At 67.3% G+C, this 56,696-nt stretch carries 52 protein-coding genes and 1 tRNA gene (1 of these 53 only partly in view); 25 read left to right on the top strand and 28 right to left on the bottom strand.

Annotation, left to right across the window (positions count from 1 at the left end; all coding sequences use genetic code 11):
• Window positions 1-10 precede the first annotated feature (10 nt).
• Window positions 11-1,552: a four-carbon acid sugar kinase family protein gene (locus tag ACZYZE_RS01360; protein ID WP_459317909.1), complete on the bottom strand. Its 1,542-nt coding sequence runs from the start codon at window positions 1,550-1,552 to the stop codon at window positions 11-13.
• A 185-nt stretch (window positions 1,553-1,737) separates the two neighbouring features.
• On the opposite strand from ACZYZE_RS01360, the gene ACZYZE_RS01355 reads away from it, so the two are divergent.
• Window positions 1,738-2,451, top strand: coding sequence for a FadR/GntR family transcriptional regulator (locus ACZYZE_RS01355; RefSeq protein WP_463905813.1), 714 nt, complete (start codon window positions 1,738-1,740; stop codon window positions 2,449-2,451).
• Window positions 2,452-2,479: 28 nt separating this feature from the next.
• Here the strand turns inward: ACZYZE_RS01355 and ACZYZE_RS01350 are convergent, their stop codons facing one another.
• On the bottom strand, window positions 2,480-2,737 hold the full coding sequence (locus tag ACZYZE_RS01350) for a metal-sensitive transcriptional regulator (protein WP_459317911.1): 258 nt from the start codon (window positions 2,735-2,737) through the stop codon (window positions 2,480-2,482).
• 308 nt (window positions 2,738-3,045) lie between these two features.
• Here ACZYZE_RS01350 and ACZYZE_RS01345 point away from each other — a divergent pair, with 308 nt between their 5' ends.
• Both ACZYZE_RS01345 and ACZYZE_RS01340 read left to right on the top strand, forming a co-directional pair.
• Window positions 3,046-3,795, top strand: coding sequence for an SGNH/GDSL hydrolase family protein (locus ACZYZE_RS01345; RefSeq protein ID WP_459317912.1), 750 nt, complete (start codon window positions 3,046-3,048; stop codon window positions 3,793-3,795).
• Between the two features lie 96 nt (window positions 3,796-3,891).
• Window positions 3,892-4,101 carry a dodecin gene (locus tag ACZYZE_RS01340; RefSeq protein ID WP_326968276.1) on the top strand — a complete coding sequence of 70 codons (210 nt, stop codon included), beginning with the start codon at window positions 3,892-3,894 and terminating at the stop codon, window positions 4,099-4,101.
• Here the strand turns inward: ACZYZE_RS01340 and ACZYZE_RS01335 are convergent.
• Complete coding sequence (locus tag ACZYZE_RS01335) at window positions 4,073-5,059, bottom strand: helix-turn-helix transcriptional regulator (protein WP_463905809.1); 987 nt, start codon at window positions 5,057-5,059, stop codon at window positions 4,073-4,075. The genes ACZYZE_RS01340 and ACZYZE_RS01335 overlap by 29 nt on opposite strands.
• A gap of 200 nt (window positions 5,060-5,259) precedes the next feature.
• Between ACZYZE_RS01335 and ACZYZE_RS01330 the strand changes: the two genes are divergently transcribed.
• The 4 genes from ACZYZE_RS01330 to ACZYZE_RS01315 all read left to right on the top strand — a co-directional run bounded on the left by ACZYZE_RS01330 (window position 5,260) and on the right by ACZYZE_RS01315 (window position 8,168).
• Window positions 5,260-6,135, top strand: coding sequence for an aldo/keto reductase (locus ACZYZE_RS01330; protein WP_463905807.1), 876 nt, complete (start codon window positions 5,260-5,262; stop codon window positions 6,133-6,135).
• A 58-nt stretch (window positions 6,136-6,193) separates the two neighbouring features.
• Complete coding sequence (locus ACZYZE_RS01325) at window positions 6,194-7,165, top strand: aldo/keto reductase (RefSeq protein ID WP_463905806.1); 972 nt, start codon at window positions 6,194-6,196, stop codon at window positions 7,163-7,165.
• 184 nt (window positions 7,166-7,349) lie between these two features.
• Complete coding sequence (locus ACZYZE_RS01320) at window positions 7,350-7,613, top strand: GlsB/YeaQ/YmgE family stress response membrane protein (protein WP_463905804.1); 264 nt, start codon at window positions 7,350-7,352, stop codon at window positions 7,611-7,613.
• Window positions 7,614-7,739: 126 nt separating this feature from the next.
• Window positions 7,740-8,168, top strand: coding sequence for a YtxH domain-containing protein (locus tag ACZYZE_RS01315; RefSeq protein ID WP_463905802.1), 429 nt, complete (start codon window positions 7,740-7,742; stop codon window positions 8,166-8,168).
• On the opposite strand, the gene ACZYZE_RS01310 is transcribed toward ACZYZE_RS01315, so the two are convergent.
• On the bottom strand, window positions 8,169-8,993 hold the full coding sequence (locus ACZYZE_RS01310) for a putative protein N(5)-glutamine methyltransferase (RefSeq protein WP_463905799.1): 825 nt from the start codon (window positions 8,991-8,993) through the stop codon (window positions 8,169-8,171).
• Between the two features lie 350 nt (window positions 8,994-9,343).
• Between ACZYZE_RS01310 and ACZYZE_RS01305 the strand changes: the two genes are divergently transcribed.
• Complete coding sequence (locus ACZYZE_RS01305) at window positions 9,344-9,610, top strand: hypothetical protein (protein ID WP_459317919.1); 267 nt, start codon at window positions 9,344-9,346, stop codon at window positions 9,608-9,610.
• Window positions 9,607-12,015, top strand: a complete 2,409-nt coding sequence (locus ACZYZE_RS01300) for an ATP-binding cassette domain-containing protein (RefSeq protein ID WP_463905796.1) — start codon at window positions 9,607-9,609, stop codon at window positions 12,013-12,015. The genes ACZYZE_RS01305 and ACZYZE_RS01300 overlap by 4 nt, the downstream gene beginning before the upstream one ends.
• 474 nt (window positions 12,016-12,489) lie before the next feature.
• Here ACZYZE_RS01300 and ACZYZE_RS01295 read toward each other — a convergent pair.
• A tRNA-Lys gene (locus tag ACZYZE_RS01295) sits at window positions 12,490-12,562 on the bottom strand.
• A 207-nt stretch (window positions 12,563-12,769) separates the two neighbouring features.
• On the opposite strand from ACZYZE_RS01295, the gene ACZYZE_RS01290 reads away from it, so the two are divergent.
• From ACZYZE_RS01290 to ACZYZE_RS01280, 3 genes are all read left to right on the top strand, one after another.
• Window positions 12,770-13,426, top strand: coding sequence for a hypothetical protein (locus ACZYZE_RS01290; RefSeq protein ID WP_459320046.1), 657 nt, complete (start codon window positions 12,770-12,772; stop codon window positions 13,424-13,426).
• A 338-nt stretch (window positions 13,427-13,764) separates the two neighbouring features.
• Window positions 13,765-14,382, top strand: a complete 618-nt coding sequence (locus ACZYZE_RS01285; RefSeq protein ID WP_463905793.1) for a DUF47 domain-containing protein — start codon at window positions 13,765-13,767, stop codon at window positions 14,380-14,382.
• A 1-nt stretch (window position 14,383) separates the two neighbouring features.
• Window positions 14,384-15,400, top strand: a complete 1,017-nt coding sequence (locus ACZYZE_RS01280) for an inorganic phosphate transporter (RefSeq protein ID WP_459320044.1) — start codon at window positions 14,384-14,386, stop codon at window positions 15,398-15,400.
• A gap of 73 nt (window positions 15,401-15,473) precedes the next feature.
• On the opposite strand, the gene pstB is transcribed toward ACZYZE_RS01280, so the two are convergent.
• The 4 genes from pstB to pstS form a co-directional block, all read right to left on the bottom strand.
• Window positions 15,474-16,253 carry a phosphate ABC transporter ATP-binding protein PstB gene (pstB, locus tag ACZYZE_RS01275; RefSeq protein WP_459320043.1) on the bottom strand — a complete coding sequence of 260 codons (780 nt, stop codon included), beginning with the start codon at window positions 16,251-16,253 and terminating at the stop codon, window positions 15,474-15,476.
• 44 nt (window positions 16,254-16,297) lie between these two features.
• Window positions 16,298-17,407 carry a phosphate ABC transporter permease PstA gene (pstA, locus tag ACZYZE_RS01270; RefSeq protein ID WP_459320042.1) on the bottom strand — a complete coding sequence of 370 codons (1,110 nt, stop codon included), beginning with the start codon at window positions 17,405-17,407 and terminating at the stop codon, window positions 16,298-16,300.
• Window positions 17,408-18,340, bottom strand: a complete 933-nt coding sequence (gene pstC, locus ACZYZE_RS01265) for a phosphate ABC transporter permease subunit PstC (protein WP_459320041.1) — start codon at window positions 18,338-18,340, stop codon at window positions 17,408-17,410.
• Between the two features lie 159 nt (window positions 18,341-18,499).
• Window positions 18,500-19,618, bottom strand: a complete 1,119-nt coding sequence (gene pstS / locus ACZYZE_RS01260; RefSeq protein ID WP_463905789.1) for a phosphate ABC transporter substrate-binding protein PstS — start codon at window positions 19,616-19,618, stop codon at window positions 18,500-18,502.
• A gap of 254 nt (window positions 19,619-19,872) precedes the next feature.
• Between pstS and ACZYZE_RS01255 the strand changes: the two genes are divergently transcribed.
• From ACZYZE_RS01255 to ACZYZE_RS01230, 6 genes are all read left to right on the top strand, one after another.
• The gene (locus tag ACZYZE_RS01255) at window positions 19,873-21,000 is read left to right on the top strand and encodes an FUSC family protein (RefSeq protein WP_459320039.1); all 1,128 of its coding nucleotides are present in this window, start codon (window positions 19,873-19,875) and stop codon (window positions 20,998-21,000) included.
• A gap of 129 nt (window positions 21,001-21,129) precedes the next feature.
• Window positions 21,130-22,503, top strand: coding sequence for a DNA repair protein RadA (radA, locus tag ACZYZE_RS01250; protein ID WP_459320038.1), 1,374 nt, complete (start codon window positions 21,130-21,132; stop codon window positions 22,501-22,503).
• 234 nt (window positions 22,504-22,737) lie between these two features.
• Entirely contained in the window at window positions 22,738-23,067 is a 330-nt protein-coding gene (locus tag ACZYZE_RS01245; protein WP_459320037.1) for an SHOCT domain-containing protein, read from the top strand.
• Window positions 23,067-24,548, top strand: coding sequence for a multicopper oxidase family protein (locus ACZYZE_RS01240; RefSeq protein WP_463905785.1), 1,482 nt, complete (start codon window positions 23,067-23,069; stop codon window positions 24,546-24,548). Before ACZYZE_RS01245 ends, ACZYZE_RS01240 begins: the two co-directional genes overlap by 1 nt.
• A gap of 96 nt (window positions 24,549-24,644) precedes the next feature.
• Window positions 24,645-26,480 (top strand): HAD-IC family P-type ATPase, encoded by a 1,836-nt coding sequence (locus ACZYZE_RS01235; RefSeq protein ID WP_463905782.1) that lies wholly within the window; start codon window positions 24,645-24,647, stop codon window positions 26,478-26,480.
• A gap of 12 nt (window positions 26,481-26,492) precedes the next feature.
• Window positions 26,493-27,146, top strand: coding sequence for a class I SAM-dependent methyltransferase (locus ACZYZE_RS01230; protein ID WP_459320034.1), 654 nt, complete (start codon window positions 26,493-26,495; stop codon window positions 27,144-27,146).
• Between the two features lie 204 nt (window positions 27,147-27,350).
• On the opposite strand, the gene ACZYZE_RS01225 is transcribed toward ACZYZE_RS01230, so the two are convergent.
• A complete protein-coding gene (locus ACZYZE_RS01225) occupies window positions 27,351-28,553 on the bottom strand; it encodes a fatty acid desaturase family protein (protein WP_459320033.1) in 1,203 nt (400 codons plus the stop codon).
• Between the two features lie 11 nt (window positions 28,554-28,564).
• Window positions 28,565-29,644 carry a ferredoxin reductase gene (locus tag ACZYZE_RS01220; protein WP_463905780.1) on the bottom strand — a complete coding sequence of 360 codons (1,080 nt, stop codon included), beginning with the start codon at window positions 29,642-29,644 and terminating at the stop codon, window positions 28,565-28,567.
• Between the two features lie 100 nt (window positions 29,645-29,744).
• On the opposite strand from ACZYZE_RS01220, the gene ACZYZE_RS01215 reads away from it, so the two are divergent.
• Window positions 29,745-30,947: a PucR family transcriptional regulator gene (locus tag ACZYZE_RS01215; RefSeq protein WP_459320031.1), complete on the top strand. Its 1,203-nt coding sequence runs from the start codon at window positions 29,745-29,747 to the stop codon at window positions 30,945-30,947.
• A 22-nt stretch (window positions 30,948-30,969) separates the two neighbouring features.
• Here ACZYZE_RS01215 and ACZYZE_RS01210 read toward each other — a convergent pair whose 3' ends face one another.
• Both ACZYZE_RS01210 and ACZYZE_RS01205 read right to left on the bottom strand, forming a co-directional pair.
• Window positions 30,970-32,325 (bottom strand): GAF domain-containing serine/threonine-protein kinase, encoded by a 1,356-nt coding sequence (locus ACZYZE_RS01210; protein ID WP_463905777.1) that lies wholly within the window; start codon window positions 32,323-32,325, stop codon window positions 30,970-30,972.
• A gap of 222 nt (window positions 32,326-32,547) precedes the next feature.
• Window positions 32,548-34,161: a peptide chain release factor 3 gene (locus ACZYZE_RS01205; protein WP_463905774.1), complete on the bottom strand. Its 1,614-nt coding sequence runs from the start codon at window positions 34,159-34,161 to the stop codon at window positions 32,548-32,550.
• 425 nt (window positions 34,162-34,586) lie between these two features.
• Between ACZYZE_RS01205 and disA the strand changes: the two genes are divergently transcribed.
• Window positions 34,587-35,663: a DNA integrity scanning diadenylate cyclase DisA gene (disA, locus tag ACZYZE_RS01200; RefSeq protein WP_463905773.1), complete on the top strand. Its 1,077-nt coding sequence runs from the start codon at window positions 34,587-34,589 to the stop codon at window positions 35,661-35,663.
• A gap of 19 nt (window positions 35,664-35,682) precedes the next feature.
• On the opposite strand, the gene ACZYZE_RS01195 is transcribed toward disA, so the two are convergent.
• A complete protein-coding gene (locus ACZYZE_RS01195; RefSeq protein ID WP_463905771.1) occupies window positions 35,683-36,063 on the bottom strand; it encodes a hypothetical protein in 381 nt (126 codons plus the stop codon).
• Between the two features lie 376 nt (window positions 36,064-36,439).
• On the opposite strand from ACZYZE_RS01195, the gene ACZYZE_RS01190 reads away from it, so the two are divergent.
• The 3 genes from ACZYZE_RS01190 to ACZYZE_RS01180 all read left to right on the top strand — a co-directional run bounded on the left by ACZYZE_RS01190 (window position 36,440) and on the right by ACZYZE_RS01180 (window position 38,836).
• Window positions 36,440-37,528, top strand: coding sequence for an iron-sulfur binding domain-containing protein (locus tag ACZYZE_RS01190; protein WP_498049628.1), 1,089 nt, complete (start codon window positions 36,440-36,442; stop codon window positions 37,526-37,528).
• 63 nt (window positions 37,529-37,591) lie between these two features.
• Window positions 37,592-38,089, top strand: coding sequence for a hypothetical protein (locus tag ACZYZE_RS01185; RefSeq protein WP_463905769.1), 498 nt, complete (start codon window positions 37,592-37,594; stop codon window positions 38,087-38,089).
• A gap of 54 nt (window positions 38,090-38,143) precedes the next feature.
• Window positions 38,144-38,836: a hypothetical protein gene (locus ACZYZE_RS01180; protein ID WP_459320025.1), complete on the top strand. Its 693-nt coding sequence runs from the start codon at window positions 38,144-38,146 to the stop codon at window positions 38,834-38,836.
• 10 nt (window positions 38,837-38,846) lie between these two features.
• Here the strand turns inward: ACZYZE_RS01180 and dhaM are convergent, their stop codons facing one another.
• From dhaM to lysS, 9 genes are all read right to left on the bottom strand, one after another.
• Entirely contained in the window at window positions 38,847-39,521 is a 675-nt protein-coding gene (gene dhaM / locus ACZYZE_RS01175) for a dihydroxyacetone kinase phosphoryl donor subunit DhaM (RefSeq protein ID WP_459320024.1), read from the bottom strand.
• Window positions 39,518-40,144 carry a dihydroxyacetone kinase subunit DhaL gene (dhaL, locus tag ACZYZE_RS01170; protein WP_463905766.1) on the bottom strand — a complete coding sequence of 209 codons (627 nt, stop codon included), beginning with the start codon at window positions 40,142-40,144 and terminating at the stop codon, window positions 39,518-39,520. Before dhaL ends, dhaM begins: the two co-directional genes overlap by 4 nt.
• Before the next feature lie 2 nt (window positions 40,145-40,146).
• Complete coding sequence (gene dhaK / locus ACZYZE_RS01165; RefSeq protein WP_463905763.1) at window positions 40,147-41,148, bottom strand: dihydroxyacetone kinase subunit DhaK; 1,002 nt, start codon at window positions 41,146-41,148, stop codon at window positions 40,147-40,149.
• Window positions 41,149-41,321: 173 nt separating this feature from the next.
• Window positions 41,322-41,831 carry an amino-acid N-acetyltransferase gene (locus ACZYZE_RS01160; RefSeq protein ID WP_459320021.1) on the bottom strand — a complete coding sequence of 170 codons (510 nt, stop codon included), beginning with the start codon at window positions 41,829-41,831 and terminating at the stop codon, window positions 41,322-41,324.
• Between the two features lie 121 nt (window positions 41,832-41,952).
• Entirely contained in the window at window positions 41,953-44,073 is a 2,121-nt protein-coding gene (locus ACZYZE_RS01155) for a prolyl oligopeptidase family serine peptidase (RefSeq protein ID WP_463905761.1), read from the bottom strand.
• 195 nt (window positions 44,074-44,268) lie between these two features.
• Window positions 44,269-46,761: an ATP-dependent Clp protease ATP-binding subunit gene (locus ACZYZE_RS01150; RefSeq protein ID WP_463905759.1), complete on the bottom strand. Its 2,493-nt coding sequence runs from the start codon at window positions 46,759-46,761 to the stop codon at window positions 44,269-44,271.
• A gap of 338 nt (window positions 46,762-47,099) precedes the next feature.
• Window positions 47,100-47,426: a histone-like nucleoid-structuring protein Lsr2 gene (locus ACZYZE_RS01145; RefSeq protein WP_463905758.1), complete on the bottom strand. Its 327-nt coding sequence runs from the start codon at window positions 47,424-47,426 to the stop codon at window positions 47,100-47,102.
• A 135-nt stretch (window positions 47,427-47,561) separates the two neighbouring features.
• Window positions 47,562-47,753 carry a hypothetical protein gene (locus ACZYZE_RS01140; RefSeq protein ID WP_463905755.1) on the bottom strand — a complete coding sequence of 64 codons (192 nt, stop codon included), beginning with the start codon at window positions 47,751-47,753 and terminating at the stop codon, window positions 47,562-47,564.
• 2 nt (window positions 47,754-47,755) lie between these two features.
• Window positions 47,756-49,288 (bottom strand): lysine--tRNA ligase, encoded by a 1,533-nt coding sequence (gene lysS, locus ACZYZE_RS01135; RefSeq protein WP_463905753.1) that lies wholly within the window; start codon window positions 49,286-49,288, stop codon window positions 47,756-47,758.
• 200 nt (window positions 49,289-49,488) lie between these two features.
• Between lysS and ACZYZE_RS01130 the strand changes: the two genes are divergently transcribed.
• Together ACZYZE_RS01130 and ACZYZE_RS01125 are read left to right on the top strand one after the other, a co-directional pair.
• Window positions 49,489-50,115 carry a thymidine kinase gene (locus ACZYZE_RS01130; protein WP_463905751.1) on the top strand — a complete coding sequence of 209 codons (627 nt, stop codon included), beginning with the start codon at window positions 49,489-49,491 and terminating at the stop codon, window positions 50,113-50,115.
• Between the two features lie 62 nt (window positions 50,116-50,177).
• The gene (locus ACZYZE_RS01125; protein ID WP_459319854.1) at window positions 50,178-51,011 is read left to right on the top strand and encodes an alpha/beta fold hydrolase; all 834 of its coding nucleotides are present in this window, start codon (window positions 50,178-50,180) and stop codon (window positions 51,009-51,011) included.
• Window positions 51,012-51,088: 77 nt separating this feature from the next.
• Here the strand turns inward: ACZYZE_RS01125 and ACZYZE_RS01120 are convergent, their stop codons facing one another.
• From ACZYZE_RS01120 to ACZYZE_RS01100, 5 genes are all read right to left on the bottom strand, one after another.
• Entirely contained in the window at window positions 51,089-52,570 is a 1,482-nt protein-coding gene (locus ACZYZE_RS01120; protein ID WP_463905748.1) for a DHA2 family efflux MFS transporter permease subunit, read from the bottom strand.
• Between the two features lie 187 nt (window positions 52,571-52,757).
• Complete coding sequence (gene panC / locus ACZYZE_RS01115) at window positions 52,758-53,657, bottom strand: pantoate--beta-alanine ligase (RefSeq protein ID WP_463905746.1); 900 nt, start codon at window positions 53,655-53,657, stop codon at window positions 52,758-52,760.
• A 15-nt stretch (window positions 53,658-53,672) separates the two neighbouring features.
• The gene (locus tag ACZYZE_RS01110; RefSeq protein WP_459319851.1) at window positions 53,673-54,581 is read right to left on the bottom strand and encodes a Rossmann-like and DUF2520 domain-containing protein; all 909 of its coding nucleotides are present in this window, start codon (window positions 54,579-54,581) and stop codon (window positions 53,673-53,675) included.
• Complete coding sequence (locus ACZYZE_RS01105; RefSeq protein ID WP_463905744.1) at window positions 54,574-56,211, bottom strand: PH domain-containing protein; 1,638 nt, start codon at window positions 56,209-56,211, stop codon at window positions 54,574-54,576. The genes ACZYZE_RS01110 and ACZYZE_RS01105 overlap by 8 nt, the downstream gene beginning before the upstream one ends.
• A gap of 39 nt (window positions 56,212-56,250) precedes the next feature.
• Window positions 56,251-56,696, bottom strand: the 3' portion of a protein-coding gene (locus ACZYZE_RS01100; protein WP_463905741.1) for a PH domain-containing protein. 67 nt of this gene lie beyond the right edge of the window; only the last 446 of its 513 coding nucleotides appear in the window; the start codon falls outside the window, past its right edge — the gene reads right to left on this strand; its stop codon occupies window positions 56,251-56,253.

The raw sequence follows: 56,696 nt of genomic DNA, 5'->3' as shown, positions 1-56,696 counted from the left end.
AACGGCGGAATCAGGGTCCCGGCACGCTCGGCCACCGGTTGCTGAGCTTGCGCGTGACCTGGGCCAGGGACTGATCGTCGCCCACATTCCCGGCGAAGACGATGTACGGAATGCCTTTCGCGGGCCCGTCCACCGGCTCCCACAGGCTCACGATGCCCGGGAGCATCGGGCCGCGGACAATGGCGTGGCGGATTTCCAGCCCGTAGGCGGCGACGTCCGAGGACGTGATGCCGCCCTTGGCGATCACAAACCGCGGCGGGAAGGTCTTCAGGGTCCGGTTCACCACCGCAACGACGGCGGCGGACACCGTGCGGGCAATCTCGAGGCTCGCGTCGGCGCCGTCGGCCTTGATCAGCAGCCTGCTCGTATGGAGGATGACGTCGGCGCTGCGCAGCGACGCCGCCACGGTCCGGACGATCCCGGCCAGGTAGGCTTCCGCGCTGCCGCCCAGCAGCTTTTCGACGTCGATCTCCACGATGCGCGCGGCGCCGTGCTGCTCGACGAGGGCCTTGAGCTGGCGGGTGGTGACGCCGACGTGCGAGCCGACCACGATCAGGCCGCCGGCGTCGGAGGGCGTGGTGCCGGCGTAGGCCTCCCCGCTGCTGAGCTCGGCACGGATTTCCTGGCCGATCCGGCCCCGGACGAACGGCGGGCCCACCCGGTAGAGCAGCTTCTTGCCTCGGCGTTCGGCCTCCTCGAGACCCAGCGCGAGCGCGCGAAGATCGTTTTCGGTCACTATGTCGGCCACGATCGGGGTGGAGTCGACTGCTGACTCAATCGCGTCGGCGATGGCCCTGGCCGAAAACCTGGGATCGCCGTCCGGGCCCGCGGCGCGGATGATGTTCAGGTCCAGCACGATCACGGAACCGGCCGTGTAGCGCCCCCGCGACTTCTCCTCCACGTACTCGGCCAGGTCGGAGCTGGCGAAACCAAAGCTGGCGTCCCGGGCGAATTCGGTCTCGGCCACCGGGGTGAGCTTGCCGGCGGCTTCGCCGGTGCCGCGCATGTAGTGGACCCCGCCGATGGTGACGCGTCCGGCGTCGGGGAACGCGGGGACAATTACCACGCCGTCCGTCACCTCGCCGGTGACGGCGGCGACTGTCGCCGCAATGACGTCCGTCTCCAGCGGGTAGTGGCCGCGGAGGGTGGAATCGCTCCGGCTGACAAACCCCAGGCGCAGCCTGGAACCGGCACCGCCGGGGCCGGCACCGGCCGGTTCCCTGGCCGCCGCGGCGAGGGCGTTCCGGACGACTTCCTCGTTGCGGGCGGCGGCCTCAACCGGGTCCAGGCTCCGGGTATTCGTCAGCACGTAGACGGCGGCCGGGCGCTTGCCGTTGATCCTGTGGGTGAACGCCCAGTTGAAGTCCGTCTCGTCCCATCGGGTGAGCACGGGCAGGTCTGCAACGGACTGCGTACCCGTTGGGTCGTCGTCGAGCACCACCAGGACCCGGGGGGAAGCGTCGGTGGAGGCGCCGACGGCACTGGCCACGAGCTTGGCGGGGATCAGGGTCTCCGCCGGGAAGGCGGCCAGAATATCTGCTTCAAACGGCACTTTGCACTCCATTGTGGTGAAACTCCGCGGTGCGTGAACAATGAACCGCCACGAGAGGCGATAATTTGTAAGATGTCTGACATCTTACATGTGGATGTTAGTGTGGCATGCGGCGAAAGGAACGCGCAAGTGGGGCGCAAGTAGACTGGTCGGACAGGCAGCACTGTGGCGTTGAACGGGGAAAATTGGCTAGGAAATCGTTGGTCGGCGTCGTGGCAGACGATCTGCTGGACCGGATCATTGCCGGTGAGTTCCCACCCGGCGCGTCCGTCCCCGGAGAGCTTGAGCTGAGCGCCCGGCACGAGGTCAGCCGGATGACGGTCCGTGAAGCCATGAAGACCCTCGAAGCCCAGCGCATCCTGAGCGTGGAGCGTGGCCGCGGCACCTTCGTGAACCCGCTGAGCCGCTGGAACTCCCTGGACGCCGTGCTCCGCGCGGCATCAGAGGGGAAGGGCGACGCCGCTGCCGCGGTCCAGCTGATCGAGCTGCGCCGGATGCTGGAATCGGGGGCCTGCGAACTGGCAGCCGCCCGGATCAGCGACGCCGGCCTCACCGCCCTTCACGGGCAGCTGGAGATCATGCGCGTGGCGCACAAAGCCCACGACGTGGCCGGTTTCGTCGAGGCGGACCTCGCCTTCCATGACCTCATCCTGCAGGCCTCGGGGAACGTTTTTGTTGCCGTGCTGTTCGCGCCGCTGCACCGGGTACTGGAGCAGCGCCGGACCCAGACCTCCGAGGTGCGCGAAATCCAGGAGCACGCACTCGGCCACCACCAGGCCATCGTGGAGGCACTCTCAACGCGCGATCCGCACCGGGCCCGGGACGCGATGGACGCGCACATGCAGCAGACACTGGATGACCTCAAGGCCTACGTCCTGGCCGGCCGCCCGGCCTCTTAGCGAGCGGCTCTTAGGCGGGCGGCTCAGCTTAGGCGAGCGAGAGGAAGAGCTTCTCCAGTTCCGCACGGTCCAGGCTGGGGTCCTCCTGCTTCATGCACTGCTGCAGGCCCGTGGCGATGATCGAGAATCCAGCCTTGTCCAGGGCGCTCGAAACAGCAGCCAGCTGGGTGACCACACTCTTACAGTCTCGGCCTTCTTCGATCATCCTGGTGACCGCGGCAAGCTGCCCCTGGGCACGGCGAAGACGGTTAATGACGGACTTCATGTCTGCGGGATCGAGTTCCATTGGTACCTCCGGGGATCAACAAGATTCCCTTCCATGGTATACCCCCCTGAGTATGCGGCATACCCCATGGGGTACTGGCATCCCCGAACCCGGAAGCTTGGGGAAACCTTGGGCTTTGGCCCTCTAGGGACCTAAGCACCTAGTGCCGCCCGGATTTTCGGCGTATTGCTGGGGATGTGAACGCCGCCAGTTTCCTCGATCCTGGCGCCGGCCGGACCGGCGCAACGGGCCCCGCTCGGGGGCCGGCCTCCGGACGGTCCGCGGGACGGTCCCCGGGAGCCTGGACAACGGGTCCTTGGAGCCGGTACGTGGCCATGGGGGACTCGTTCACCGCAGGCATCGGAGACCCGGAACCACGGAGCCCCGGCGGAATCAGGGGCTGGGCGGACCGGTTCGCCGAGGAGCTTAGTGAGGGACGGCAGGACTTTGCCTACGCCAATCTTGCGATCAGCGGACTTGTGCTGCGCGAGATCCTGGACCGGCAGCTCGGGCCGGCCATCGGGCTCAAGCCCGATCTGGTGACGCTCTCGGCGGGCGGGAATGATCTTGTCTTCCACCGGAGTGATCCGGATAGGCTGGCCGCCACTCTCGACGCCGCCGTCGCTGTGCTCAGCGCCACGGGCGCCACGGTTGTGCTGTTCACCGGCCCGGACTGGGGCGATACTCCTGTGTTTGGCCACATCCGCGGCAAGGTGGCGGTCTTCAACGAGAACATCCGCACCATCGCCGCCCGGCATCATGGCGTCATTGCCGATTTGTGGACCCTGCGGCAACTGACGGACCCGCAGATGTGGGATCCGGACCGCCTGCATTTCTCACCAATGGGTCACCACACCATCGCGGCGATGGTCCTGGAAACCCTGAACGTTCCGCACGGCCTGCGTCCGCTGGACCCCAAGCCCCTGCCGGCCGGCAGTTGGCGCGAAAGCAAGGCAGGCGACCTTGCCTGGTTCACTACCTACCTGCTGCCGTGGATGGTGAACAAGATCAGGCCACGCGACGACGGCGCACCGCTGACGGCCAAACGTCCCGATCCAGGACCAGTCTTCGGGTCCTGACTGACCCTCCGCCGGCCCTAGTCCAGCCACGATCTGTCGGCTAATCTGCAGTGACGGCCCACAGCCGGGCATCAGTGGCGATCACGAGGAGCGAAGTTGTCTAATCACACTTACAGCATTTCTGAAATTGTCGGAACTTCGAAGGACGGCATCGACGCTGCCGTCCGCAACGGTATTGCCGAGGCGGCCAAGACCCTGCGGAACCTCGACTGGTTCGAGGTCAAGGAAGTCCGCGGCCACCTCGAAAACGGCGAGGTGGCCGACTGGCAGGTGACGATCAAGCTGGGGTTCCGTCTGGAGCGCTGACCTCGGGCGCCGCGGCGCCGGCCACGGTACCGGTGCTTGTGCGGGGCACGGTCTCGGCGCCGGTGCCGCTGCCGGGCACGGCATCGGTGTTTTTGCCCGCCACAGTCTCGGTACCGGTACCGGTCCCGGCACCGAAGCTGGCCAGCAGCATCAGCGAATCGGCCGCCGGCGTCCCGGGCCTCGCAGAGAAGACCCGGAGCACCTGGTCGGAGTCATCCGGCAGCACGAGGTTTTCGAAGTTCAGTTCCAGGTCCCCGACAATCGTGTGGTGGAGCCGCAAGACCCCCGAAGAGCGCGCCGCCACCCGGTGCCCTGCCCACCACTGCCGGAAGTCTTCGCTTTGCACGGCGAGTTCGCCGACCAACTGGTTGGCCTGGGGGTCACTCGGGTGCCGGCCGACATCCACCCGCAGGGCGGCGACGGCCTCCGCGGCCACCGTCTTCCAGTCCCGGAAGAGCTCCCGCGCCGGCGGGTCCAGCATGAGCCAGCGGGTCAGGTTCCGCTGGCCTGCCGGCATCGAGGGGAAGTCGGCGAACAGCAGAAAGGCCATACGGTTGCCCGCGAGGACGTCCGTTCGGCGGCCCAGGACCAGCGCAGGCACATCCCCCACTGCTTCCAGCAACTGACGCAGCGCCGGCCGCACGCCCTGCGCCGGAACCACGGCCCGCGGGGACGCCGCACAGTTCTCCAACAGATCAATCATGTGGGCGTGCTCGCTCGAGTCAAGCCGCAAGGCACGCGCCACCGAATCCAGCACCGAGCGGGACGGATGGATGTTCCGGCCCTGTTCGAGGCGCGTGTAGTAATCCGTGCTCACGTCCGCCAGCCTGGCGATCTCCTCGCGGCGAAGACCCGGAACGCGCCGCGCACCGCCGCTGCCGGGCAGCCCGGCATCCTCCGGCTTCAAACGGGCCCGCATGGCCTTGAGGAATTTTCCAAACTCGGCGCTCTGACCCATGCCTCCCATTGTGCACGGGCCGCCGCAGGCATTCCACACAGGGGCTGGCAGGAGGGTAGGACTGCCAGTCCTAGGAAAATCAGGCACAGGCCGGACTGCTGACACTTCCCGCGGCACTGCATAGGCTCAGCTCAGGAAACCACTGAACCATTCCCAAACCGCAAAGCCCAGACCAACTGGCCAGCGAAAGAGAGCATGAGATGTCTGAGAGCCCCGCAGGCGGCGCCGTAATAGCCGCCGCACAGCACGCCGCCATCCCCGAGCTGACCCTCAACAACGGCACCCGGATCCCCCAACTGGGTTTCGGCGTTTTCCAGGTGCCGCCGGAGGAAACCCAGCGGATCGTCGAGGACGCCCTCGCGGCCGGCTACCGCCACATCGACACCGCCGCCGCCTACCGCAACGAGGCCGGCGTGGGAGCTGCCATCGCCGCGTCCGGGATCCCCCGGAAGGAACTTTTCATCACCACCAAGCTGCGCAACGGCGATCAGGGCAACGTCCACGAGGCCTTCCAGAACAGCCGGAAGGCGCTTGGCCTCGAGGTGATCGACCTCTACCTCATCCACTGGCCGGTGCCTTCGCAGGGACTTTTCACCGACGCGTGGCAGACAATGGAGAAGCTCTACGCGAACAACCAAATCCGCGCCATCGGTGTTTCCAACTTCCTCGGCGGCCATCTGGACACGCTGCTGGCTGCCGCAGACGTGGTGCCGGCGGTCAACCAGATTGAAATCCACCCGACGTTCCAGCAGCGGGAGCTCGCGGCCAGGAGCCGCTCGCTGGGGGTCGCCGTCGAGGCCTACAGCCCGCTGGGCCAGGGTGGCGACCTGGATGCCGATGCCGTGACCTCACTGGCATTAACGTACGGCGCGACGCCGGCGCAGATCGTCCTGGCGTGGCACCTGGCCCAGGGCACCATCGTGATCCCCAAGACCGTCAGCCCGGCCCGCATGCGGGAGAACCTTGCGGCCACCGCGGTTCCGCTCACCCCGGAGGACGTCGACTCCGTCACGGCACTGGAGACGGGCACCCGCCTCGGCGCCGACCCCGCCGTCGCCGCCTTCAGCCAGCTGTAAACGCCGCCGGACAGCCCCGCCCCCGGACCGCCCCACCGAGAAGTAAAGGACCACCGGCATGAAGTACACCCAGCTGGGCCGCTCCGGCCTGAAAGTCTCCCGCCTCTGCTTGGGAACAATGAACTTCGGCCCCCAGACCGACGAGGCGGCCGCCCACTCGATCATGGATGCTGCCCTGGAGTCCGGCATCAACTTCTTCGACACCGCCAACGTCTACGGCGGAAGTGGCCACCGCGGCTGGACCGAGGAAATCCTGGGCCGCTGGTTTGCCAAGGGCGGCGAGCGGCGGGAGCGCACGGTGATCGCCACCAAGCTGTACGGCACCATGACGGAACGGCCCAACGAGTCCAGGCTCTCCGCGCTGAACATCCGGCGGGCCCTCGACGCGAGCCTGAAGCGGCTGCAGACGGACTACATCGATCTCTACCAGTTCCACCACGTGGACCGGAACACCCCGTGGGAGGAGATCTGGCAGGCAATCGACGTCGCCGTCCAGCAGGGCAAGATCCTGTATTCGGGCAGCAGCAACTTCGCCGGCTGGCACATCGCCCGGGCACAGGAGACCGCCGCGGGCCGCCACACGAACGGGCTCGTCAGCGAGCAGTCCATCTACAACCTGTTGACCCGCAGTGTGGAGCTGGAAGTCATCCCGGCGACGCAGCAATACGGACTGGGGCTCCTCCCCTGGTCGCCCCTGCACGGCGGCCTGCTCGGCGGGGTGCTGAAGAAAGAGCGCGAAGGCGTCCGCCGCGCGGAGGGCCGCGCCCTCGAAACCCTCAAGACCCACGGTGATCAGATTCGGCAGTACGAGGACTTCGCCGAAGAACTGGGGCACGAACCCGGGGACGTGGCGCTGGCGTGGCTCTTGCACCAGCCCGCCGTGACCGCGCCGATCGTGGGTCCGCGCACCCAGCAACAACTCGACGCCGCCATCCGGGCCCTCGACGTGACCCTGGACGCCGAGGCGCTCACACGCCTCGACGAAATCTTCCCGGGGCACCGGACCGCACCGGAAGACTACGCCTGGTGAAGCTCCCGATGTCGGGACCCTCGTGAATTTCCGGGTCGAAATGTCCCATCGTCGTAAGGAACCCGGGGATTTTCTCCTGTCCTGAGTGGCACTTTAATACTAAGCATGATTAGTATTAGGGCAGAAGGATGAAGCGCACCCGGCAACCCGGGTGTCTCCTCAATGAAGAAGAAGGAACGACAAAATGGGTTTTATCGCATTTCTGATTCTGGGCCTTATCGCCGGAGCAATCGCTAAGGCAATCCTCCCCGGCAAGCAGGGCGGTGGCATCTTCATCACGCTGCTGCTCGGCGTCGTCGGCGCCTTCTTGGGTGGCTGGATTGGCGGTTTGCTCTTCAACACGGGTATCAACGAGTTCTTCTCGCTGTCGACCTGGCTGCTCGCCATCGGCGGTGCGATCATCGTCCTGCTGGTCTACGGCATGATCACCAAGCGCTCAGTCCGCTAAAGCTGGGTGTGACCGAAAACCGGCCCCGGGATTCTTTCCCGAGGCCGGTTTTTTGGCACACGACCCCATCCACGTTTTCACCCGGCACCCTCAAAGACACGCACCACCAATGAGCAGGAGTACAGCATGAAAGCCAAACTTCTTTTCGGAACCGGAATGGCCGCAGGCTATGTCCTTGGATCACGGTCCGGACGTGCCGCCTACGAGAAACTCAAGTCCCGTGCTGCGGCCCTGTGGAAAAGCAAACCGGTCCAGGACAAGGTGACAGCGGCGGCGGAGGCGGTCAAGGAAAAGGCCCCCGAAGTCTCGGAACAGCTCGCCGAGGCCGCCCGCCGCGCCGGCACCGTCATCGGAGCCCGGACTCGCGGGGACGCCCCCAACGGGACAGCGGGCCACGCAGCGGCAGACGACGCCGCTGCCGACGCCGCCGGCCGCTCCGGTACCGCCACGGGCGGCATCCCCGCCCACAGCACCCACCCCGGGACGGTCAATCTCGGCACCTCCGCCGCCCCGGCCGGAGCCGGAACCAGCGTCGCCCCGGACAAGGTGTCCTAGCTACACCAGGGCACCAACGACCGCTGTTCCGACTACTACTGTGGCGTCCAGCTCTTCGGAGCGGGCCACCCGGGCCGTAAGACCGTTTCGGGTGAACAGCTCGACGGTCTGCGGCGCCTGCCGCCGGCTCGTCTCAATCAGCAGGTGGCCGCCCGGCGCCAGCCATTGCGGCGCCGCGGCGGCCACCCGCCGCTGCACGTCCAGCCCGTCCGCGCCGCCGTCGAGGGAAATCCGAGGCTCGTGCAGGCGGGCTTCCGTCGGCATGGTCCCGATCCCCGCCGACGGCACGTACGGCGCATTCACGGCCAACACATCGATCCGTCCGCGCAGCCGCACCGGCAGCGCATCATACAGATCCCCCTCATGAACCTCACCGCCCAGCGGAAGGATATTCCGGCGGGCGCAGCTGACCGCGGCCGGGTCGACGTCGGAGGCATGCAGCTCCACGGGACCCACGAGCGCCGCGAGCGCCGCGCCCACCGCACCGGAACCGCAGCATAGATCGACGATGATGGGCGCAGGACCGCCGTCGGACGCCAGCTCGGACGTCTGCAGGAGCAGCACGGCCTGGCGGACCAGGAACTCCGAGCGGCGGCGCGGCACGAAGACGCCGGCGTCGACCGCGATCCGCAGCCCGCAGAATTCCGCCCAGCCCAGGATGTGTTCGAGCGGAAGCCCGGAAACCCTCCGGGCCACGAGGGCGTCGAGTTGCTCCGGCGTGTCCGCGGCAGCGGCCAACAGCTGGGCCTCTTCTTCGGCAAAGACGCAGCCCGCCGCCCGGAGCCTGGCGATGACAGGAGCCGGGGGCGCTGGGAAAGTCCGCACGGGAACGAGCCCCCTTCCGCCCTTGGTCCTGGAGATCCCCATGCTACCGAAGTGGCAGGATGGCGCCGTGGCGACCGAATTTGCGACCTCCGCTCCTGCGCAGGACCTGATTTAGCGTTCACGGACAGCACTGATATACCCACCCGTGACACCCACGCCGCGGGACATGCTCATTCTTCATCTCAAGGACCGGGCATAGCGGGACTATGTCCAGCCCTTGCAGCGGGAGCCGGACATGCCCCGCCGTGGTGCGGGCGGAGGGACATGAACTGCCGCAGGACATGCTCATTCTTCATCTCAAGGACCGGGCATAGCGGGACTATGTCCAGCCCTTGCAGCGGGAGCCGGACATGTCCCGCCGTGGTGCGGGCGGAGGGACATGTCCCGGGCTGCTGCTCGACGGCGTCGACGCCGAAGAGGGCGTTCGGATTGCCGACCGGATCAACGCCGCCACCGCCGCCCCGGCCGACACCGCCGATCAGAAAGCCAGCGGCCGTTGCCGCGGCCGCGCCGACGAAGGACAATCAGACGTACTGCTCGACGCCGGTCAGATCGAGCCAGGAGACGCCGACGGGGACCGCGAAGACGGCCCAGCCCAACAGATGGAGACACGATGACCATGGCCACGAGTACGGACACGCAGTCGCCGGAGCTGCACATAGCCGACAGCCACGATCTGATCCGTGTGCAGGGCGCGCGCGAGAACAACCTCAAGGACATCAGCATCGAGATCCCGAAGCGCCGCCTGACGGTGTTCACCGGCGTCTCCGGCTCGGGCAAGAGCTCGCTCGTCTTCGCCACCATCGCCGCTGAGTCGCAGCGGATGATCAATGAAACCTACAGCGCCTTTGTGCAGGGTTTTATGCCCAACCTGGCGCGGCCCGACGTCGACGTTCTGGACGGACTGACGACGGCGATCATCGTCGACCAGGAGCGGATGGGCGCGAACCCCCGCTCCACGGTGGGCACTGCCACCGACGCCAATGCCATGCTCCGGATCCTCTTCAGCCGGCTGGGGTCGCCGCACGTGGGACCGCCCACGGCGTTCTCCTTCAACGTCCCGACGCGGAAGGCGAGCGGGGTTATGAGCACCGAGAAGGGCGGCAGGGTCGAGAAGAGCGTCGTCCAAAACGCCGTCTACCTGGGCGGTATGTGTCCGCGTTGCGAGGGCATGGGCTCGGTCTCCGACTTCGACCTCACTGCGCTCTACGACGACTCCAAGTCGCTCGGCGCGGGTGCCCTGACGATCCCCGGCTACAGCATGGACGGCTGGTACGGCCGCATCTTCAGCGGCGCCGGCTTCGACATGGACAAGCCGATCGTGAAGTTCACCAAAAAGGAAATGCACGACCTGCTCTACAAGGAACCGACCAAGATCAAGGTCGAGGGCATCAATCTCACCTACGAGGGCCTGATCCCGAAGATCCAGAAATCGATACTCTCCAAGGATGTCGACGCGATGCAGCCCCACATCCGGGCCTTCGTGGAGCGCGCCATCACGTTCCAGGCCTGCCCCGACTGCGACGGCACACGGCTCAGCCCGGAGGCCAGGTCCTCGAAGATCCAGGGCCGGAACATCGCCGACCTCTGCGAGCTGCAGATCAGCGACCTGGCCGCGTGGGTCCGCGAGCTCAACGAGCCGTCGGTCGCGCCGCTCCTCAAAGGCCTGCAGCATCTGCTCGACTCGTTCGCCGAGATCGGGCTGGGTTACCTCTCGCTGGACCGGCCGGCGGGCACGCTCTCCGGGGGCGAGGCCCAGCGTACCAAGATGATCCGGCACCTGGGCTCGTCCCTGACGGACATCACCTACGTCTTTGACGAGCCGACGATCGGCCTGCATCCGCATGACATCGAGCGGATGAACCAGCTGCTGCTGCAGCTGCGCGACAAGGGCAACACGGTGCTCGTCGTCGAGCACAAGCCGGAGACCATCGCCATCGCCGATCACGTCGTTGACCTTGGCCCCGGCGCAGGCACCGAGGGCGGCAGCGTCTGCTTCGAGGGAAGCGTGGAGGGGCTGCGGCAAAGTGACACCATCACCGGCCGCCACCTCGACGACCGGGCCACGGTTAAGGAATCGGTGCGTACGCCGGCCGGTACGCTCGAGGTGCGCGGTGCCTCGACGCACAACCTCAAGGACGTCGACGTCGACGTTCCGCTTGGCGTGCTGTGCGTGGTCACGGGTGTCGCTGGTTCAGGCAAGAGCTCGCTGATCGACGGCTCGGTGGCCGGCCGCGACGGTGTTGTGGTGGTCGACCAGGGTGCCATCAAGGGGTCGCGGCGCAGCAACCCGGCGACGTACACGGGCCTGCTGGAGCCGATCCGCAAGGCGTTCGCGAAGGCCAACGGCGTGAAGCCGGCCCTGTTCAGCTCCAACTCCGAAGGCGCCTGCCCCACCTGCAACGGCGCGGGCGTCATCTTCACCGAACTGGGCGTGATGGCAACTGTCGAGTCCACCTGCGAGGACTGCGAGGGCAGGAGGTTCCAGGCGTCAGTCCTGGAATACAAGCTGGGCGGCCGCAACATCGCCGAAGTGCTGGCACTGTCAATGACCGAGGCCGAGGCGTTCTTTGGCGAAGGGGAGGCCCGTACGCCGGCGGCCCACAAGATCCTCGACCGGCTCGTGGACGTCGGGCTCGGCTACCTCACCCTCGGCCAGCCGCTCACCACACTGTCCGGCGGCGAGCGGCAGCGCGTCAAGCTGGCCACCCAGATGGCCGAGAAGGGTGACGTCTATGTCCTCGACGAGCCCACAACCGGCCTTCATCTCGCCGACGTCAAGAACCTGCTGGGCCTCCTCGACCGCCTTGTGGAGTCCGGCAAATCGGTGATCGTCATCGAGCACCACCAGGCCGTCATGGCGCACGCCGACTGGATCATCGACCTCGGCCCCGGGGCAGGCCACGACGGCGGCAGCCTCGTCTTCGAGGGCACACCCGCGGACCTCGTCGCCGCCCGTTCCACCCTCACCGGCGAGCACCTCGCGGCCTACGTCGGCGCGTCGGGTACTGTCCTGAATTGATTCCCTGCCCTCCCAGTTGCAGATGCCACCATGACCAGGTCATGGTGGCAGGAGGAATCGTCATGGATATCGTGCACGAACGGGCAGCCGGTTTGGACATTTCCAAACGCGACGCGAAGGTATGTCGCCGGGTCCCCGGGCAGCGGGCCGGGGCCTTCACGTCAGCTGAAGCCGACGTACCGGACCGCCCTCGCCTCGATGGCAGGCTTCAGGACTGCAACAGTTTCCACCTCGCCCTTGGGCGGTAGCGGAAGTTGATCGTTGTGCGGCTTTTTTGGATCCCAGGACGACATGGAAAGAAAAAGCCAGCTCTTTTACATGTTTTGAGGATGTGCAAAGAAATATGCATGGCTTATCCACAGGGCGTGCCGTGGTCTAGATCACACTTCAATCGAATTAGTTGGGTTTCCCTTGGTTAGGGGCCTTAAAAGGAAAGCAGGCCGGAGGCAATATGCCTCCGGCCTGCACAGTGGGTGGGCCCTGTGGGGATCGAACCCACGACCCACGGATTAAAAGTCCGATGCTCTACCAACTGAGCTAAAGGCCCCAGCTGAACGCCCCAAAACGGCGGATAACTCCGCTGCTCAAGTGCCGATCAGCCCAGTCCATTTCTGGACGTTAATTACTGTACCCCAGACCGGGCCCGGCGTGGCGCACGACGGCGGGGACGCCGCCGTCGTGCGCCGCCGCTGACCGGCGCTGCCCTCCGGGCCGCATGCTCGATTCCCCGGCAGCACTGGAGTAGCGTGGGGGCATGAGCGAGCAAGCAGGATCCAGCACTCCCGGACCGCACCGGCATCACAAGCCGAAGGCCTTCGCGCCGATCGACTTTGAGCCCTTCGCGGGCGGAGCGGACCCTGCCCGCATCTCCGAGGCCGCCCACCTTGCCGCCCAGGCCCTCGTGCGCCGCGGCCGTGACAGCGACGATCCCACGGTCACCAAACGGCTCGTGAAACTGGCCGACGAGCAGGGTCTGGAGGCCATCGCCGAGATGTGGGCGGAAAGCCCGGCGCGGTCCCTGCCGGGCGCTTTGTGGCGCCTCTACGCCCTGCGGGCCGCCACTATCCAGGATCCCGAACGCATTTCGGTCTACTTCAAGGCGGGCAAGGACACGGCTCAGGTTTCCCACGTGGTTGCCGGTGCGGCCGAGCCGCCGGGCGCGGACGAGATGAAGTCGATGGCGGATGCCATCCTCTCCGGAGCGTTCGACGGCGAGTTCGACGTCGCGCTGGAACGTTCCGCCGCGTTCTGCCGCGTGGTGGCGCTTGGCCAGGCGACTCTCGCCGACGGTGCCGAGCACAGCAACGAAACCCATGCGAGCAAGCTCACCCGCAATTCGCATCTCCTGGTGAAGACGGCCGAGGACCTCGAACACGCAGCCAACGCGTGGCGCCTGGGCGAACTGGACTGAGTCCCCGGTACGCATGCCCGCCCCGGACTGTCAATCTTGACTTGTCCCAACTGTCGTAGAAAACTAAAAGCGGTGCCGAACCGCGAAACCCCCGGGCTTCAACATCTAGCCGCCTAGAGCGGCCTACCGCCGAGAGGCGTCTCCGGTTCGGCACCATTTTTGTGCCCTCTTTGAGCCGGTTTCAGCTCTACGCCGTCACATTGCCGGGCGCCGCCGGACCGCTTTCCCGGCACTCTCAGGCCTGACGGTAAAGTAATCCTTATGCGCGGGTCATCGTCAAGTCATACGGCCGGCCGAGCCCACCCGAGTACGCCTCTCCCGAAGACCGGTAACCCCACGTGAAGCTGCGCCTTTTCCCCCAGGAGTCCGCCGGGCTGAACCTTCTTTCCCAGCTGGCGCGCCAGATCGTTCTCGCCACGGCCACCCTTTCGGAAATCCTGGGTGCCCCTGTGAGCGAGCATGCACGGCTCGTGGAGGACATGCACAACCACGAGGCCAAATCCGCGGAACTGCACTTCGCCCTGCTGACCCATATGCGGAGCACCTTCGTAAGTCCGCTCCCCCGTGAGGACATGTACGCCCTGTCGCGGTACCTCAACGAGGCGATGGAGAAACTCGATGCCGCCGCCGAGCTGGTCTCGCTCTACAGGCTGGACCGGCTGCCCAAGCGCGCCGCGGACCAACTCGAGATCATCAGCCGGCAGGCTGAGCTCACCGTCGACGCCATGCGGAAGCTCAACAACCTGGACGATCTCGAGGACTACTGGATCGAGGTTCTCCGCCTGGCCAAGCGCGCGGAGCGGACCCACCGGGTCTGGGTGGCGGACATGCTCACCGAGATGAAGTCGGCCCAATACGCGCGCAACCGCGACATCGCAAACCAGCTGGTGGAAGTCACCAAGGACATGCGCCGGATCGCAACCCAGGTGGGCAGCATCATCGTCAAGGAATCCTGACGTGACTACCTTTTTCTTTGCCCTGGTGATGGTCTGCGCCGGGTCCTTCGCCTTCCTGAACGGCTTCAGGGACGCCTCAACCTCGGTGGCGCTGGCGGTGCGGAACCGCGCACTGACCCCCACCGTCGCGGTGCTGCTGGCCGGAGTATTCAACTTCATCGGGGCCGGGCTGAGCGCCGCCCTGGCCTTGCAGGTCAGCCGGACCTGGGTCCGCCTGCCGCCGGGACAGAACGGGCTGACCATCCTGGTGGCGGGGCTCGTAAGTGCCGTGCTGTGGGGCATCTACACCTGGTGGCGGGGTATCCCCTCGTCCTCTACCCATGCCCTGGTCGGCGGCCTGGCCGGAGCCGGCGTGGCGAGCGTCGCAGTTGGCGGAAACGCCGTGGGCGGGGTGGACACCTCGCTGTTGTTCCAGGTGGTACTCCCAATGCTGATCTCACCGGTCATTGCCTTCGCCGGCGCCTATTTGCTGGTCTGGCCGGTCACGTGGGCCGCGAGGTACACGCCGCCGAGCGTCGTCAACAGCCGCTCGAGGCGGGCCCAGTCCGTAGCCGCCGGGGCCGTCGCCTTCGCCCACGGCCTGCAGGACGGGCAGCGCACCGCCGCCGTACTGATACTTGCGATGCTGGCTGCCGGGCTGTCCGACGGCGGTTCCTTGCCCCTGTGGGTGGTTCTGCTCACCGCAGGCATGCTGACGGCCGGAACGCTGGCGGGGGGCTGGCGGATTTCCTACACGATCGGTTACAGGCTGATTCGCGTAGACCCCTTGCGCGGCTCCGTCGCCCAGTTGTACAGCTCTATGATCCTGCTGGTGGGCGCAGTCGGCCTGCACTGGCCAATTTCGACCACCCACACGGTCACCGCGGCCGTCCTGGGTGCCGGATCAAACCAGGGATTCCCGACCACCAACCGGCGGTTCGTGATTCGGATCCTGTGCTTCTGGGTGCTCACCCCGATCGTCACCGCGGCCGTGGCATTCGTGCTGGAGCTCTCGCTGTCCCCGCTGGCCAGGCTTTAGACGATCGCTTGCTCCAGAAGTGCCCGTGAGGGCTCATAACGGCGGATACGGAGCAACCTATGGGAGAACCGGCTTATCCGAAGCGGCCGGAAACGTAGTCCTCGGTAGCCTTCACGGAGGGGTTGCTGAAGATGGTGTGGGTGTCACCGTATTCGATCAGCTTGCCCGGCTTGCCTGTTCCGGCGATGTTGAAGAACGCGGTCTTCTCCGAAACGCGAGCGGCCTGCTGCATATTGTGGGTCACGATCACCACGGTGTACTGGTCCTTGAGCTCGTTGATGAGGTCCTCAATGGCCAGGGTGGAAATCGGGTCCAGTGCCGAGCAGGGCTCGTCCATCAGGATCACCTGGGGTTCCACGGCGATGGCACGGGCAATGCAGAGGCGCTGCTGCTGGCCGCCGGACAGGCCCGAGCCCGGCTTCGCGAGGCGGTCCTTGACCTCGTTCCACAGGTTGGCTGCCAGCAGCGAGCGCTCCACGAGGGCATCTGCCTCACCCTTGGACATCTTCTGGCTGTTGAGCTTCACACCGGCCAGCACGTTGTCCCGGATGGACATGGTGGGGAAGGGGTTGGGCCGCTGGAACACCATGCCGATCTGCGAGCGGACGGTCACCGGATCCACGCCTGGCCCGTAGAGGTTGTCGCCGTCGAGGAGCACCTCGCCTTCGACCCGGGCGCCGGGAATGACCTCGTGCATGCGGTTCAGGGTCCGCAGGAACGTGGACTTGCCGCAGCCGGAAGGGCCGATGAAGGCGGTGACGGACTTGGCGTCAATGTTAATGGTGACGTCTTCGACGGCCAGGAATTTGCTGTAGTAGACGTTCAGGTCCTTGACGTCGATGCGCTTAGACATGCTGTTCCTTCACTTGCTGGACGTTGTAGGGGCGCTGGCTCAGGCTAGCGGCCGGTCTTGGGGGCGAACATGCGGGCAACCAGGCGGGCACCGAGGTTGAGCAGCATCACCAGGATGATGAGGACCAGGGCCGCACCCCAGGCACGCTGGGACGACGGATCCGGGTTGGACGGCGAGGTCGGGTTGAGGATCTGCGTGTAGATAAACGTGGGCAACGAGGCCATCCAGCCGGAGAACACGTTGGTGTTGATCGAGGTGGCGAAGCCTGCCGTGACCAGGATCGGGGCAGTTTCGCCGATCACGCGGGCAATCGCCAGGGTGACGCCCGAGGCGATACCGGAGATCGCCGTCGGGATAACCACCTTCAGGATGGTCCGCCATTTGCGGACCCCGAGGGCGTAGGCTGCCTCGCGGAGTTCGTTGGGGACGATCTTGAGCATTTCCTCGCTGGAGCGGACCACCACGGGAATCATCAGCACGGACAGGCCGACGGCGGCGACGGCACCGGTTTTAGTGCCCGGCCCCACGACGGCGAAGAAGAAGGCTGCCGCGAACAGGCCGGCCACGATCGAGGGGATGCCGGTCATGACGTCCACGAAAAAGGTGATGGCCCGGGCCAGCGGGCGGTCGTTGCCATACTCCACGAGGTAGATGGCGGCCAGCAGGCCCACGGGCACCGAGATGACGGTCGCGACCGCGGTGATCAGCAGGGTGCCGATCAGGGCGTGGAAGATACCGCCGACCACGGGGGCGCCTTCCTCCACGCTCTTGTTGTCGAAGGCGCCGGTCACGCCGTTCATGGATGTCGTGAGGAAGCCCGGGTCCGAAAGCCCGGGAAGGCCGTTGACCAGGACCGTCCAGATCACGGAAATCAGCGGCAGCAGCGCGATCATGAACGCGCCGACGACGAGGCAGCTGACCAGCTTGTCCTTGGCCCGCCGGGAGCCTTCCACGATGGCACTCCAGCCGACGAGTCCGACGGCAAAGAGGATGGCCGAGACGATGCCCCAGCCGAAGGCGTTGAAGCCGATCAGGGCCAGGACCGCGGCGCCTAGGATCAGGGCCGTGCCCAGGACAAAGTACGGGGCCCACGTGGGCAGCTGCCCCTTGGTGAGCGCCGAACGCTTCTGGACGGGGGTGAGGGTGGAGGTCATTTAGTTGGCTCCCGAGAATTCTTTGTGCCGGCTGATAATCCACCGGGCGATCATGTTCACGCCGAGGGTGATGACGAACAGGACCAGGCCCGCCGCGATCAGGGTGCTGACCTGCAGCCCGCTGGCCTCCGGGAAGTTCAGCGCAATCTCGGCGGCGATGGTCTGGTTGCCGGTCTGGATCAGGCTGGCGGTGAGGGCGCCGGAGGACAACACCAGCGCAACGGCCATGGTCTCGCCGAGCGCGCGGCCCAGGCCAAGCATCACGGCACTAATGATGCCGGGACGGCCAAACGGAAGGACGGCCATCCGGATCATTTCCCAGCGCGTGGCACCGAGTGCCAGCGCCGCTTCTTCATGCAGCTTGGGGGTCTGCAGGAAGATCTCGCGGGTCAGGGAGGTGATGATGGGCAGGACCATCACGGCCAGGACGATTCCCGCGGTCAGGATCGTCTTGCCGGTGGCGGAGGCCGGCCCCTGGAAGATAGGCAGCCAGCCCATGTTGCTGGCCAGCCAGTTGTAAGCCGGCGAGATTTCCTTGGCCAGGAACGCCGCGCCCCAGGCTCCGTAAACCACCGAGGGGATGGCGGCCAGGAGATCGATCACGTAGCCGAGTCCTGAGGAGAGCTGCCGCGGGGCGTAGTGCGAGATGAACAGCGCGACGCCGATAGCCACCGGAGTGGCGATCACGATTGCGATGGCGGCCGCGATCATGGTGCCGATCACGATCGGCCAGATGTAGGTGAGGAAGCCTTCGCCGCCCTTGATCTTGTCCGGGGAGGCCGTGAGGGCGGGGATTGCCTGGACCACGAGGAAGAGGGCCACGCCGAAGAGCACGGCCAGGATCAGGCACCCTGCGGCCAAGGTGGCTGCGGAAAAGACTTTGTCCCCGGCGCGGCCTGCGCCCCGGGACGAGGTCAGGGAGGTGGTGGTCACTTCACGGTCCTTCAGCTTCGTATCAACTGGTACTTCTGGCAACTACAGAACAAACGCGGCGGTTCCCTGCCCCGGGGCGGCCGTCTATGACAGCCATTTCGGAGCAGGGAACCTGGATCAGGCTGGTGTTTCCACTATGCCTGTTGGCGCGCGGGAACCCTAGGACTTGACCTTGATGGATTCGATCGACTTCAGGGCCTTGTCGGCCAGGGTCTTGGACAGCGGGGCGGACTTGGCGGCGTCAGCGGCTGCCTTCTGGCCGGCTTCGGAGACAACGTACTTCTCGAAGCTTTTCACGAGGTCCACGGTCTTCTGATCGGCGTAGCTGCTGCAGACGACGTGGAAGGAGACGAGCACGATCGGGTAGGCGCCCTCGATGGTGGTCTTGCGGTCCAGCTTGATGGAGAGGTCGTTGGCGTTGCGGCCCTCGACGGGCTTGCCGGCGTCGACCGCCTTGGCGGCCGCCTCGGCGGTGATTTTGGTGAAGGCCGAGCCAACCTTGATCTGCGCGATGCCGAGCTTGCCGCTCACGGCGGAGTCATCGGCGTAGGTCACGGCGCCCGGGGTGTCGGTGACGGTCTTGACCACACCGGAGGTGCCCTTGGCGTTCTCGCCCTTCAGGGTGGCGGGCCAGATGCCGGCGGCCTTGTCGGTCCAGGCCTCGGGAGCGGCGGCGGCCAGGTAATCGGTGAAGTTGGAGGTGGTGCCGGAATCGTCCGAGCGGTTCACCGGGGTGACCTTGAGGTCCGGGAGCTTCGCGTCCGGGTTCAGGGCGGCGATGGCCGGGTCGTTCCACTTGGCGATCTCGCCGCGGAAGATCTTGGCGACAGTGGCGGCGTCGAGCTTCAGTTCCTTGATGTCGGGCAGGTTGAAGGCCACGGCGATCGGGGAAATGTAAACCGGGATGTTCAGGGCGCCCTCGGGGCCGCACTGGGTCTTGGCGGTGGCGTACTCGTCGTCCTTGAGGTAAGCGTCGGAGCCGCCGAACTGGGCGGAGCCGTCCAGGAGGGCCTTGCGGCCGGCGCCGGAGCCGTCCGGGGAATACTGCACGCTGGCGCCCTGGTTTGCCGAGGCGAAGTTGGTCTTCCAGACATCCATGGCCGCACCCTGCGCGGAGGAACCGATGCCGGTCAGCGTGCCGGTCACCTTCGGACCCGAGGCGGTGGTGCTGGCGGGGGCGGTGCCCGTTGCATTGTCAGAACCACAGGCGGTAAGCGCGAGAGCGCCGGCTGCGATGACAGCGATTGCCGCGTTGCGGCCGAAACGGAGTGCCTTCACTAGATGTACCCCTTCCAGGGATTTTCTGTGCGTGCCGGGCCGGAGAAGGCCACAGCAGCGGATGCGTACGGTTTGTACCTTTATTGAAGTTATGTGCCGCAGATGAAGAGAATTGCGGTGCAAGGTGAACGAGGGGTTAACGACACCGGGACATTGGCTTACATCTGCCGGGCCACCATTGCGCTAGCTGGGTCACAGCCGTAGGGGTTTTAACGCGGTCACCGGCGGCCGCGCCTGCAAATAGACTGGTGGGCATGGCCTCCGCTAATGGACTCTCCGCAAGCGCACGATTCCTGCGCGGCCGGGTCCGCACCGGCTTTGTCAGGAGCCGCAATTCGCTCCTGCCGGCCGTCCAGATGACCGCCTGCGCCGTGGGGGCCTACGCCTTCGCCGAGTACGTCCTGGGCCACAGCGGCCCGCTTTTCGCCGCCACTTCATCACTGATTGCCCTCGGCTTCTCGCGTGATCCCAGGCTGCGCCGGGTGGTGGAGGTGGGCTTGGGCTGCACCATCGGCATCGTCGTGGGCGACCTGCTCCTGCACTGGCTGGGCGCCGGGATCTGGCAGGCCGCCGTCGTGCTGCTGTTCTCGATCCTGCTCGCACGGTTCCTGGACAGCGGGACTATTTTCACCACCCAGCTGGGGCTGCAGTCCCTGCTTGTGGTGCTTCTGCCGGCGCCCGACGGCGGCCCGTTCACCCGCAGCATCGACGCTGTCGTGGGCGGGGTGTTCGCGCTGCTGGTGACCATCCTGATTCCCAAGGACCCGCGCCGGGAACCCCGCCACGACGTCAAGAAGCTCCTGCACGAGCTCGCCGAAGTGCTGCGGGAATGCGCCTCCGCACTGAGCTACAGCGACTCCACCCAGGCCTGGCATGCGCTCATCCGCGGCCGGAACTGCCAGCCCCTTGTCGACGCGATGCGCCAGTCGCTGCGCGCCTCCGGCGAGGTCGCAACCCTGGCCCCGGCCTACCGCCGGCATCGGGACGAGCTGGACCAGATGGAGCAGTCCCTGGACTACATCGACCTCGCGCTGCGCAACAGCCGCGTCTTCGCCCGCCGCCTGACCAGCGCCATTAATCACGCGGCACTCTCGGACGAGGCCACCCAGAACATCGCCGAGGTCCTGCGGGAGACCGCCGAGGCCGTTGACGAGTTGTCCCTGGGCCTGGCGGAAGTGCACGACGGCGCCCGCCGCGCCCATCTGCGGACCGCCCGGGCGGACCTGCGGGAGATCGCGGGCCGGCTGCATCCCCGGCTGCTGGACGTGCAACGGCTGGAGGGCGAAACGGTGGTTATGCTGTTCCGCCCGCTGATGGTGGACCTGCTCGAGGCCGCCGGGGTCGACTCCGGCGAAGCCCGGGACATCCTCCCCCCGCTTTAGCAGTCTTTCCCCGTCCAGCCTTTCCGCGGCTGCCTCTCCGCGGCTGCCTCTCCGCGGCTGTCTTTCCGCGATGCGGATTTCACGGCGCGGGCCGCGGATAGTGTCGCCGGCCGCGGATAGTGTGGAGCAATGGCTACCAAGACGTCCCGGGCTTCCAATGCACCGGGCTATAAATGCGCCGAATGCGGCTGGACCACGGCCAAGTGGGTGGGCCGCTGCGGCGAGTGCCAGGCCTGGGGCAGCGTTGAGGAGACCGGCGGCTCCGTGGCACGGACGACGGCGGCCACCACCGTCCTGGAGCCCGCCCGCCGCATCTCCGAAGTCGATGCCAGCACTGCGGCTTTCCTGCCCACCGGCGTGGACGAGCTGGACCGTGTGCTCGGCGGCGGGCTGGTTCCCGGCGCCGTCATCCTGTTGGCCGGTGAGCCCGGTGTCGGCAAATCCACCCTGCTGCTGGATGTCGCGGCCAAGTTTGCGCGGACTGCGCAGGACGTCCTCTACATCACGGGCGAGGAATCCGCCGCGCAGGTGAAGCTCCGTGCGGACCGGATCGACGCCGTCGCCGAATCCCTGTACCTCTCCGCCGAAACGGACCTCGGCCAGGCCCTGGGACAGGTGGAGAAGCTCGAGCCGCGCCTGCTGATCGTGGACTCCGTCCAGACCCTGAGCAGCGCCGCGGTCGAGGGCAGCGCCGGCGGAGTCTCCCAGGTCCGTGAGGTCGCCGCCTCGCTGATTGCCGCGGCCAAGCGCCGCAACATGACCACCCTGCTGGTGGGACACGTGACCAAGGACGGCTCCATCGCCGGGCCACGGCTGCTCGAGCACCTCGTGGATGTCGTGTGCCAGTTCGAGGGCGAGCGCCATTCCCGGCTGCGGCTGCTGCGGGCGGTCAAGAACCGTTACGGCCCCACCGACGACGTCGGGTGCTTTGACCTCAACGAGGACGGGATCGTGGGCCTTGCCGATCCGAGCGGGCTCTTCGTCTCGCGGACCAAGGAACCGGTCTCTGGAACCTGCATCACCGTGACCCTGGAGGGGCGCCGCCCGCTGCTGGCCGAGGTGCAGTCCCTGCTGGCCGAAAGCTCCAGCGCGCAGCCGCGCCGTGCCACGAGCGGGCTGGACAGCTCCCGGGTGGCAATGCTGCTGGCAGTGCTCCAGCAGCGCGCAGGCTGCCTGCTGAACAAGGACGATTCCTACGTCGCGACCGTCGGCGGCGTGAAACTCAGCGAGCCCGCCACGGACCTCGCCGTCGCCCTGGCGGTGGCCTCCGCGAAGGCCAAGAAACCCCTGCCGCAGCGGCTCATCGCCTTCGGTGAAGTGGGCCTGGCCGGCGAAGTCCGTCCCGTGCCGGGCATCAACCAGCGCATCCAGGAAGCCCACCGGCTGGGGTTCACCCACGCCGTGGTGCCTGCGAGTCCCAACGGGCCCGGTCCCATACCCGCAGGCTTCTCCGTGCGCGAAGTCGGGCATCTGGCCGAGGCGCTGGGCCTGCTGATCAGCTGACGCCGGGCTGGCTCTTGGGCTTTCGCCGTGACGTTCCCTCCCGGTAGCTTTGGCCGCGGCCCCCGGCAGGGACCGGAAATCCGGGGTTTACCGGGCGGGCACAGCCGTCCCGGTGCCGGCAACTGGGACGGAGCGCCGCCCGGACGCCCTAAAGGCGACTTAGGACCCTAGTCCGGGGACGGCAAACGGCGGAGCATTGAAGTTAGAGCAGGGCACCGGCGAAGGGATCTGGCCATGATAGGACGTTACGGAGACGGCTTCGGACTGATGTGGCTCTGGGGTCTCCTGCTGCTGGTCGGGATCGCCGTGCTCGTTTTGCTCGCTGTCCGGATCTTCACCGGCGGAGTCAGCCGCGGCCCTGGCCCCGGGCAGACTGGCCCCGGCCACCCCGGACCCTACGGTGCAGCACCCTATGGACCGCCGGGCTCTCCGTCGGGAAGCCCCGGAGCCCCGTACGGCGGAAAGAGCCAGGCCCGCCTGATCCTGGATGAACGCTTCGCGAGGGGTGAGCTCACTGCCGAACAATACCGAGAGAACGTGAAAGTACTCGGCGAGGAGCCGTAATGCGGCCCATCAGCCGCCGTAATGCCCTCCTCCTCGGCGGGCTGGGAGCAGCCGGCACGGCGGCGGGCGCTGCCGGGCTGTGGTGGAGCCTGGCTTCCCCGGCGAACACCATCGGTGGCGGCGGACCCGCCCGGCCGCCAGCGCTGCGCAGTCCCGCCGAGCTCCGAAGCGCCGGCGGCAGGCTGCAGCTCACACTGGAAGCCGGCCGCGGGCAGCTGGAGCTCGGCGGCCGGCAGGCCCGGCCGCTCTGCTACAACGGAAGCCTCCCCGGACCCACACTCCGCCTTCGCGGCGGCGATGAACTGGCCATCAGGCTCGTCAACCGCCTGGACGAGCCGACAAACCTCCACCTGCACGGACTCCATGTCTCCCCGCAGGCCAACGCGGACAATATATTCGTCACGGTGAAGCCCGGGGAGAGTTTCGACTACAGCTACCGGCTCCCGGCCGACCACCCGCCGGGCATGTACTGGTACCATCCGCACCACCACGGCACGGTCGCGGGGCAGATTTTCGCAGGGCTCTTCGGGGCGATCATCGTCGAGGATCCTGAACCCATCGCAGTCAGCGCGGAGCGGGTGCTTCTGGTCTCGGACACCACCCTGGACGGTGCCGGGAACATCGCCGGCGTGTCGCAGATGGAACGCCTGGCCGGCCGGGAGGGTGAGTTGCTCCTGCTCAACGGGCAAAGCACCCCGCTGCTGTCGGCGCGCCCGGGCGAACGCGAACGCTGGCGGATCGTCAACACCTGTGTGGCACGCTACCTCCGGCTGCGGCTCGACGGGCAGCAGCTCCTGTTGCTCGGCATGGATTCCGGACGGTTCCCGGCGCCGCAGGCCGCGGCGGAACTCCTGCTGGCCCCGGGCAACAGGGCGGACCTGCTGGTGACCGCCGCCGCGGGCGATTCGGTACTGCGGATCCTCGCGTATGACCGCGGAGGCATGCCCGGGATGATGGGGACCGGGCGCGCTTCCCGGGCGGAGGGAACCGTACTGGCGAGCTTCCGGGTGGCGGGAGAGGCGGCGGACCCGCCCGCCGCAGTGGCGGCCCGGCCGGCGCCGGAGGACCTGCGCACGGCCGCCGTGGCCGCGCGGCGTCAGCTGACCCTGGCCACGGGTGCGGGCGCGGGCGGCATGGGCGGGGGCATGGGTGCCATGATGCGGTTCACCATCAACGGACAGGAGTATAGCGAGTCCCGGACTGACTCCACGGCCGCCGCAGGAACGGTCGAGGAATGGACGCTGGTCAACACCAGTCCCATGGACCACCCCTTCCACCTGCATGTGTGGCCGATGCAGCTCATCGAAGACAACGGGCGTCCTGTCGATTCCGTTGTTATGAGGGATGTGGTCAACGTCCCGGCCAACGGACGCGTGACGGTCAGGATCGCGTTCCGGGACTTCAGCGGCCGTTCGGTGTACCACTGCCACATCCTGGATCACGAGGATCTGGGCATGATGGGAGTGATCGAGGTCGTGTGAGCCGGATGACCCCGGAGAGATCTTGCCAACCATACCCCCAGGGGTATGGTGTAGCTGAATCCGAAGTGACGATGAATCTCGCCAGGAGCGCGCATAGTGGCACACGAGTCCAGCAGCCAGTCCGTTGACAACCAGACACACGAGCCCCTTGACCACCGCGGGCATCAGACCCACGGCACGCCCAGACCAGGCGCTGGGACGCAACGGGACGACGAGCACATGGTGCACGGCCACGGCCAGCACGCCGGACACAGTGTGGCGATGTTCAAGAACAGGTTCTGGCTGACCCTGGCCCTTGCCGTCCCTGTAGTTTTCTTCAGCCCGATGTTCGCAAACCTTTTCGGCTACCAGCCGCCGGTGTTCCCCGGCTCTGCCTGGATTCCTCCGGTCCTGGGAACAATTATCTTCTTCTACGGCGGCCAGCCGTTCCTCAAGGGCGGCCTGAATGAGCTGAAGACCCGCAAACCGGGCATGATGCTGCTGATCGCCATGGCCATCAGCGTGGCCTTCATCGCCTCGTGGGTGACCAGCCTGGGGCTCGGCGGCTTCGATCTCGACTTCTGGTGGGAACTGGCCCTGCTGGTCGACATCATGCTGCTGGGGCACTGGATCGAGATGCGTGCCCTCGGCTCGGCCCAGGGCGCCCTGGATGCCCTTGCGGCGCTGCTGCCGGACGAGGCGGAACGCCTCACGGAGTCCGGAACAGAGACCGTCAGCGTGTCCGAGCTCACGAGCGGCGACATCATCCTGGTCCGTTCCGGTGCCCGGATGCCGGCGGACGGAACCGTGATTGAGGGGCAGGCTGAGTTCGACGAATCGATGATCACGGGCGAGTCCAAGACCGTCCTCCGCTCGCCCGGCGATCCGGTCGTGGCGGGAACCATAGCCACGGACAACAGCCTCCGCGTCCAGGTAACAGCCATCGGCGAGGACACCGCCCTGGCCGGCATCCAGCGGCTCGTCGCCGTGCTGTTCGACAAGACAGGGACCTTAACCAGAGGCGAGCCCGAGCTGAAGGACGTCGCCGCCGTCGAGGGAACGGACCGGGACGAGCTGCTCGCGCTGGCCGCCGCGGTGGAGTCGGACAGCGAGCACCCCGTGGCACGCGCGATCGTTAACGCGGCCCGCGGGCGCGGACTCGAGATCCCCAGGGCGGGCGATTTCACGTCGCTGACCGGCCGCGGCGTACGCGCCACAATCGGGGGAAGGACGCTTCAGGTGGGCGGGCCCGCGCTGCTCAGGGAGTTGGGGGCCGAGGAGCCCGCCGGGCTGGCTGCCGCGACGGCAGCCTGGGTGGATCGCGGCGCGGCCGTGCTGCACGTGGTGGAAGGAACCACCGTCCTGGGCGCCGTCAGCCTCGAGGACGCTGTACGGCCGGAATCCCGCCAGGCCGTCGCGGCCCTGCAGCGCCGTGGCATCAGGGTTGCCATGATCACCGGCGACGCCCGGCAGGTGGCCCGGGCCGTCGCGGCGGAGCTCAAGATCGACGAGGTGTTCGCCGAGGTCCTGCCGGCGGACAAGGACAAAAAGGTGGCCCAGTTGCAGGCCCGTGGCCTCAAGGTGGCCATGGTGGGCGACGGCGTCAACGATTCCCCCGCGCTGGCCCGGGCTGAGGTGGGAATCGCGATCGGCGGCGGGACCGACGTCGCAGTAGAGTCCGCCGGCGTGGTTCTGGCCGGGAACGACCCGCGGGCCGTGCTGTCCATGGTGGACCTGTCCCGGGCAAGCTACCGAAAGATGTGGCAGAACCTCGTCTGGGCCACCGGCTACAACATTGTTGCGGTGCCGCTGGCTGCCGGCGTCCTGGCCTTCGCCGGGGTGGTCCCCTCCCCCGCCGCCGGCGCCGTGCTGATGTCCGCCTCCACGATCGTGGTGGCCCTCAACGCCCAGCTGCTGCGGGGCCTGAAACTCAATCCCGCAGCCGTCAGCTGACCGGACGCCAAGATGCCGGGCACCAATCCCCGCAAGTCATCATTCGGACCATACTTCGCCCGCGTGGGTCCGCGCATGGACGCCCGCGGGGCAGCGGCCCACCGCCGGCGCCTCGTGGAAGCGGCACACGGCGTCGTCGTCGAAATCGGGGCCGGCTACGGGGCCACCTTCGGCTTCTACCCGTCAACGGTGACCAGCGTGCTGGCGCTCGAACCGGAGCCCACACTCCGGGCGCTTGCGGTGGCCGCCGCGACCACGGCACCCGTGCCCGTCACCGTGCAAGACGGCGTGGCGGAATCGCTGCCGGCGGCGGACGCCTCGATCGACGTCGTCGTCTCTAGTCTGGTGCTGTGCAGCGTGGCGGACCAGTCCGCCGTACTTACGGAGGCGATCCGGGTCCTCCGACCCGGCGGCCTGCTGCTGTTCTATGAACACGTCCGTTCATCACACCGCGTTCTTGGGGCGGCCGAGGACCTGATCGCGCCGCTGTGGAGCCGGATGGCAGGCGGATGCCACCCGAACCGCGACACCGCAGCGACGATCGCCGGTTCCGGCTTCACCCTGCAGGGTCTGGAGCGCTTCGGCTTTTCAGCTCTTCCCGGCAACCCGCGGGTGGCGCACGTCCTTGGTGTGGCGGCCAAATCCGGGCACAGCCCCCCGGTTTGACGTTCCCGCCGGGTTGCTTCTGCTCCCGGGCTTGGTGCTGCGCGGAATTCCGGGGTTTCCCGCTCCCGCCGGGCCTTGCCGGCGCAGGCAACCGGGACGGAGCGTTGGCCGGATGCCCTCGAAGCCCCACACGCAGAAGGGGCGTCCGCCGCGATGGCAAACGCCCCTTTCGTCAATCATTCAAACCAGTGTGAGCCTCGGTGCTTAGGCCTTCTTCGGCGGCAGCGCCAGCTTGAAGACCTTGGCCCAGGTGGAGCCGACCTGCTTCCAGATGGGGCCCGTGGTGTACGGCAGGCCGTAGCGCTTGCAGATTTCCTGCACCTTGGGAGCCACCTCGGCGTAGCGGTTGGACGGAATGTCGGGGAAGAGGTGGTGCTCGATCTGGTGCGACAGGTTTCCGGTCATCAGGTGCATGAACTTGGATCCGGAGATATTTGCGGAGCCGATCATCTGCCGGACGTACCAGTCACCGCGGGTCTCCCCTTCCACCATTTCCTCGGTGAAGGTGTCCGTGCCCTCGGGGAAGTGGCCGCAGAAGATCACCGCGTGTGCCCAGACGTTGCGGACGGCGTTGGCGGTCAGGGTGCCGTACAGCGCCTGCTTGCCGGAGCCTGTCAGCATGGCGACGGCGGGAGTCGCGGCGTAGTCCTTGGTGAATTGCGTGAGGGCCTTGCGGCCGAGGGCCTTGAGGTCCTTGGTGAGGGCCTCCTTGGACTTCTTGCCCTCTTTGTAGTCGTTCAGCTCGAGATCGTAGATCGCGATGCCCCATTCAAAGACCGGCGCCAGAATCGCGTTGTAGAGCGGGTTGCCCAGGTTGAAGGGCTTCCATTCCTGGTCCGCGTCCATCCGCAGCAGGTTGTACCCGACGTCGTTGTCCTTGCCGATGACGTTGGTCCAGCGGTGGTGCAGATCGTTGTGCGTGTGCTGCCAGGAGCGCGCCGGGGTTACGAAGTCCCACTCCCACGTGGTGGAGTGGATGTCCGGGTCCCGCATCCAGTCCCACTGGCCGTGCAGGATGTTGTGCCCGAGCTCCATGTTTTCCAGGATCTTGGCGAAGCTGAGCAGGGTGGTGCCGGCAACCCAGGCGGCTTTGTTCTTGCTGACCAGGAGCGTGGCCCGGCCGGAAATCTCCAGACCGCGCTGGATCTTGATCATCCGGCGGATGTACGCGGCATCGGACGCCCCGCGCTTGGCAAGGATGTCGTCCTTGATGGTGTCGAGTTCGCGGCCCAGCTCGGCGATCTGCTCGTCGGAGAGGTGTGCGGCGGCCGGCGGCCGAAGCGTCGGGCTGCCGGACTCGGCAAGGGCGCCGGGCCGCGTCTTCACGGCAACGGGCGCCTTGGCAGAGTCATTGGCACCTTGGGGAGCTTCCTCAGAAAGGTTTTGCTTGTCAGAAACAATCGTCATGCGGGTACTCCTCAGAGGTCGAGGTTAACGGGTCCGGCGGCTGCCGAAACACACGTCTGGATTAGTTGGCCGGGTTCGCCATGGACTTCGTCCGTGCGCAGGTCACGGACCTGGCCGGCCCGGAGCGGGATGAGGCAGCTGTGGCAGATGCCCATGCGGCAACCGCTGGGCATCAGGATGCCGGCGTCCTCGCCGACGTCGAGCAGCGGCGTGTCACCGCCGGCTTCGACTTCGCGGTCCGACGCCTCGAAGGTGACCAGGCCGCCGTCGTGCCCTTCGCCGCCGGCGAGCTTGGTGCTGAAGCGTTCAATGGTGAGGGTGGCGCCCCGGGCATCGTTTGCGGAGGGCTCTGCGGTCTCGGCGGCCCAGAGCGCCTCGGCGTCGTCCAGGAACCCTTCGGGGCCGCACGCGTAGGCAGCGCGCTGGCGCCAGTCGGGGCAAAGCTGGTCCAGCTCGGCGGCCGAGGTGAAGTCCAGCCGCCCGCGTTCACCGGTGAACCAGTTGGTGATCTTGAAGTTGGGAAACTGGTCGGCGAGTTCGGCGAGTTCCTCGCGGAAAATGGCGTCCGCCGGGGTCCTGGCGGTGTGGATGAGCACGACGTCGGAGTCCGGACGGTGCGGAACCAGCGTGCGGATCATCGACATAACGGGGGTGATTCCGCTGCCGGCGGTGAGCATCAGCAGCGGCCGCGGGTGCTCCGGCAGGACGAAGTCGCCCTGCGGGGGCGCCAGAAAAAGGACATCGCCGGGCTTGGTGTTGCGCACGAGGGTGCCGGAGACCGCACCCATGTCGGTGACGGTGATGGCCGGATCCTTGCCGGCGGGGGCACTGAGCGAGTAGGACCGCCAGTGGCGGACGCCGTCGAGCTCGACGCCTATACGGGCCCACTGGCCGGCAAGGTGTGCCTGCCAGCCGCGGCCGGGACGGAAGAAAATAGTGGCGGAATCGGCCGTTTCTGGAACCACCCGGGTGACGACGCCGCGCAATTGGCGGGCGGAGAACACGGGGTTGAACAGCGACAGAATGTCTTCTGGAGCTAGGGGGGTGGTCAGTAGAGATGCGGCGCGCGCCAGCTTACGGAGCCGGATCATGCTTCCATCTTATGTCAGATAGCGTCATAGTTCTTCACTCAGGGCATACGATCGAGTCAGAGAAACTATCGCCCCGCAACAACTTTATGGAATGTGCCTCATGAACGCTTCCCCGACCGGCCAGCCCGCCACCCCCGCCTTCGACCCCCCGTGGCTGGCGCTGCCGCGCGAGGTCAGCGACATGCTCCGGCCGATGATGCCGGGCATTGTGGAGGCCATCATCGACGCCGTGCCGCAGCTCGTGCCCGCCTATGCCAGGCCCATCGAGGGGCGGTTCGGCCGGGGGCTGCGGCGGGGTGTCGCGGCCGCACTGGACCGCTTCCTGCAACTTCCGGGGACCACGCTGCCGGCCCTCTCGGAGGAGAGCCGGCAGCTCGTGGCGGGGCTGGGCAGCGGCGAGTTCCGGCAGGGCCGGAGCATGGATGCCCTGCTCAGCGCCTACCGTATGGGTGCCCGCGTGACGTTCCGCGAGATGTCGAGGGTCTCCGTCGAGCACCATCTGGGCCAGAGCGTGGTGGTCGATCTGGGCGAATCGATTCTTGCCTACATCGATGAACTATCGGCGGTCAGCGCCGAGGCGTATGCCTTTGAGCAGTCCGAACGGGCCGGTGCCGTGGACCGGCGCCGCACCGAGCTGCTTGATCTGCTGCTGCTGGGACAGGCGGACGAGGCGGCCCTGCGCCAGACAGCCGCCATGGCGGACTGGTCCCTGCCGCCCAGGATGGTGGTGGTGACGCTGCCGGTGGACCGGTCGGCAGGGCTGCGGCTGCGGCTGGGACCCGGGACGCTGGTAATCGAACGCGAGACCGACGCCGTCGCCCTGGTTCCGGCACGGAAGTCAGAGTCCGCACGGGCGGACCTCGACAAGGCGCTGCGCGGCCGCGGTGCCGCCGTGGGACCGGCCGGCGGCTGGGAGAAAGTCCCGGACTCGCTTCGCCTGGCGGTGCTGGCCGCCTCCGTGCTGCCGCCCCGGGACGGTCCGGAGGATCCGCCGATCTGGGCGGACGAGCACCTGGCCGAGGTGATCCTCGGCGCCGAGCCGTCCGCCATCGCCGAGCTGGCCAACCGCCGGCTCGCGCCGCTGGAGGGACTGCGTCCGGCCCAGCGCGAGCGGCTGGCGGAGACGCTGCTGTCCTGGCTGCGGCACTGGGGCCAGCGCGGCCCGGTGGCTGCCGAACTCGGGATTCATCCGCAGACCGTGGGCTACCGCGCGGCCCAGCTGCGCGAGCTGTTCGGCGACACACTGGAGGACCCTAAGGCGCGGTTCGAGCTGGAACTGGCCCTCCACGCCGGCAGGCGTTAAGCCCGGCAGGCGTTAAGCCGTGTCAGCGGGTGATCATTTCCCTGCTCTGAAGCCGAAGCTCAAGGTCGTTCATGACGATCGCGGCCATGTCTTCGAGCGTCCGGGTGTCCTCCGCGGTGAACTGGCGCGGTTCCCTGTCCAGGATGCAGAACGTGCCCAGGTTGTAGCCGTCCGGCGTGCGCAGCGGGACACCTGCGTAGAACTGCAGGCCGAACTCGCCCGCCACCAGCGGGTTGGCCAGCGTGCGGGGATCGGTGGCCGCACTTTCGATCACCCACGCGTCGTCCTGCAGGATCGCGGAGGCGCAGAGCCCCGGGTCCCGACCGATCTCGGTGACGGCGGTGCCGTGGTGGGACTTGAACCAGATCCGGTCGTGGTCCACGACGCTGACGATCGCGACCGGAACGGAAAACACGCGTGCCGCGAGGCCCGCGATCCGGTCAAAGGCTCCGTCGGCGGGGGTATCAAGGATCCGGTAACGCTCGACGGCGCGCATCCGGCCTTCCTCATCGGTCGCGGACGGAACTTTGTCGAGGCGATGGCGGGCCGCGCCGTTGATCACTTCCTGGCGCAGGGCCAGCGAGACTTCACGGGCGGGCGGCCGCGCGGCCGGGTCGCGCGCCAGCATGGAGGACAACAGCAAAACCCAGATGGGCGCCAGTTCATCCGGGATGTGCGGATCCTGGAGCAACCGGGCGACGGCAGACTGGATTGGCGCCCCCGGGTAGGCCATCCTCCCGGTCAGGCCCTCGAGCAGCACAAGGCCCAGCGAATACACGTCGCTGAGCGGACCGGCAGGCTCACCGGCGGCCTGCTCGGGGCTCAGATAGGCGGGTGTCCCTGATGTGCCGCCCTCGTCCGCCGGGCCTTCGCCCATCATGACGGCGACGCCGAAATCAGTCAGCTTGGCCCGCGGACGGCGGTCATCGTTGCTGTAGTCCACCAGCAGGATGTTCCCCGGCTTGACGTCGCGGTGGACGATGCCATGGTGGTGGATGTAGGAGAGTCCGTCGGCCAGGTCATGGCCGATCAGGGCCATGTGCGCCGCGGAGAGCGGCCCTTGGGCGGCCCGGTGGCGGAGATCCGGTCCGCGGACCAGTTCCATCACGAGGTAGGTCAGGTGTGCGTTCGGGTCGCTCAGGTCGGCGCCGGCGTCGAAGAGCGTCACGAGGCCATGGTGGCTCATGCCGGCGAGGATCCGCACTTCCTGGCCCTGCCGGCGGGCCGCCTCAGCATCGACCGCATCGCTGCGGAACAGTTTGACTGCCACCTCGCGCTGCAGGAGTTGATCGTAGGCGCGGTAAACGGTCGATTGGCTTCCCCTGCCAATAGGGTCTTCAATCCGGTAGCGCCCGCTCAGCAGGAATCCGGGTTCCATGCTCCGTTTTGGAGTTGCCGGTAGCGTTATTGATCCAGTCAACGAGTGCTCTTGTTTCCCTTGAGTGCGGGGTCCGCCCATGGGAGCGGGCGGATCAGTCCAAAGCCGGCAGGATTTCCCGGCGCCCGCAGTATTAGCAAGGTTACTTATGATACCCCGGTTGTGCCGTTCAGGCAGCCCTGCAGCCGGTTTCCTGAATGTTCCCCCGGAGGGCGCCTCCCGCTATTTGGCGGGGTTGTGCGTGCCGATCGGCAGCAGGGTCAGGTCCGGGTGGTTTTTCTCGATCCGGCGCAGCGCCCAGACGTCGTTGAACAGCGCCAGGTATTCGCCGTCGGAACGCAACAGCACCTCGGCGCCGGGCACGTTGGCAAGCGCGGGCATAGCGTCCGCCGTCGAAATCCGGGCGATGGAGTACGGCAGCCGTTCAAGCCGCATCGGCGCGCTGAAATCATGGGCCATCCGGTCCTCCACCACCTCGAACTGCATGGGGCCGACGGCGGCCAGTACCGGGGCCTGATCGCCGCGGATGTCCGAGCGGAGCACCTGAATAACGCCCTCGTGCTCCAACTGCTCGATGCCGCGGCGGAACTGCTTGAAACGGCTGGGGTCCTTGGAGCGCGCCACTTGGAAGTGTTCCGGGGCGAACAGCGGAATGGCGGGGAACTCCACCGGCTGCTCCAGGAACAGGCTGTCGCCGACCCGCAGCGAGGAGGCGTTCACGAGTCCCACGACGTCGCCGGGGAACGCCTCGTCGATGACTTCGCGTTCGCGGCCGAACACCTGCTGGGCGTATTTGGTGGCGAAGGACTTCCCGGTCCGGCCCTGGGTCACCACCATGCCGCGCTCAAACATGCCCGAGCAGACGCGGATGAAGGCTACGTGGTCGCGGTGGGCCTTGTTCATGCCGGCCTGGACCTTGAAGACGAACCCGGCGAAGGGCGCATCGACGGGCCGCAGGGCGCCGTCGACGTCGGGCCGGGGGGCCGCAGGCGGCGCGAAGTCCACGAGGGCATCGAGGATTTCCTTCACGCCGAAGTTCAGGGCGGCGGAGCTGAAGAGGATCGGGGTCGCCTTGCCGGCATGGAATGCCCCGACGTCGAACTCGAGGTTGGATTCGACAACGAGCCCGGCTTCGTCGACGGCGTTTGACCAGTCGTCGCCCTGGCTGGCGGCGGCGTCCTCCGGAGTGAAGTACTCGGTGATGGCGATTTTGGCGCCGGCGTTGTTGCGCTTGAACTGGGCGAAGCGGTCATTGCGGAGATCCCAGACGCCGCGGAAGTCACCGGAGATGCCCACGGCCCAGGTCAGCGGCATCGGCTGGAGGCCGGTGCGCTCGGTGATCTCGTCCATGAGAGCCAGGGCGTCCAGGCCCGGCCGGTCCCACTTGTTGATCACGGTGATGATGGGGAGGTTGCGCTGCTTGCAGACCTCGAAGAGCTTCATGGTCTGGGTTTCCAGGCCCTTGGCGGCATCGACGAGCATCACGGCGCAGTCCACGGCGGCCAGCACGCGGTAAGTGTCCTCGGAGAAGTCGGCGTGGCCGGGGGTGTCCAGCAGGTTGATAACGGTGTCCCGGTAGGCGAATTGCAGGGCGGCCGAGCTGATCGAGATGCCGCGGTCCTTTTCCATCTGCATCCAGTCCGAGACCGTTTCCTTGCGGTTGGCCTTGCCGCTGGAGGCGCCGGCGGTGCCGATCACCTTCGCGTGCAGCGCGAGCGCCTCGGTCAGCGTGGACTTGCCGGCATCAGGGTGGGAGATGACCGCAAAAGTCCGACGCCGGGCAGCCTGCTTGTGAATCTCCTGGACTCGGGCGGGGCTAAGGACTTCTTGAGACACGGTGCTACTTTCGCTGCGGCGTTGAATGGTCGCGGTCCGGGGCTGCGGGAATCCGGGTGGGCCCGAGAGGGATCGCGGGAGTTCTGCTGTGAGTTCTGAAAGGGCACCGCACCTGGAGCAGGCGGTACACCAGGAATCAAGTTTATCGCAGGCCGCACCGCCCCCGCGAAGCGGCAACGCAGCGTGACCGGAGCGCCACCGCAGCTGCACCGAAGTGCGGTCCGCAACGGCCACCGAGGGTGCCATTCGGAAGGCACCCCGAAACACGCCTAGATGGACCACTTTGAGGCTTGTCTGTGCGGATGTTGGCCCGTACTACCTCTACTATGGTGGGAGCGGGAAACCGAGTACTTTGATCCTGCCGGCAACCATGGGAAACCGGCGCACCTGCAGGCTGGAGCCTGCGCCTTTGAAGGGAAAAATCTATGGCCCGGAGCCCTGAAGATTCACTCAAGGCGACTCTGGGCAGAGTGGCACCGGGCACCGCCCTCCGCGACGGACTGGAGCGCATCCTCCGCGGACGGACCGGGGCCCTGATCGTGCTGGGCATCGACAGGACCATCGAATCCATTTGTTCCGGCGGCTTCGACATCGGGATCGATTTCTCCCCCACCCGGCTCCGGGAACTGGCCAAAATGGACGGCGCCATCATTTGCGACAAGGACGCCAGCAACATCCTGCGCGCCGCCGTCCAGCTGGTCCCGGACTCCAGCATCGAGACCCAGGAATCAGGCACCCGGCACCGGACCGCGGAGCGCGTCGCCATCCAGACTGGCGTCCCGGTCATCTCGGTCAGCCAGTCGATGCAGATCATCGCGCTGTATGTGAACGGCCTTCGGCACGTCCTGGAGGGCTCGGAGAAGGTCCTGGCCCGCGCCAACCAGGCCCTGGCAACCCTGGAACGCTACCGGTCACGCCTGGACCAGGTGACCAGCTCGCTTTCAGCGCTGGAAATCGAGGCCATGGTGACGGTCCGCGATGTCGCCGTGACCCTGCAGCGCCAGGAAATGGTCCGCCGCATTTCCGAGGAAATCTCGCAGTACGTCCTGGAACTGGGCGAGGACGGCCGCCTGCTGTCACTGCAGCTGGACGAGCTGACCGTGGGCCGCGGGCCCGGGAGCGACGTGATCATCCGCGACTACTCCGGCCCGGATGCTTCCGCCGGGGACATCGACAAGGCCGTCAAGGCGCTCGTCAACCTTGGCCCCACCGAGCTGATCGACCTGGGCAAGATCGCCGGGATTGTCGGCTTCGCGGGCGGCGAGGCGAACCTCGACGCCGTCGTCCAGCCGCGCGGCTACCGCCTGCTCTCCGGGCTGAAGGCAGTGCCGAAGGCCGTCGCCGACCGCCTGGTGGACCACTTCGGCGGGCTGCAGTTCCTCATGGCGGCCACGATCGATGACCTCATGACGGTGGACGGCATCGGCGACCAGCGCGCCCGGACGGTCCGCGAGGGCCTGAGCCGCATGGCTGAGGCCAGCCTGTTGGACCGGTTCCTCTAAACCCCCGCTGCGCTGGGAACTAGTTGAGCTGGAACACGGCCTTGGGGGAGGTCTTGTTCGCCAGCCGTGCCGTGAACACGTAGTACGCACCGCCGGCTCCGGGCCGGGCCGCGATCGCCGCACAGCCCTGAACGGAGCGGTTTCGCTGCCAGGGGAAGTTCGCCGTCTCGCTCTGGCCCGGCGCGATAGTCTTCACGATGTCCGTGTTGTCCGACTGGCAGTCCGCGGAGGAGAAGATCCGGTCCGAGCCGCTGGCAATCAGGAACTCCATCTGCGAAGATCCGAGATTGACCTCGCACGGCACCCGGTTGCCGTTGGTCACCTTAAGGCTGAGCAGGGGGTTTTCGCCGGCGGCATAGGCAGGCTTGTCCGCTGCGGCAGTGACCGTCACAAGGTTCATGTCGCAGCCTTCCGTCTCCGACGGCATCGCCGGGGAACTGGCGGCCGCTTCCGGGCCCGCCGGTCCCGTTGGCTGGCCTTCCGGAGCCGCTACGCCCCCGTCCGGGAACTGCCCGGCGTTAATTACGCTGGATACGGAAGCGAAGCCCCCGACGGCGATCGCGACTACGAGCAGGAGAGCGGCACCCACGAACAGCCGGCGGCGGCGGAAGACGGGATTGACCGTTTTCCGGGCAGGTTTCCGGGCAGGCTTCCGCCCAGCTTTCCGCGGCGAGGTCCGTGAGGAGTGCCCGCCGGCGGAAACCTTCGGCCGAGAACCGTGACTTCCTGAATCGCCTTGCCTGCCCATCCTCCTAGGCTAGAGAACCGCGCCGGGTATGGGGCCCTCCCACGCCGCGGGCGGACTGTGGCCCTCATCTATTACGCTTACTTGCATCAAAGCTCTAGCCGATTCTCCCGCCGTCCGTGCTGCCAACCCGGAAAGCGATCCCGCAGGCCCGGGCGCAGGCGTCCGCAACAGCGAACCCGGCGGGGACGCGCTGGCCGGCCTTCATGCGGCCCTGGACGCGTGGTTTGAGTCGAACGCACGGACGCTGCCGTGGCGGGCTGCAGAGTGCACCCCCTGGGGTGTGCTGGTCAGCGAGGTCATGCTCCAGCAGACACCAGTGGTGCGCGTCCTGCCGGTCTGGGAGGAGTGGCTGCGGCGCTGGCCGGAGCCGGCGGATCTGGCCCGGGTACCCGCGGGTGAGGCTGTCCGATCCTGGGGCCGGCTTGGCTATCCGCGGCGGGCCCTTCGGCTGCACGCGGCCGCCGTCAGGATCGGAGCCCACCATGGCGGAAAGGTTCCGGGCACGTATCCGGAACTGCTGGAGCTGCCCGGAGTGGGCGGCTACACGGCGGCGGCCGTCGCCGCCTTCGCCTTCGGGCGGCGCGAAACAGTGGTGGACACCAATATCCGCCGTGTCCACGCCCGGCTGTTTTCCGGTTCCGCGCTTCCCTCGCAGGCGCTGACCGCCGCTGAGATGCGGCTGGCCGCAAAGACGCTGCCGGCCGACGTCGGAGCCTCCGTTCGCTGGAACGCGGCCGTCATGGAGCTCGGGGCGCTCATCTGCACGGCGCGGTCACCGAAGTGTGCGGAATGCCCGGTCCGCAGTTCCTGTGCCTGGCTCGCGGCCGGTGAGCCGCCGCCGACGTACACCCCCAAGGGGCAGTCGTGGCACGGAACGGACCGTCAGGTGCGGGGCGCCGTGATGGCGGTGCTCCGAGTCGCCGAGTCCCCCGTCGCGCCGGAGTTGTTCCAGCGGGCCCCGGCGGATCTCGGCTTTGAACCGCTTGGGATCAGCATTCCGCTGGCCGCCCTGCACCGGCTCAATTCGGCTCCTGAACAGCTCGAACGAGCGTTGGCCGGCCTGCTCAACGACGGCCTGGCAGAGCTGCATCCCGGCGGCTTCCGGCTCCCCGCCTGAGCATCGTGGCCCGCGGAACCGCGGCACCCTAGCTGGGCGCGCCTGCCGGAACTACCCTGAAGCATGCGCAAGTTCGTGGCGATCGTGGCTCTGATCTGTACCGCGTTGCCGGCAGCCGGGTGCCAGCCGGAAACGGCCTGCCCGGCGATCGCCCAGGCGCAGGTGGTCGCGCTCACCGTGGCCCAGGACTACGCCGCCTCGGTCAGGACCGTCCATCTGAAGGCGTGCCAGGAGGGCCGCTGCACCGAGGCGGCGCTGGAGCTATTCCCCGGCAGCACCACCGTGGACCAGGGCTGCGAGCCCGGCCCCTACGGCGGCGACCGCCCCTGTTCGGCAACCTCTTCCCCGGACGGCACCCTCACCGGAATGCTGATGTTTGAGCCGCTGGGCGACTCGCCCATCGAGGCGACCTCCACCGGGACCGACGCCAATGGCCTCCCCCTGCCGGTCCGGACCCTGACGTTCACCCCGCGGGTGGCTTACCCCTACGGCGAGCAGTGCGGCCGGTTCATCACGGCCGGCGTCGTGCTCGACGCGGACGGCCTCCGGCAGGCGCCCTAGCCGCCCCGGAAGGCGAGCGGCGGAGCACGGCGACGAGTCGAGAAAGGCGAACAAATGAACACGCAGAACATCGGCCGCTGGATCCGCGCCGGGCTGTGGACCATCCCCCTCGCCGGCCTGGTCACCGCCTGGGCCACGCTTGAGCTGCAGCCCGACCAGGAGCGGGACCCGGACGCCTGGGCGCGGTTTGTCAGCTCAGACTCCTACCAGTTCAGCCACCTGTTCGGCGGTACGGTAGGCGCCATCCTCGCTATTTTCGGCGTCTTCGCCCTGGGCTGCTGCCTGGCAAACACCCGGGTGGGGCGCCTGGCGCTGGCGGCAATGGTCATCACGGTCGCCGGCACCGCCCTGCTACTGGTGCCCGCGGTGATCTCAACCTTCGCCCTGCCCGCGATCGGGAAGGCCTACCTGGGCGGAAACGGGGACGTCATGCGGCTGGAGTTCCCGGCCGCCATGTCGGCTTCGATCCTGCTGGGCCTCCTGCTTGCCTTCCTCGGCAATGTGCTGCTGGGGATTGCGGTGTGGGGCTCCCATACGCTGCCGCGCTGGGCCGGGGTGGTCTGGGTTGCCGGCGCGGTGTTGTTCTACGTCCTGGGCGTCGTACTGGGGCAGGCGACGACGGGAAGCAGCCTGCCGACCCAGACGGCCGGGGCCTTGCTGATGGCGGCTGCCGGCGGATGGATTGCCTGGCGTGTGGCACGGCAGGGCGCGCAGGCACCCGACCCGGCCGCGGCGCTGACCGGCTGATGCTCCGATCCTACGGTTCACCGAAGCCGGCCTTGATCAGCCCGCCCAGATAGCCCACAGCTTTCGTGGCGTCCGGGCCGCTGGCCTCGACGTGCAGCACCGCACCCTTGGCAGCACCAAGCATCATGAGTTCCGTCATGGAGGCGCCGTCGACGCCGTTGATGGTCACATCGGCGTCCATGCCGGACAGTCCGCCGGCGATTTTCGCCGCGGGGCGTGCGTGCATGCCGGCCTGGTTGATGAGCTCGAAATCGCCCATGGCGTCCGGCGGCTGCTGGTGCTCGTGGCCGGGGACCACCGGGTGGGCGGGCGGGCGGTAGACGGCCTCGGCGGCTTCCTTCACCGCGCCGGCGTCGGCTCCGGTCTGGGCGGCCACGGCGGCAGCGACCAGCCCCTCCACGAGCGGTGCATCGGCCAGCAGCACGGAGCCGGGGCCGGCCAGGAATTCCACCGCCGATTCGGCCGTCATCACGGCCGAGCCCAGGTCCGTGAGCACAACAACGCCGTCAGGACCCGCAGCCTTTTCCAGCGCCGCCATCACCCGTTCCAGGCTCGTGCCGATCCGGCCGTCGTCGGTGCCTCCGGCGGGCAGGATCATGACGTCCGGCGCCATCTGCGCGGCCAGTTCGGCTGCGCCGTCGGCGATCTTTTCGCTGTGTGAAACGACGACTAGCCGTACCGTCATTCGGCTGCCCCGGCAGCGGCGCGCAGGATCAGGGCACTGGAGACGGCGCCCGGGTCCCGGTGGCCGATGCTGCGCTCCCCCAGGTAGCTGGCGCGCCCCTTGCGGGCAAGCATCGGATCGGTGGACACGGCCCCGGCTTCGGCGGCCTCCGCGGCGGCCACCAGGACCTTGCGGACGTCACCGTTGCCGGCCGCGGCAGCGGCTGCCTCGATCGCCGGGGTCCAGGCGTCCACCATGGTCTTGTCGCCGGACTCGGCCTTTCCACGGGCCACGATGCCGTCGCGCGCGGCCTGCAGTGCAGTCGCCAGTGTCGCGGCGTCGACGTCGGCCGTGTCCCCCAGAGCCGTGGAAGCACGAAGGAATGCAGTGCCGTAGAGCGGGCCGGCGGCTCCCCCCACCTTCGACATCAGGGTCATGGCCGTCAGCTTGAGCGCGGCCCCGGGGGTTTCCGGGGGCGACTCGGCGAGTTTGTCCATCACCGCCCGGAAGCCCCGGTCCATGTTCTCGCCGTGGTCCGAGTCGCCGATTGGCCGGTCCAGTTCAATGAGTTCGACCCTGTGCTCCGACATGGCCTGCGCGGATAGGGTCAGCCACCGCACCGCCCAGCTGACGTCCAAGCCCACGGTCAGACGCCCCAGCGGAGGGCCGCCGTGTGGACCGGCGCGTCCCAGAGTGCCGTCATCTCGTCGTCCAGCCGCAGGACGGTGATGGAACAACCCTGCATTTCAAGGGCGGTGATGTAGTTGCCCACGAGCGAGCGCGCCACGGTGATGCCCTGCTCCGCCAGCTTCTGGGCGGCCCGGCGGTAGACGATGTACAGCTCGCTCTGCGGAGTGCCGCCCATCCCGTTCACGAACAGGAGCACCTTGTCACCGGAGGCGAGGCCGAGGTCGCTGACGACGGGGGCCAGCAGCCGGTCCGTGATGCCGTCTGCGTTTTCCATCGGGATCTTGTGCCGGCCAGGCTCGCCGTGAATGCCGATACCGATCTCGATCTCGTTCTCTTCAAGTTCAAAGCTGGGCACCCCGGCATGCGGCACGGTGCAGGCGGATAACGCCACGCCCATGCTGCGGACATTCTGGTTGACGCGGTCACCGATGGCGGCGACGGCGTCGAGGTTGTCGCCGCGCTCGGCAGCCGCACCGGCGATCTTCTCCACCAGCACCGTGCCACCCACACCGCGCCGCCCTGCGGTGTACAGCGAGTCCTCCACCGCGACGTCGTCGTTGACGAGGACCGTGCGGACCTCCACGCCTTCGGCCTGCGCCAGTTCGGCCGCGGTCTCGAAGTTGAGCACGTCGCCGGTGTAGTTCTTGACGATATGGACGACGCCGGCGCCTGAGTCCACGGCCAGCGTGGCCGGAAGGATCTGGTCCGGGGTGGGCGAGGTGAACACGGCACCCGGGACCGCGGCGTCGAGCATTCCCATCCCGACATAGCCGCCGTGCAGCGGCTCATGGCCGCTGCCTCCGCCGGAGACCAGCCCTACCTTTCCCGCCACCGGCGCATCTTTGCGGACGATGTACTTGGGGTCGGCGAAGACGGTCACGAGGTCGGCATGCACAAGCCCGAAGCCCTCCACTGACTCGTCGACCACGGCGCGGGGATCATTGATGAGCTTCTTCATGGCGGTGCTCCCTGGATGGTGTCCTGGCTGCTTGCTTAGACCCTACTACCGGGGCCGTGCCAGCGAAAGGCTCCAGATTCGAACGGCCTAAGCGGACCCTCAGCGCGTCCGGACCGCCGTGTTTCCGGGGCATGGCCGGCCCGGACGTCACACCTCCGGCCCGCCGGCGGCTTCTAGAGGGATTTGATCATCCGGGTGTTGCCAAGGGTGTTCGGCTTCACCCGTGCCAGGTCCAGGAACTCGGCCACACCCTCGTCGTGGGATCGCAGCAGTTCGGAATACACCACCGGGTCGACGGCGGATTGGTCCGCCATGACGTCGAAGCCGTGTTTCCTGAAGAAGTCCACCTCGAAGGTCAGGCAGAAGACGCGGGAAACCCCCAGGGCCCGCGCATCGTCCAGGAGCCGCTCCACCAGCACGTGCCCCACGCCTTTGCCGCGCCAGGCATCGGACGCCGCAAGGGTGCGCACCTCGGCCAGGTCCTCCCACATGACGTGGAGCGCCCCGCAGCCGATCACCCCGCCGTCGGGCGCTTCGGCAATCCGGAACTCCTGCAGGCTTTCGTAGTAGGCCACGGTCTCCTTGGCCATGAGGATCCGTTGATCGGCCAGCGGCGCCACCAACGCCTTGATGGCTGCAACATCGCTGGTGCGGGCAGGGCGGATGCGGATCGACTCAGTCACAGCCCAATCTTACGGGCGAGCCTGTCGCGCCCCGGCCCGGCCCCAACTAACTCGCAGTTAAGGGCCGTTTTGAGCGCCCATAACGGCCCCTGCTGCGAGTCAGCGGGGGAAGGATGGAAGGTCAGAGACCAAGTTCGGCGGGCACGGGCAGGTCCTTGTCCAGGAGGTGCCTGGCGAGGAAGTGCTCCACGACGCCGTACCAGATTTTGGCGTGCTGCGGCTGCAGGATCCAGTGGTTCTCGTCCGGGAAGTACAGGAAGCGGTGGTCGGTTTCGCCGTTCTCGTCGGCCGCCAGCTGCGATTTGGAGAGCAGTTCGTACCAGAGGCGCAGGCCCTCGCCGATGGGGACGCGGTAGTCCTTGTCGCCGTGGATGACGAGCATGGGGGTGCTGATGTTCTCCACGTGCAGGTGCGGGGAGTTCTCAAGCGCCATGTCGGCCGTCATTTCCTTGAGCCAGTACTGCGCGGCGTCGGTGGTGGGGCCGAACTGGTCCAGCGCCCAGAGGCTGGCGTGCGTGACGATCGCCTTGAACCGGTCCGTGTGGCCGGCCACCCAGTTGGCCATGTAGCCGCCGAAGGAGCCGCCCATCGCAGCCGTGCGGGTCTCGTCGATGTCCGGCCGCTGCACCACGGCATCGGTGATGGCCATCAGATCGGTGAACGGAGCCTTGCCCCATTCACCCCAGCCGCGCTGGATGTGGTGCTGGCCGTAACCGGTGGACAGCGCCGGGTCCGGCAGGAGCACGGCGTAGCCGCGGGCCACGAGCAGCCACGGGTTCCAGCGCCATGTCCAGGCGTTCCAGGATCCGAGCGGGCCGCCGTGGATCCACAGCAGGAGCGGTGCCGGATTCCCGGCGGAGGCGCCGTCGGGGAGGGCCAGGTACGCCGGCACCCGGGTGCCGTCGGCCGCCGTCGTCTCCACCCGTTCCAGCGCGCCCTGGTAGCGCGGGCGTTCCGCGGGGGCCGGAAGCCGGGCGACGGCGCCGCTGGCGAGGCTTATCCGGACGGCTTCGGCGGGGAACGCGTAGGAACTGCGCAGCGCAAAGGCGCTGCGGCCGTCCGGGGAGATGACGACGTCGGTGTAGGCCGCCGCATCTGCCGTCAGCCGGGTGACGCGGCCGGTTCCGCCGGCCTCCCCGGACACGGTGATGCGGAAGACCGGTGAGGCGCCGTCCTCGTCGGCCGTGACGAGAATGGCGGAGCCGTCCGGCAGCCAGGCCGCGGGGCGGGGCCAGCGGTCCCAGTCGCGGGCCAGCGGTGTCAGGGCGTTTTCCGCTGCCGCATCGGACACATCGAGCAGGTGCAGCCTGACCTGCGGGGCCGCAAACGGGGTGGTGTCGCTCTCACTGAGTACCACAAGGGTACGGTTGTCCGGGCTGACCGGCCCCGGGAAGTAGCTCAGCCCTTCGGTGTCCAGCAGCACCTTTCGGGTGCCGGTGGCGGCGTCGATCGCGACCAGCACGGACCGCGAATTGGCGTTGGCGAGCGGCTTGTTGAAGCTGCTGTAGATGGTCTTCCCGTCGGGGCTGACCACGGGATCCGCATCCCGGAGACCGTTGCCGGCGTCGGGAGTCAGGTTGCGGAGCGTGGCCGGCGCGGCGGCGTCAACGGTGGCTGGCCTGCCCGGCTCCTGCTCCCCGCCCGGTTCGACGGCGAACAGCCGCGGCTGGGCGGGTCCCAGATCGGCGTCCCAGTAGCGCACGGGATAGCCGCTGTGCAGGATGGCGGCGACCTTGTTGTCCTTGCGGGCCTTGCGGCGCTCCCCGTCATTGTCTTCATCGGTGGAACCCCCCAGCACGGAGGCAGCCACGAACACGGCCTCGGCTTCCTTGGCGGCCAGGACCGCGCTGACGCCGCCGCCGCGCGAGAGCACCACCCGCGCCTCTCCGCCACCTGCGGCGAGCATCCACAGGGCGTTGACCGGGTCGGCGTCGGGGCTCTCCGGATCCGGGCGGGCGGAGGTGAAGTAGAGGTCGCCGCTGGCGGCGAAGACGGCTCCGACCTCCCCCTTTGCGCTGCGGGTAATCCTGCGGGCCTGTTTGAGGCCTTCAGGATCCAGCTCCCACAGGGCTGTTCCATATTCGGTGCCTTTGGCATTGAGGGTGGCCACGGTGGTGACCAGGCGGCCGCCGTCGGGGCTCAGGGCCAGGCCGCTTACCCTCGGGATGGCGAGGTAATGGTCCAGATCATGGAAGGGTGTCTCGGGTTTTTCGCTCAGGGTCTCTGAACCGATGGAAGCCATGCACCGATTCAACACCCCTTAGCGCGGTGGATCACATCAAGTTCACTCAGAGTGAAACAGTGCTTTCACACCGGCTCAGGGCTGGGCCTACGTCGCGCCTATCCATGTGCGCAGTGCCGAAAGGAGGTGCCTGGCGTCAGACAAGACAAAGACCCCGCCTGCCTTTTCAGGAAGCCGGAGCCTTTGAATCGGTGCTTAGACGCTCGGAGCGATCTCCGGGATGCGCGGCTTGCTGGTGCCTGCAAAGGTGAACTTGGCGTCGTCGCCTTCGCCTTCAACACCCACCACGACAATGTCGCCCGCGTTGATCTCGCCGAACAGGATCCTCTCGGAGAGCTGGTCCTCGATCTCGCGCTGGATAGTGCGGCGCAGCGGCCGGGCACCCATGGCGGGATCGTAGCCGCGGGTTGCCAGCAGCACCTTGGCCGCAGACGTGAGCTCGATGCCCATGTCCTTGTCCTTGAGGCGCTTCTCCAGCCGGCCAACGAACATGTCCACGATCTCGATGATCTCGTCCTGGGTCAGCTGCGGGAAGACCACAACGTCGTCAACACGGTTCAGGAACTCGGGGCGGAAATGCTGCTTGAGCTCCTCCGTGACACGGGCCCGCATCCGGTTGTAGCCGGTCTGCGTGTCCGTGCCGGACTGGAAGCCGGTGGCAACGCTCTTGGAGATGTCCCGGGTGCCGAGGTTCGTGGTCATGATGATCACGGTGTTCTTGAAGTCCACCACGCGGCCCTGGGAGTCGGTCAGCCGGCCGTCTTCCAGAATCTGCAGCAGCGAGTTGAAGAGGTCGGCGTGGGCCTTCTCCACTTCGTCGAACAGGACCACGGAGAACGGACGACGTCGGACCTTCTCGGTCAGCTGTCCGCCTTCCTCGTAGCCCACATAGCCCGGAGGGGCACCGAAGAGACGGGAAACCGTGTGCTTCTCCGAGTACTCGGACATGTCCAGGGTGATCAGCGCGTCTTCTTCGCCGAACAGGAACTCGGCAAGGGCCTTGGCCAGCTCGGTCTTGCCGACGCCCGTGGGGCCGGCGAAGATGAACGAGCCGCCCGGACGCTTCGGGTCCTTGAGGCCTGCACGGGTACGGCGGATCGCCTGGGACAGGGACTTGATAGCCTCGTCCTGGCCGACGACACGCTTGTGCAGTTCGTCTTCCATCTTCAGCAGGCGCGAGGACTCTTCCTCGGTCAGCTTGAAGACCGGGATGCCGGTGGAGTTCGCCAGCACCTCGGCGATGAGTTCCTCATCAACCTCGGAGATGTCGTCCATGCCGCCGGTCTTCCACTGGCGTTCCTTCTCGGCCCGCTCGGCAATGAGCTTCTGCTCCTTGTCGCGCAGCGAGGCGGCGCCTTCGAAGTCCTGCGCGTCAATCGCGGATTCCTTCTCGAGCTTCATGGCGGCGATCTTCTCGTCCATGACCTTGAGCTCCGGCGGGGCGGTCATCCGGCGGATGCGCAGCCTGGCGCCGGCCTCGTCGATCAGGTCGATCGCCTTGTCCGGCAGGAACCGGTCCGAGATGTAGCGTTCGGACAAACTCGCGGCTGCCGCGAGGGCGCCGTCGGTAATGGTGACGCGGTGGTGTGCCTCGTACCGGTCCCGGAGGCCCTTGAGGATCTCGATCGTGTGTACGACGGAGGGTTCCTTGACCTGGATCGGCTGGAAGCGGCGTTCCAGGGCAGCATCCTTCTCGATGTGCTTCCGGTATTCATCCAGTGTGGTGGCACCGATGGTCTGGAGCTCGCCGCGGGCCAGCATGGGCTTCAGGATAGAGGCCGCATCGATGGCACCTTCGGCAGCACCGGCACCCACGAGGGTGTGGATTTCATCGATGAACAGGATGATGTCGCCGCGGGTGCGGATCTCCTTGAGGACCTTCTTGAGGCGCTCTTCGAAGTCGCCGCGGTAGCGGGAGCCGGCCACCAGGGACCCGAGGTCCAGGGTATACAGCTGCTTGTCCTTGATGGTCTCCGGGACGTCGCCGCGGACAATCGCCTGGGCGAGGCCTTCGACGACGGCGGTCTTGCCGACGCCGGGCTCACCAATCAACACCGGGTTGTTCTTGGTGCGGCGGGACAGGATCTGCATGACGCGTTCCATCTCGGATTCGCGACCGATGACAGGGTCCAGCTTGTTTTCGCGGGCAGCCTGGGTCAGGTTGCGGCCGAACTGGTCCAGAACCACCGAACCGGCAGGGGTGCCTTCGGCCTGGCCGGGGCCAACACCGGCGCCGGTGGTTTCCTTGCCCTGGTAACCCGAGAGCAGCTGGATCACCTGCTGGCGGACACGGTTGAGGTCCGCACCGAGCTTGACCAGCACCTGGGCGGCAACACCTTCACCCTCGCGGATGAGGCCGAGCAGGATGTGCTCGGTGCCGATGTAGTTATGGCCGAGCTGCAGGGCCTCGCGCAGCGAGAGCTCCAGCACCTTCTTGGCGCGCGGCGTGAAGGGGATGTGGCCGGACGGGGCCTGCTGGCCCTGGCCGATGATCTCCTGTACCTGCTCGCGGACGCCGTCGAGCGAAATGCTCAAGGACTCGAGGGCTTTGGCGGCAACACCTTCACCTTCATGGATCAGACCCAAGAGGATGTGTTCGGTACCAATGTAATTGTGGTTCAGCATGCGTGCCTCTTCTTGGGCAAGCACAACTACGCGACGGGCACGGTCCGTAAATCGCTCAAACATTTCGCCACACTCCTAGCTACGACGTACTTTGATGCTACGTGGCTGGCTTCCAGATTGGGTGCTTGTTCGCCACAGGGGAAACCGGGGCGCAACACCCGCGTCACACAGGGACCAGGCGGCGGCCCGCTCGCGGTGCCCGCGCGGGCGGCGCGGGCGGAACGAGTGCGGTTACCGGCGTCGGCGTCGTCCGCAACAGTGTCGGCGTCGTCGGCAACAGTGTCGGCGTCGTCCGCAACAGTGTCGGCGTCGTCGGCGTCGTTCGCTAACAAAAGGCCTTCCGCTTAACCCGCGATGCCCCGGCCCGAAGGCAGGGGCATCGTTGTTACAGCGGCGCCAGCCTAGGAATTCGCCTTTTGGTAGGCTTCCTGAATTTCGGCCTGGATACGGCCGCGGCTGTTTACCGCATAGCCGTTGTCGCGGGCCCACTGACGGATCTGGGCAGAATCCTGATTCCGGCCGGTCGATATTTTGGTGCGCGTGGCGCGGCCGCTGGAAGTCTTGCGTGCATGTGAAACAAAGCGCTCAACTGCAGAGCGGAGTTCTGCAGCATTGTCCGACGACAGGTCAATTTCGTAGCTGACGCCATCGAGGCCGAACCGGACTGTCTCGTCCGCGGATCCGCCATCCAGATCATCGACGAGGATGATTCTAACCTTCTGTGCCATTTAAAGACTCTCTTTCCAATAAGGACGAGGATTTAGAAAAGCATGATGTATCTGCTTAAAGTATCCTCCGCTTTACGGCAGTGAGTCAAAGCGGTAAAGATTTTCTAAAGGAAATCCAAAGGATGGAATAGGGCGCTATTTGTTCAGGCCAGTGGAATGGCCGTCGCCGGGGCCGGAATCCGTCTTCCGGGCCTTTCCTTCGGCTTCTGCCTGGGCGCGCGCTTCGGCCTGGCGCTCCGATTTGTCCGCATTGAAAATCGATTTCATCGCGAACCAGAAGATTAGGCCGACGACGACGGACGGCAACAATACGGCGATGTATTCCACGGTCAGTGTCCTTCGGGCTTCAGGAGGGGGAACAGGATGGTCTCGCGGATGCCTGCGCCGGTGAAGAGCATGACCAACCGGTCGATGCCTAGGCCGATTCCGCCCATGGGCGGGGCGCCGTATTCCAGCGCGCGGAGGAAGTCCTCGTCCAGCTGCATGGCCTCGACGTCGCCGGCGGCGGAGCGGCGGGACTGCTCGGTGAGCCGTTCGCGCTGGATCACCGGGTCGATCAGTTCGGAGAAGGCCGTGCCACGCTCCATGCCGCCGATAATGAGGTCCCAGGCCTCGATCAGCCGGTCATCCTCGCGGTGCTGGCGGGCCAGCGGCTGCGCGGAGGGCGGGTAGTCGTAGACGAAGGTGGGGTTGAGCAGGGTCGGCTCGACGAGTTCGCCAAAGAGCTCCACCACGAGCTTCTCGGCGTCCCAGTTGGCATCGACCTTGACCTCGTGTCTGGCGGCGATGGCCAGCAGCTCCGAGGCGGTGGTTTCCGGGGTGACTTCCCGGCCCACGGCTTCCGAAAGTCCCGGGTACACCGCCATCCAGGCCCAGTCGCCGTCGAGGTTGATCTCGCCGGCTTCGGTCTGCAGCACACGGCCCACCCCGGCGGCGTCGGCGGCGTCGAGGATGAGTTCCTTGATCCGGTCCGCCATAACGAACTGGTCGGCCCAGGCCTCGTAGCTCTCCAGCGTAGTGAATTCCGGGCTGTGGGTGGAGTCCACGCCTTCGTTGCGGAACACTCGGCCCATGTCGTAGACGCGGTCGATCCCGCCGACGACGGTGCGCTTGAGGTACAGCTCGGTGGCGATGCGCAGTGTCATCTTCTGGTCGAAGGCGTTCATGTGAGTCTCGAACGGGCGGGCCGTGGCGCCGCCGTGGATCAGCTGCAGCATCGGGGTTTCCACTTCGACGTAGCCTTGTCGGTGCAGGGTTTCGCGGATTGAGCGGGTGATCGCGGCCCGGGTATAGACCATTTCGCGGGCCTCGTCGCGGACGATGAGGTCCACGTAACGCTGGCGGACGCGGGTTTCCTCGTTGAGCTCGGCGTGCAGCACGGGAAGCGGGCGGAGCGCCTTGGACGCCATGGACCAGGACCCGGCCATAACGGAGAGCTCTCCACGGCGGGAGGAGATGACCTCGCCCTTGATGAAGACGTGGTCGCCCAGGTCCACGATTGCCTTCCAGTCGGCGAGCGCCTCCTCGCCGATGTTGGCCAGGCTCAGCATGACCTGCAGCCGAATGGCCTTGCCGCCCACGCCGCCCTCCTGGAGGGTGGCGAAGCAGAGCTTGCCGGTGTTGCGGATGAAGACGATGCGGCCGGTCACGCCGACGATGTCGCCGGTGGTTTCGTCGGGCTCGAGGTGCCCGTACTTCTCACGGATTTCACCCAGTGAATGTGTGCGCTCAACACCCACCGGATACGCCTCGATGCCGCGCTCGATCAGCTTGGCGCGCTTCTCCATCCGGATACGCGTCTGCTCGCTGGCGTCGTGGTGCTCGGCGGCGGTGTTCGGGGCGGGGGTGTTTTGGGAAGTCACAATCCCCAAGTTTACCGGGAGATCAGGCCGCCCGGTTTCTGCCCGGCCTGCACCGCTCAGCACCGGCCCGGGACGTGGTTCGGAACCAGGCAGCCGGGCGTCGTCGTCGTGCACGGGACCGGCTCCACCGGCAGCGGCCCAAGCCGGGACGCCGGGGCCGGGCCGTAGAATCGGTGGGCGACCCTTTCGAAAGGACCCACTTGGCCAAGCTCTACTTCCGCTACGGCGCGATGAACTCCGGCAAGTCAACGGGCCTGCTGCAGGCCGCCTTCAACTATGAGGAACGGGGCCAGCGGGTCCTGCTGGCCAAGCCGGACGTCGACACCAAGGGTGATTCCGACGTCGTGTCCCGCCTGGGCATGACCCGCTCGGTGGACTTCCTGATCCCGGCCGGGGCATCCGCCCGGGAGCTGTTCTCCGCCCATGCGCACGGCGACGATCCCGATGCCCTGGTGGAGCACGTCGACACGCAGCCCGTGGCGTGCCTGCTGGTGGACGAGGCGCAGTTCCTTGAACCAACCCAGGTGGACGATCTCTTCCGCATCGCAGTCCTGGACCAGGTCCCGGTGCTCGCCTACGGCATCCGCACGGACTTCCGGACCCGGGCGTTCCCGGGCTCGCTCCGGCTCCTGGAGATTGCGCACACCCTTGAGGAACTCAAGACGATCTGCCGCTGCGGCCGCAAGGCCATCTTCAATACCCGCCGGGCGGGTGAGACGGTGGTGTTCGACGGCGACCAGATCGCCATCGACGGCCAGGACGTCCGGTACGAGTCGCTCTGCGGCTCCTGCTATCTCGAGGTCTCCGGCGGGCGGCTGGGCGGCTAGCCGGATCCGGCGGCAGCGGTGAGCTACTACGCCGTAGCTGCGGCCTCGGTTAGGCTCGGAGCATGACCCGCGAGAACATCAGAACCCCCGACGGCGGAACCATCGAGCTTTTCAGCACGGGTGCCGAGCTTGCCTCGGCGGGCTCCGGCGTCGTCGTCGTGCCGGCCTCCATGGTGACTGCCGCAGACTACACCCGCTTCGCGCAGAAACTCAGCGCTTCCCTGGGCCACCCGGTCCACACCTTCAACCGGCGCGGTCGAGGCTCCTCCTCTCCGCAGCCGGAGGACTACACCCTCGATGTGGACATCCACGACCTGGACGCGGTGATGAAGCACACCTCCAGCACCGACGTCTTCGGGCACAGTTTCGGCGGCGCGGTGGCACTGCATGCCGCCCGCACCCTCCCGGTGGAACGCCTCGCCGTTTACGACCCCGCGGTGTCCGTCAACCACAGCGTCACGGCGGACTGGACCACCGACTACGAGCGTGCGACGGCGGCCGGCGAGGACGACCGGGCCCTCGCCGTCCTGCTCAAGGGCCTCGAGACCGGCCGCGCCCTGTCCCGGATGCCGCTGTCCATGCTGACCCTGGCCAACAAGCTCGCCTCCGGTACCCCGATCGGCAAGCAGATGCGCGAGCTCATGAAGACCGGCGTCCGCGAGATCAAGGCGATCATCGCAGCGGACATGCCGGCCGAGCCGTTCCTGGAACTGCCGCTGGAGACGCTGATTATTGTGGGCGAGAAGAGCCCTGCGTACTTCGGTGTGGCCTGCGCCCAGATCCACGAGGTGCTCTCCGGCTCCAGCTACACGATCCTGCCGGGCATGGGGCACGACGGCGTCAACAAGGCGCCGGACAAGCTCATCGCCGAACTGAGCGAGTTCTTCGCAAGCTAGGCCACACCGAAGCAACGCGGGGTCACTTAGCGCCCATTCCGGACCGGCCGACGGGCGCTAAGTGACCCCGCGTTGCGTTAATGGGTGGAAGGCTGCTCGGCTCCGGCGGTCTTGCGCATCAGGGTAGCCAGCACGACGGCGGCCACGGCGATGACGGACGCCGTCAGGAACGCCGCGTGCATGCCTGCGACGATTCCGGACGCCGCAGACACGACGGCGTAGATCGAGACCAGCAGCGCTGTCCCGGCGGCCCCGGCAACCTGCTGTAGGGTGCTCATGATCGCCGAACCGTGGGAGTAGAGGTGCGGCGGCAGCGGGTTCAGGCCGGTGGTGAACGCCGGAGTGAAAATCAGCGCCAGCCCCAGGCTCAGGCCCACGTGCAGCGCGATGATCCAGCCGACCGGCGTGGCCGCGTCCAGCCGGGAGAACTGGAACAGGGCCACCACCAGCAGCGACGAGCCCGTGACGGTCAGCGGCAGCGGGCCAACCCTGTCGAAGAGCCGGCCTATGAACGGGCCCAACAGTCCCATGGCGAGGCCGCCGGGCAGCAGGGTAAGGCCCGTCTCCAGCGACGTCAGCCCGCGGATCTCCTGCAGGTACAGGGGCAGCAGGATCACCGCGCCGAACAGTGCGATCATGGCGACCACGAGCAGCAGCACGGACACCGTGAACATCCGGAAGTTGAACGCGCGCAGGTCGAGCAGGGGCGCCTCGGACTTCTGCAGCTTCAGCTGCCGGAGCACAAACGCGACCAGGGCAATGACGCCCACGGCCAGTGCCGCCAGGGCGGGGGAACCGGACCCGCCCTGGCCTCCGCCGATCTGGCTTAGACCGTACACCAGGCCGCCGAACGCCGGAACGGTCAGCAGGACGGACAGGGCATCAAGCTTCGTCTTCTCTTTTTCGCCGATGTTGGTCAGGTACCGGGCGCCGATCGCGAACGCGGCGAGGGCAATCGGCAGGACAAAGACGAACATAAAGCGCCAGGAAAAGTGCTCCAGGATCAGGCCGGACACGGTGGGGCCCATGGCCGGAGCCACCGAGATGGCGATGCTCACGTTGCCCATCACGGCGCCGCGGCGGGAGACCGGGACGAGGGTCAGAATGGTCGTCATCAGCAGCGGCAGCATAATTGCCGTGCCGCCGGCCTGGACGATCCTGGCAAGCAGCAGGATTTCAAACCCCGGAGCCAGGGCGGCGAGAAGCGTGCCGCCGGAAAACAGGCCCATGGCCAGCATAAAGACGGCGCGGGTCGACAGCCGCTGCAGGATGAAGCCCGTCGTGGGGATCACCACAGCCATCGTGAGCATAAATCCGGTGGAAAGCCACTGCACGGTGGGCGCGCTGACCCCGAGATCCACCATCAGCCGCTGCAGCGCGACGTTCATGATGGTTTCGTTCAGGATCACCACAAAGGTGGCCACCAGCAGGGTGGCGATAATGGTGACCGATTCCCGGGACATCTTTGCCGGCGGCGCCGCGGGCTTCTTCCCGGCGCCCTGGGTCTGCGCGGCCCCTGCGGGATCGCCGTGGGCCTTTGAAGAGACGTCTGTAGACATAGGGCTTCCCTCTGGGAGTGCGAAAATGGGGTCCGGCGCGAGTAGCCGCCACTGCAGGCGACAACCGGCGATTCCCTGGAGTAATTCCCGCCCCGCCAAGATTTCCGCCCCGGAAATGCAACGCGGGGTCAGATCCGGCCCAAGTTTGGACGCGGCATGGGCGCTAAGTGACCCCGCGTTGCTTTGTTCAGGAGCTCAGCGGAACGTTGTCGATCAGGCGGACCGGGCCGACCGTGGCCGCGACGAGTGCCAGGGCCTCGCCGCGGAACGGTGTCTCCCTGCAGTTCTCGGCCAGCGGATCAAGTGTGCGCGGATCCACAATGTCGAAGTAGTCCAGTTCCACGAGTGGCTGGGACTCCACCAGCGCCTGCGCTGATTCCAGGTCCAGCGGCTCATGGGCATTGGCCCGTTCCTCGATCAGGCGCAGCGCCCGGGACAGCACCAGGGCCGCCTCGCGTTCGTCCGCCGAAAGGAACCGGTTGCGGCTGGAGAGTGCCAGGCCGTCCGCGGAGCGCACGATCGGCACCGCAACGATTTCCACCGGGAAGTTCAGGTCCGCCACCATGCGCTTGACCAGGGCCAGCTGCTGGGCGTCTTTTTGGCCGAAGTACGCCCGGTACTCCGGCGGCCCCGTGCTCGCGGCCGCGTCGGGCATGCCGAAGTGCAGCAGCTTGGCCACGACCGTCAGGGCGCCGTCGAAGTGTCCGGGGCGGACGGCACCCTCCCACTTCTGCGCCATCGGCCCCGCGGCGATCCGCACCTTCGGCTCCCCGCCGGGGTAGACCTCCTCCACGCTCGGCGCGAACACCAGGTCCACGCCCTCGGCGTCGAGCAGGGCCAGGTCCGCTGAGAGGGTGCGGGGGTAGCGGTCCAGGTCAGCGGCCTCGCCGAACTGCAGCGGATTGACAAAGATGCTGACCACCACGACGTCGTTCTCGGCGACGGCGGTGCGTGCCAGCTGGGCATGTCCCTCGTGCAAGGCGCCCATGGTGGGCACCAGCCCCTGCGAGCTGCCGCTTTTCTCCGCCAGCAGGCGGGCGCTTTCGGTGCGGAGCTGGGCAGCCGTCGACACGAGTTGGATCGCCAAGTTTATGGACCTTCCTTAGGATTGCGGGCCATGATGGTCCGGGCCATCAAGCGCCTGGCTGATGCCCTTGAGCTGGTCCGGCAACAGCCGCCCGCGGCTTCCGGCCCGTCGGGCGGTGGCCCGGGCCATGGCCAGGTACGCCTCCAGAATATCGCCGCCGGAACCGCCGTCATACTCCCGCAAGGCCTCGGCGTGCGCGGCCACGGTGCCGGTGTCACCGCGGGCTACGGGCCCGGTGAGGGCCGATTCGCCCGAGGCGAGGGCGTTTTCCAGGGAGGCGCGCAGCAGCGGTCCCAGCATACGTTCCGGGGAGTCGACACCGACGTCCCGGAGGAGCTGGGATGCCTGCGCCACGAGGGTCACGAGGTGGTTCGAGCCGTGCGCCAGGGCCGTGTGGTACAGCGTGCGGTCGGCCTCGGCGATGGCGACGGGCTCTGCGCCCATCTCGACGACGAGGGCCTGCGCGATCGGCAGCATCGCGGCGTCGGCCGTGACGCCGAAGGTGCAGTCAAGCAGGCGGGTGAGGTCCAGGCTCATGCCGGTGAACGTCATCGCGGGGTGCAGCGCCAGCGGGATGGCACCAACGGAGCGGATCGGGTGCAGAATCCCCACCCCGAAGCGGCCGGAGGTGTGTGCCACGAGCTGGCCGGGCTGCCAGGCACCGAGTTTCGCCAGGCCCTCCACGAGGGGGCCGAGTGCATCGTCGGGGACCGCGAGGAGCACCAGTTCGGCGCGCTCGACAATGTCCTGCACGTCCAGCACCGGTACGCCGGGAAGCAGGGTTTCCGCGCGTTCACGGCTGGCATCCGACACCGCGGAGATGCCGATGACGGCGTGTTCGGCGCCGCGCAGGGCCGCCCCGAGGACGGCGCCGACTTTGCCGGCTCCGATGATTCCGACGCCGAGGCGTCCTGGCCTAGCCATGTCGCGGGCCGTCCCTATCGCTGAGTTCTTCCACATGGTCTGGCTCTGTCCGGTGATCGAGCCTGTCGGGATCCGGGGCTTCGGCAGGCCCGGTTTCGGCGGGTTCAACCACGTGGGCCGGCTCGGCCACCAGCGGCCGGACCTGGCCGAGCCAATGCTCGCTGGTCTGCCGTTTCCGGGCCGCACGGGCCCTGGCGGATTGTGCCTCGAGCAGCGCCCTGCCCTCGTGGAGGCCGGCCTGGACGAGCCTCGGGGCCACCGGACCGGCCGTGGTGTGCAGGATGAGGTCCGCCACGCCGAAGCGGCGGGCCAGCGGACCCTGCTGCAGGGCCATGGACTGTGTTCGCTGGTGCGGAACCAGGACGAGGTGACGCCACCAGCGGCCCGATCGAATCAGCAGCGCCGTGTCTGTGGCGGTGAAGCCGTTGCGCCGCCAGCCCAGCGGCGCCAGCAGCCGCGCGCGCCGCGGCGTGGTGACGAAACCGCCGTCGTCCGCCTCACCGGACGCCACGGAGGCGCCGGCCAGGCCGCTGATCCCGGCCGTGAAGACACGGACCGGGTCGGGGGTGCCGGGATCGGGCAGTACCAGGGAGAGCATGGTCAGCACCTCCGGGAACGTTCCCACCGGCAGGAGCGTGGTCCGGGATGAACTTTCGCCATTGTTGCCGGCGGCGCCGTACCCGGCCACGTTGACCTGGATCCGGTACCAGCCGAAGATCCGCCAAAGCGGCGGCTGACTGACCCGCAGCGCCTGGATCCGGCCCGGCGGCAGGGTCTGCGCCTGGGTGTCCAGGAGCCCGTAGCGGAGCCGGATGCCGTCCGGGGAGATGGCGGCGGTGAAGTTGTAGCCCTTGTTGAACGAGGACCAGTACGCGGCCACGAGACCCAGGATGGCCGGGATCAGGTAGAAGAAGAAGCCGCGGTTCTCGGTGACGGCGGACAACACCACGGAGGCCACCCCGCCGACCACCACGAAGAAGCTTTGTTCGCTCAGCACGAGGGAACCGATCAGGCGCCGCGGCGGGACGGTGAGCACGGCGTATTCGGGCGCCTCCGCGGCGGCGGCCCCGGGGCGTTCGGGATCGGGCACCACCCCGGCCGCGCGGGCCAGGATCGTGGCGCGGAGCTGCCGGGCCTCGTCCATCCGGAGGTATGCCAGCCGCACGGCGGACTCGCCGGCGTCGGCCACCTCGAATTTGAGCTCGGCCAGGCCGAAAATCCGGGCCAGCATCGGTTGCACGATGTCGATGGCCTGGACCCGGTCCAGCCGTGCTTGCCGCTGCTGCTTGAAGAGGAAGCCGGAGTTGACCCGGACGTAGCCCTCCGCCACCTGGTAGCGGGTGAAGTACCAGGTCAGGATGTAGCCGAGCACGGTGAGCAGCAGCACGGCCCCGCCGCCGAGCAGCAGCCAGGGGGCCCGGCCCGCGACGCCCTCGTCGATGAGCGGACCGCCCCGGAGCATCCGCTCGAAGGTGTCGCGGCCGAAGAAGAACCCGATCGCGGCCAGCGCAAACCAGCCGCGGACGAACGGTGAGGCCGGATGCACGCGCAGCCACCCTCCGCCGGGCGTTGCCGCACCCTCGGCGCCGGATGTCCTCTCCGGCGCCACACCGGTACCGCCGCCGTTCACGGCAGCCCCCTTCACAGCCGGCCCGTCACAACAAAGCCGTCACAGCCCGGCCAGCCGGGCTTCGCCGCGGGCGGACAGCTGCTCGCGGAGCCGTGCGCCTTCCCCGGCGGGCAGGCCCGGGATTTCCGCGCGGGTGCCGGCGGATGCTGTGTGCAGCTTCAGGGTGCACAGGCCCAGGCCGCGTTCCACCGGACCGGCGCCGATGTCGACGTATTGCATGCGCCCGTAAGGCACCACGAGGGTGCGCTGGAAGAAGATGCCCTGGCGGATGAGCAGGTCGTCTTTTCGCTCGGCGTAGCCGATTGAACGCACCTGCCGCGGGATGAGCACCAGCCGCCAGAAGGCCAGGAGCAGCATCACCGCGGGAACGGTGACCGCCAGCCAGAGCGGCAGCCACGTCCAAACCCCGCTGAGGACCAGCACCAGCGGCAGCGAGAGCAGGGCGACGGCGATGAAGTTACCAATCGCCCAGCCGGCCATGCGGA

This window comes from Pseudarthrobacter woesei, from assembly GCF_055412745.1.
Note: the sequence above shows the minus strand (reverse complement) of the source record. Positions and strands in the feature narration are given on the sequence as shown.

Coding starts and splice junctions, on each gene's coding strand:
- ACZYZE_RS01350 (WP_459317911.1), bottom strand. CDS start 2,737: ATGGAACTCGATCCCGCAGACATGAAGTCCGTCATTAACCGTCTTCGC.
- ACZYZE_RS01335 (WP_463905809.1), bottom strand. CDS start 5,059: ATGGGTCAGAGCGCCGAGTTTGGAAAATTCCTCAAGGCCATGCGGGCC.
- ACZYZE_RS01330 (WP_463905807.1), top strand. CDS start 5,260: ATGTCTGAGAGCCCCGCAGGCGGCGCCGTAATAGCCGCCGCACAGCAC.
- ACZYZE_RS01325 (WP_463905806.1), top strand. CDS start 6,194: ATGAAGTACACCCAGCTGGGCCGCTCCGGCCTGAAAGTCTCCCGCCTC.
- ACZYZE_RS01320 (WP_463905804.1), top strand. CDS start 7,350: ATGGGTTTTATCGCATTTCTGATTCTGGGCCTTATCGCCGGAGCAATC.
- ACZYZE_RS01315 (WP_463905802.1), top strand. CDS start 7,740: ATGAAAGCCAAACTTCTTTTCGGAACCGGAATGGCCGCAGGCTATGTC.
- ACZYZE_RS01305 (WP_459317919.1), top strand. CDS start 9,344: ATGTCCCGCCGTGGTGCGGGCGGAGGGACATGTCCCGGGCTGCTGCTC.
- ACZYZE_RS01300 (WP_463905796.1), top strand. CDS start 9,607: ATGACCATGGCCACGAGTACGGACACGCAGTCGCCGGAGCTGCACATA.
- ACZYZE_RS01290 (WP_459320046.1), top strand. CDS start 12,770: ATGAGCGAGCAAGCAGGATCCAGCACTCCCGGACCGCACCGGCATCAC.
- pstB (WP_459320043.1), bottom strand. CDS start 16,253: ATGTCTAAGCGCATCGACGTCAAGGACCTGAACGTCTACTACAGCAAA.
- pstA (WP_459320042.1), bottom strand. CDS start 17,407: ATGACCTCCACCCTCACCCCCGTCCAGAAGCGTTCGGCGCTCACCAAG.
- ACZYZE_RS01255 (WP_459320039.1), top strand. CDS start 19,873: ATGGCCTCCGCTAATGGACTCTCCGCAAGCGCACGATTCCTGCGCGGC.
- radA (WP_459320038.1), top strand. CDS start 21,130: ATGGCTACCAAGACGTCCCGGGCTTCCAATGCACCGGGCTATAAATGC.
- ACZYZE_RS01245 (WP_459320037.1), top strand. CDS start 22,738: ATGATAGGACGTTACGGAGACGGCTTCGGACTGATGTGGCTCTGGGGT.
- ACZYZE_RS01240 (WP_463905785.1), top strand. CDS start 23,067: ATGCGGCCCATCAGCCGCCGTAATGCCCTCCTCCTCGGCGGGCTGGGA.
- ACZYZE_RS01230 (WP_459320034.1), top strand. CDS start 26,493: ATGCCGGGCACCAATCCCCGCAAGTCATCATTCGGACCATACTTCGCC.
- ACZYZE_RS01225 (WP_459320033.1), bottom strand. CDS start 28,553: ATGACGATTGTTTCTGACAAGCAAAACCTTTCTGAGGAAGCTCCCCAA.
- ACZYZE_RS01220 (WP_463905780.1), bottom strand. CDS start 29,644: ATGATCCGGCTCCGTAAGCTGGCGCGCGCCGCATCTCTACTGACCACC.
- ACZYZE_RS01215 (WP_459320031.1), top strand. CDS start 29,745: ATGAACGCTTCCCCGACCGGCCAGCCCGCCACCCCCGCCTTCGACCCC.
- ACZYZE_RS01210 (WP_463905777.1), bottom strand. CDS start 32,325: ATGGAACCCGGATTCCTGCTGAGCGGGCGCTACCGGATTGAAGACCCT.
- disA (WP_463905773.1), top strand. CDS start 34,587: ATGGCCCGGAGCCCTGAAGATTCACTCAAGGCGACTCTGGGCAGAGTG.
- ACZYZE_RS01195 (WP_463905771.1), bottom strand. CDS start 36,063: ATGAACCTTGTGACGGTCACTGCCGCAGCGGACAAGCCTGCCTATGCC.
- ACZYZE_RS01190 (WP_498049628.1), top strand. CDS start 36,440: ATGGGGCCCTCCCACGCCGCGGGCGGACTGTGGCCCTCATCTATTACG.
- ACZYZE_RS01185 (WP_463905769.1), top strand. CDS start 37,592: ATGCGCAAGTTCGTGGCGATCGTGGCTCTGATCTGTACCGCGTTGCCG.
- ACZYZE_RS01180 (WP_459320025.1), top strand. CDS start 38,144: ATGAACACGCAGAACATCGGCCGCTGGATCCGCGCCGGGCTGTGGACC.
- dhaM (WP_459320024.1), bottom strand. CDS start 39,521: ATGACGGTACGGCTAGTCGTCGTTTCACACAGCGAAAAGATCGCCGAC.
- dhaK (WP_463905763.1), bottom strand. CDS start 41,148: ATGAAGAAGCTCATCAATGATCCCCGCGCCGTGGTCGACGAGTCAGTG.
- ACZYZE_RS01155 (WP_463905761.1), bottom strand. CDS start 44,073: ATGGCTTCCATCGGTTCAGAGACCCTGAGCGAAAAACCCGAGACACCC.
- ACZYZE_RS01150 (WP_463905759.1), bottom strand. CDS start 46,761: ATGTTTGAGCGATTTACGGACCGTGCCCGTCGCGTAGTTGTGCTTGCC.
- ACZYZE_RS01145 (WP_463905758.1), bottom strand. CDS start 47,426: ATGGCACAGAAGGTTAGAATCATCCTCGTCGATGATCTGGATGGCGGA.
- ACZYZE_RS01125 (WP_459319854.1), top strand. CDS start 50,178: ATGACCCGCGAGAACATCAGAACCCCCGACGGCGGAACCATCGAGCTT.
- ACZYZE_RS01120 (WP_463905748.1), bottom strand. CDS start 52,570: ATGTCTACAGACGTCTCTTCAAAGGCCCACGGCGATCCCGCAGGGGCC.
- ACZYZE_RS01110 (WP_459319851.1), bottom strand. CDS start 54,581: ATGGCTAGGCCAGGACGCCTCGGCGTCGGAATCATCGGAGCCGGCAAA.